At 73.0% G+C, this 44,967-nt stretch carries 33 protein-coding genes and 1 pseudogene; 21 read left to right on the forward strand and 13 right to left on the reverse strand.

Annotated elements, in window-relative coordinates; genetic code table 11:
- Window positions 1-94: 94 nt before the first annotated feature.
- Window positions 95-1,534 (reverse strand): NADP-dependent phosphogluconate dehydrogenase, encoded by a 1,440-nt coding sequence (gene gndA, locus NX794_RS33660; protein WP_258783480.1) that lies wholly within the window; start codon window positions 1,532-1,534, stop codon window positions 95-97.
- A 288-nt stretch (window positions 1,535-1,822) separates the two neighbouring features.
- Between gndA and NX794_RS33665 the strand changes: the two genes are divergently transcribed.
- Window positions 1,823-3,031, forward strand: coding sequence for a transglycosylase family protein (locus NX794_RS33665; protein ID WP_258783481.1), 1,209 nt, complete (start codon window positions 1,823-1,825; stop codon window positions 3,029-3,031).
- On the opposite strand, the gene NX794_RS33670 is transcribed toward NX794_RS33665, so the two are convergent.
- Complete coding sequence (locus tag NX794_RS33670; protein ID WP_258783482.1) at window positions 3,021-4,100, reverse strand: DMT family transporter; 1,080 nt, start codon at window positions 4,098-4,100, stop codon at window positions 3,021-3,023. The genes NX794_RS33665 and NX794_RS33670 overlap by 11 nt on opposite strands.
- Before the next feature lie 252 nt (window positions 4,101-4,352).
- Between NX794_RS33670 and NX794_RS33675 the strand changes: the two genes are divergently transcribed.
- The 7 genes from NX794_RS33675 (at window position 4,353) to NX794_RS33705 (ending at window position 13,813) form a co-directional block, all read left to right on the forward strand.
- Window positions 4,353-5,126 carry a (2Fe-2S)-binding protein gene (locus tag NX794_RS33675; protein ID WP_258783483.1) on the forward strand — a complete coding sequence of 258 codons (774 nt, stop codon included), beginning with the start codon at window positions 4,353-4,355 and terminating at the stop codon, window positions 5,124-5,126.
- 40 nt (window positions 5,127-5,166) lie between these two features.
- Window positions 5,167-6,336: a glycogen synthase gene (glgA, locus tag NX794_RS33680; protein WP_258783484.1), complete on the forward strand. Its 1,170-nt coding sequence runs from the start codon at window positions 5,167-5,169 to the stop codon at window positions 6,334-6,336.
- A 53-nt stretch (window positions 6,337-6,389) separates the two neighbouring features.
- The gene (gene glgC, locus NX794_RS33685) at window positions 6,390-7,610 is read left to right on the forward strand and encodes a glucose-1-phosphate adenylyltransferase (RefSeq protein WP_258783485.1); all 1,221 of its coding nucleotides are present in this window, start codon (window positions 6,390-6,392) and stop codon (window positions 7,608-7,610) included.
- Between the two features lie 126 nt (window positions 7,611-7,736).
- Entirely contained in the window at window positions 7,737-10,058 is a 2,322-nt protein-coding gene (locus NX794_RS33690; RefSeq protein WP_258783486.1) for a GH92 family glycosyl hydrolase, read from the forward strand.
- 149 nt (window positions 10,059-10,207) lie between these two features.
- Complete coding sequence (locus NX794_RS33695) at window positions 10,208-11,539, forward strand: wax ester/triacylglycerol synthase family O-acyltransferase (RefSeq protein ID WP_258783487.1); 1,332 nt, start codon at window positions 10,208-10,210, stop codon at window positions 11,537-11,539.
- A 194-nt stretch (window positions 11,540-11,733) separates the two neighbouring features.
- Window positions 11,734-13,251, forward strand: a complete 1,518-nt coding sequence (locus NX794_RS33700; RefSeq protein ID WP_258783488.1) for an SDR family NAD(P)-dependent oxidoreductase — start codon at window positions 11,734-11,736, stop codon at window positions 13,249-13,251.
- 388 nt (window positions 13,252-13,639) lie between these two features.
- Window positions 13,640-13,813: a hypothetical protein gene (locus NX794_RS33705; protein WP_258783489.1), complete on the forward strand. Its 174-nt coding sequence runs from the start codon at window positions 13,640-13,642 to the stop codon at window positions 13,811-13,813.
- An 84-nt stretch (window positions 13,814-13,897) separates the two neighbouring features.
- Here NX794_RS33705 and NX794_RS33710 read toward each other — a convergent pair whose 3' ends face one another.
- Together NX794_RS33710 and NX794_RS33715 are read right to left on the reverse strand one after the other, a co-directional pair.
- Window positions 13,898-15,244, reverse strand: coding sequence for an amidase (locus NX794_RS33710; protein ID WP_258783490.1), 1,347 nt, complete (start codon window positions 15,242-15,244; stop codon window positions 13,898-13,900).
- A 107-nt stretch (window positions 15,245-15,351) separates the two neighbouring features.
- The gene (locus tag NX794_RS33715; RefSeq protein WP_258783491.1) at window positions 15,352-16,398 is read right to left on the reverse strand and encodes a LacI family DNA-binding transcriptional regulator; all 1,047 of its coding nucleotides are present in this window, start codon (window positions 16,396-16,398) and stop codon (window positions 15,352-15,354) included.
- A 223-nt stretch (window positions 16,399-16,621) separates the two neighbouring features.
- On the opposite strand from NX794_RS33715, the gene NX794_RS33720 reads away from it, so the two are divergent.
- The 6 genes from NX794_RS33720 to NX794_RS33745 all read left to right on the forward strand — a co-directional run bounded on the left by NX794_RS33720 (window position 16,622) and on the right by NX794_RS33745 (window position 26,167).
- On the forward strand, window positions 16,622-17,911 hold the full coding sequence (locus tag NX794_RS33720; RefSeq protein ID WP_258783492.1) for an ABC transporter substrate-binding protein: 1,290 nt from the start codon (window positions 16,622-16,624) through the stop codon (window positions 17,909-17,911).
- A 6-nt stretch (window positions 17,912-17,917) separates the two neighbouring features.
- Window positions 17,918-18,814, forward strand: coding sequence for a carbohydrate ABC transporter permease (locus tag NX794_RS33725; protein ID WP_258783493.1), 897 nt, complete (start codon window positions 17,918-17,920; stop codon window positions 18,812-18,814).
- Window positions 18,811-19,722 (forward strand): carbohydrate ABC transporter permease, encoded by a 912-nt coding sequence (locus NX794_RS33730; protein WP_428986012.1) that lies wholly within the window; start codon window positions 18,811-18,813, stop codon window positions 19,720-19,722. The genes NX794_RS33725 and NX794_RS33730 overlap by 4 nt, the downstream gene beginning before the upstream one ends.
- A 30-nt stretch (window positions 19,723-19,752) precedes the next feature.
- Window positions 19,753-21,009: a glycoside hydrolase 5 family protein gene (locus NX794_RS33735; RefSeq protein ID WP_258783494.1), complete on the forward strand. Its 1,257-nt coding sequence runs from the start codon at window positions 19,753-19,755 to the stop codon at window positions 21,007-21,009.
- On the forward strand, window positions 21,006-23,078 hold the full coding sequence (locus tag NX794_RS33740) for an endo-beta-N-acetylglucosaminidase (protein ID WP_258783495.1): 2,073 nt from the start codon (window positions 21,006-21,008) through the stop codon (window positions 23,076-23,078). Before NX794_RS33735 ends, NX794_RS33740 begins: the two co-directional genes overlap by 4 nt.
- A 68-nt stretch (window positions 23,079-23,146) precedes the next feature.
- Window positions 23,147-26,167, forward strand: a complete 3,021-nt coding sequence (locus tag NX794_RS33745) for an alpha-mannosidase (protein ID WP_258783496.1) — start codon at window positions 23,147-23,149, stop codon at window positions 26,165-26,167.
- 161 nt (window positions 26,168-26,328) lie between these two features.
- On the opposite strand, the gene NX794_RS33750 is transcribed toward NX794_RS33745, so the two are convergent.
- Window positions 26,329-27,750, reverse strand: coding sequence for a lipase maturation factor family protein (locus NX794_RS33750; RefSeq protein WP_258783497.1), 1,422 nt, complete (start codon window positions 27,748-27,750; stop codon window positions 26,329-26,331).
- A 159-nt stretch (window positions 27,751-27,909) separates the two neighbouring features.
- On the opposite strand from NX794_RS33750, the gene NX794_RS33755 reads away from it, so the two are divergent.
- Window positions 27,910-29,976, forward strand: coding sequence for a SpoIIE family protein phosphatase (locus NX794_RS33755; RefSeq protein ID WP_258783498.1), 2,067 nt, complete (start codon window positions 27,910-27,912; stop codon window positions 29,974-29,976).
- A gap of 58 nt (window positions 29,977-30,034) precedes the next feature.
- Window positions 30,035-30,898 (forward strand): Fpg/Nei family DNA glycosylase, encoded by an 864-nt coding sequence (locus NX794_RS33760; protein ID WP_258783499.1) that lies wholly within the window; start codon window positions 30,035-30,037, stop codon window positions 30,896-30,898.
- Between the two features lie 6 nt (window positions 30,899-30,904).
- Here NX794_RS33760 and NX794_RS33765 read toward each other — a convergent pair whose 3' ends face one another.
- The 3 genes from NX794_RS33765 to NX794_RS33775 form a co-directional block, all read right to left on the reverse strand.
- On the reverse strand, window positions 30,905-31,567 hold the full coding sequence (locus NX794_RS33765; protein ID WP_258783500.1) for a zf-HC2 domain-containing protein: 663 nt from the start codon (window positions 31,565-31,567) through the stop codon (window positions 30,905-30,907).
- 175 nt (window positions 31,568-31,742) lie between these two features.
- The gene (locus NX794_RS33770) at window positions 31,743-32,255 is read right to left on the reverse strand and encodes a hypothetical protein (RefSeq protein WP_258783501.1); all 513 of its coding nucleotides are present in this window, start codon (window positions 32,253-32,255) and stop codon (window positions 31,743-31,745) included.
- Between the two features lie 142 nt (window positions 32,256-32,397).
- The gene (locus NX794_RS33775; protein WP_258783502.1) at window positions 32,398-32,967 is read right to left on the reverse strand and encodes a sigma-70 family RNA polymerase sigma factor; all 570 of its coding nucleotides are present in this window, start codon (window positions 32,965-32,967) and stop codon (window positions 32,398-32,400) included.
- A 218-nt stretch (window positions 32,968-33,185) separates the two neighbouring features.
- On the opposite strand from NX794_RS33775, the gene NX794_RS33780 reads away from it, so the two are divergent.
- Window positions 33,186-34,334, forward strand: coding sequence for a CapA family protein (locus NX794_RS33780; protein ID WP_258783503.1), 1,149 nt, complete (start codon window positions 33,186-33,188; stop codon window positions 34,332-34,334).
- Here the strand turns inward: NX794_RS33780 and NX794_RS33785 are convergent, their stop codons facing one another.
- Entirely contained in the window at window positions 34,335-35,759 is a 1,425-nt protein-coding gene (locus NX794_RS33785; protein WP_258783504.1) for an amino acid permease, read from the reverse strand.
- Window positions 35,760-35,983: 224 nt separating this feature from the next.
- Here NX794_RS33785 and NX794_RS33790 point away from each other — a divergent pair, with 224 nt between their 5' ends.
- The gene (locus NX794_RS33790; RefSeq protein WP_258783505.1) at window positions 35,984-37,225 is read left to right on the forward strand and encodes an MFS transporter; all 1,242 of its coding nucleotides are present in this window, start codon (window positions 35,984-35,986) and stop codon (window positions 37,223-37,225) included.
- Here the strand turns inward: NX794_RS33790 and NX794_RS33795 are convergent.
- Window positions 37,161-37,640, reverse strand: a complete 480-nt coding sequence (locus tag NX794_RS33795) for a universal stress protein (RefSeq protein ID WP_258783506.1) — start codon at window positions 37,638-37,640, stop codon at window positions 37,161-37,163. The genes NX794_RS33790 and NX794_RS33795 overlap by 65 nt on opposite strands.
- 89 nt (window positions 37,641-37,729) lie before the next feature.
- Between NX794_RS33795 and lysX the strand changes: the two genes are divergently transcribed.
- Window positions 37,730-41,005: a bifunctional lysylphosphatidylglycerol synthetase/lysine--tRNA ligase LysX gene (lysX, locus tag NX794_RS33800; protein ID WP_258783507.1), complete on the forward strand. Its 3,276-nt coding sequence runs from the start codon at window positions 37,730-37,732 to the stop codon at window positions 41,003-41,005.
- 92 nt (window positions 41,006-41,097) lie between these two features.
- Window positions 41,098-41,937 carry a polysaccharide deacetylase family protein gene (locus NX794_RS33805; protein WP_258783510.1) on the forward strand — a complete coding sequence of 280 codons (840 nt, stop codon included), beginning with the start codon at window positions 41,098-41,100 and terminating at the stop codon, window positions 41,935-41,937.
- A gap of 30 nt (window positions 41,938-41,967) precedes the next feature.
- Here NX794_RS33805 and NX794_RS33810 read toward each other — a convergent pair whose 3' ends face one another.
- Window positions 41,968-42,639, reverse strand: a complete 672-nt coding sequence (locus NX794_RS33810) for a class F sortase (RefSeq protein WP_258783511.1) — start codon at window positions 42,637-42,639, stop codon at window positions 41,968-41,970.
- Window positions 42,640-42,973: 334 nt separating this feature from the next.
- On the opposite strand from NX794_RS33810, the gene NX794_RS35980 reads away from it, so the two are divergent.
- Window positions 42,974-43,858: a hypothetical protein gene (locus NX794_RS35980; RefSeq protein WP_309506061.1), complete on the forward strand. Its 885-nt coding sequence runs from the start codon at window positions 42,974-42,976 to the stop codon at window positions 43,856-43,858.
- Between the two features lie 124 nt (window positions 43,859-43,982).
- Here the strand turns inward: NX794_RS35980 and NX794_RS33820 are convergent, their stop codons facing one another.
- Window positions 43,983-44,747, reverse strand: coding sequence for a bestrophin-like domain (locus tag NX794_RS33820; RefSeq protein ID WP_258783508.1), 765 nt, complete (start codon window positions 44,745-44,747; stop codon window positions 43,983-43,985).
- Between the two features lie 31 nt (window positions 44,748-44,778).
- Window positions 44,779-44,967 (reverse strand): annotated as a pseudogene (locus tag NX794_RS33825) (hypothetical protein); the annotation flags it as partial.

Raw genomic sequence — 44,967 nt, forward strand, 5'->3', positions numbered from 1 at the left:
CCGAAGGGGCGCGGGGAACTGCGCGAGCAACCACCACGCACCCGCGGCCGCCAACGCACAGAACCCCCCGCCCCTCAGGCGCCCCAGAACACCCCTACGCGGAAACCTCCGACCGATCCCCACCCCACAGCGTGTGGAACGCCCCGTCCCGGTCCACCCGCCGATACGTATGCGCCCCGAAGAAGTCCCGCTGCCCCTGCGTAAGCGCCGCAGGCAACCGCTCCGCACGCAGCGCGTCGTAGTACGCCAGCGCCGCCGCGAACCCCGGCGTCGGCACACCCTGACGCGTCGCCGCGACCAGCACCTCGCGCCAGTCGTCCTGCGCCGCCTCGATCTCCCGCGCGAACGTGTCGTCCGACAGCAGACTCGGCAGATCGGCGCGGGCGTCGTACGCGGCGCGGATGCGGTCGAGGAACGCGGCCCGGATGATGCAGCCGCCGCGCCAGATCGCCGAGACGGCGCCGAGGTCGATGTCCCAGTCGTACTCCTCGCTGCCCGCCGCGATCTCGTGGAAGCCCTGCGTGTACGACACGATCTTGGACGCGTACAGCGCCTGCTCGACCCGGTCGGCGAAGGCCGCCGCCTCCGACTCGCTCAGCCGGGCGGGCGTCGGCCCGGCCAGGTGCCGGGAGGCCTCCCGCAGGGCCGCGTGGCCGGACAGGGAGCGGGCGAAGACCGCCTCCGCGATGCCGGAGACCGGGACGCCGAGGTCGAGCGCGATCTGGACCGTCCAGCGGCCGGTGCCCTTCTGCTCGGCCTGGTCCACCACCACGTCCACGAACGGCTTGCCGGTCGCCTCGTCCACGTGGGACAGCACCTCGGCGGTGATCTCGATCAGGTAGGAGTCCAGCCGGCCGGTGTTCCAGGTGCGGAAGATCTCCGCGATCTGCGCGGGGGAGTAGCCCGCCACGTCCCGCAGCAACTGGTACGCCTCGCCGATCAGCTGCATGTCGGCGTACTCGATGCCGTTGTGGACCATCTTCACGAAGTGCCCGGCGCCGTCGGGACCGACGTGCGTCACGCACGGCGCGCCGTCCTTCGCCTTCGCGGAGATCTTCTCCAGCATCGGGCCGAGCGAGCCGTACGACTCCTTCGAGCCGCCCGGCATGATGCTCGGCCCGTGCAGCGCGCCCTCCTCGCCGCCGGAAATGCCCGTGCCGACGAAGTGGATGCCGCGCTCGCGCAGCTCCCGCTCCCGGCGCCGGGTGTCCGCGAAGTGCGCGTTGCCGCCGTCGATGATCATGTCACCGGGTTCGAGGAGCGGCGCGAACTCCTCGATCACCGCGTCCGTGGGGTCGCCCGCCTTAACCATGATCACCAGTCGGCGGGGTCGCTCCAGCGCCGCGACGAACTCCTCGGCGGTCTCGGCCGCGATGAAGTCGCCCTCCTGCCCGAACTCCTCCACCAGCGCCTTCGTCCGCGAGACCGTCCGGTTGTGCACCGCGACCGTGTAGCCGTTGCGGGCGAAGTTCCGGGCGAGATTGCGGCCCATGACCGCCAGTCCCGTGACGCCGATCTGCGCTGAAGTGCTCATACCGCCTGCTCCCTTTGCTGCCTCGTGACTACGGCTGTGTCAGTACGTGTCCTCGCCCATCCTGACGTGCCGCTTCGGCGAACGCACATCCGACCCGCCACGCTTGATTACGCGGCGACCGGGCCCCGGACCTCAGCGGACGGCGGCCGTTTCCATCGAAGAGCCGTTTCCTCGAAGAGCCGTTCCCGGCCACCCGGACACCGCGCACGGCCGAATTCCTGTCTTGTCATGGCCTGTTCGCCGCGCTTACTTTTGCCCCTCCTGACGCATGCCGAGGGGAATCCGGACATGGCCGTACGCGGTCGGCACCGCCGGTACCAGCCGAACAGGATCAATCGCGCCTCACTCACCGTCACGGCGGGAGGCGCCGGGCTCGCCATTCCGCTGGTCGCCGCCGGCACGGCCACCGCCGCCGACGCCGCCACCTGGAACAAGGTCGCCGCCTGCGAGTCCAGCGGCGACTGGGACGTCAACACCGGCAACGGCTATTACGGCGGACTCCAGTTCACCCAGTCCACCTGGGCGGCGTACGGCGGCACGCACTACGCGCCGCGCGCCGACCTGGCCACCCGGGCCCAGCAGATCGCCGTCGCCGAGAAGGTGCTCGACGGTCAGGGGCCCGGCGCCTGGCCGGTGTGCTCGGTCCGGGCCGGACTGACCCGGGGCGGCCCCGCGCCGGCCGTGCACCCGGACGGCGCCGCGCGTCCCGCCCGGACCGCGAAGCCGGCCCCGGCGCAGGACGTACGGCCGCAGACCACTCCGCAGTCCCGGGCCGGCCGGACCGAGATGTACACCGTGGTGCACGGCGACACCCTCTCCGGCATCGCCGGCGACCGGCAGGTGCGCGGCGGCTGGCGGCAGTTGTACGCGGCCAACCGCACGACGATCGGCGCCGACCCCGACCTGATCCTGCCGGGCCAGCGGCTCAGCCTGCGCGGCGGCGGCACAGTGCTGGACACCCGCACCGGGACCACATCGCCGAAGAAACAGAAGAAGCCTGCCGAGCACCGGACCCGACCGGAGAAGAAGTCCCAGCCGGAGAAGAAGTCCCAGCCGGAGAAGAAGAACTCCACCCCGCACTCGACCCCCGGACGCTCGCTCGTCGCGCCCGTGGACGCGGCCATCGGCACCGGCTACCGGCAGGCGGGCTCGCACTGGTCGAAGGGCTACCACACGGGCGTCGACTTCCTCGTCCCGACCGGCACCTCCGTGCACGCGGCGGAGACCGGTCAGGTCGTGTCCGCGGGTTGGGGCGGCTCGTACGGCTACCAGGTGGTGCTGCGGCACGCCGACGGCCGCTACACGCAGTACGCGCACCTCTCGGCCATCTCCGTGCGCGCCGGCCAGCACGTCACCGCGGGCCGGCGCGTCGGCCGCTCCGGCGCCACCGGCAACGTCACGGGTCCGCACCTGCACTTCGAGGTGCGCACCGGCCCCGGCTTCGGCACGGACATCGACCCGCTGGCCTACCTGCGGGCGGGCGGCGTCAGGATCTGACCCGGTCCCGGTGCCGGTCCAGCACCGGCACCGGGACCGGCACCGGGAAGTAGATGCACGGGGGCAGCGTGTCGTACGGCACCGGGAACACCTGTCCCATGGGCTCCTCCGCACCGTCCCCGCCCGCCGGTCCGGCCGAGGCACGCTGCCGTGGCAGGGCGGGCAGCACGTCCGGTACGGCGTCCGGCCCGGGGTCGGCGGGTGGGGCGGCGGCAGCCTCCGGCGCCGCGGGGCTCGCCGGGTCCTCCAGCCGTTCCGTCGTCAGCATGATGAGGCCGCCCGCCGTCAGCACGCCGCAGGCCAGGGCCAGAACGGTGCCCGTGCTGCCGTGACGGAACGTCTCGCCGAACATGAGGATGCCGACCGCGGCGGCCAGCATCGGGTTGACCACGGTGAGCGTGGCCAGCGGGGCGGCCAGGCCACCGCCCCGGTAGGACGCCTGGGACAGCGCCACGCCGGCACCCGCGAACGCGGCGATCACCGCGAGGGACGGCACCTCGCCGAGACCGACGCCATGGCTCCAGTCGACGGCGACGGTCTTGGTGAACACCGACGACATGCCGAACGCTATGCCCGAGCCGGTGGCCAGCAGCACACTGCGCACCGCCGGGTGCCGGTGCGCGGCCAGCCCCGCGCACACCAGCGCCACGATCGCGCCGCCGGTGCCGAGGGCGACCAGCACGCGCTGGGCGGTGTCCAGCGCGTGCGTGTCGGAGGCGCCGACCAGGGACAGCAGCCCGGCCAGGCCGGCCGTGGCCATGAGCGCGCCGCGCCAGGCGGTGGCGCCGGCCCTGCGGCCGACGAACAGCGCCGCCATGGGCAGCGCGAAGACGATGGTGAGCGCGCCGAGCGGCTGTACGAGGCTGAGCGGGCCGTAGGCGAGCGCGACGACGTGCAGCACGCCGCCGAGGCCGTTCAGCACGAGCGCGCCCCACCAGCCCGGCCGGCGCAGCGGCAGGTACGCGCTGCCGGGCGAGGCCAGCGCGACCTGCTCCTGCACGATCGCCCCGGCCGCGTAGGCGACCGCGGAGACGAACGACAGCAGCACGGACACCGCGAGGGCGCTCATCGGCGTCTCCTTCGCGTGGGGCGGGGGCCCTGACCCCCCGGCAGACGGGGGCCCGGAGCCCGGCGCGGCGGACAGTCGGCTTCCATGACCAACACTCTGCCCGCTCCCGGGCTTCCCGTCGTCGTACCTGAGCACGCAATCCGTCCTACTCCAGAGGGAGTACGGGGGTCACGTGATCCTCCCCCGGAGGGGTGGCGCGGACCCCGGGCCCGGCTCCCGGGTCGGGGTCGCGCCCTGGTAGTACTGCCTGCCGTGGACCCGAACCCCGAGCCCGACCCCGGCCTCGCCCCCGACCTGGTGGCCCTGCGCTCCCTGGGCGGCTTCTTCGTCCTGCACACCCTCGCGGACCCGCGGCCGACGGTCGGCGAAGACCCCGCACAACTGCCCACCCTCGCCGAGGCCTACGCGACGTACGCCGACGACACCCCGCTGACCTGGCGCGTCACCACCGTCGCGGAACGGCTGCGGACCCGCGAGGCACGCGTCGCCGCCTCCATCGCCCACCAGGGCCTGGCCGCCCGCCTGTGGTCGATCGCCCTCGGCTGCGCCGTGCTGTACGGACGGACCCCCGACCTCGATCCCCCTCTGCTGCGCTGGGACCCCTGCGGGTCCGCCCCCTACGACCTGTGGCTGACCCGCGTGTCCCCCCTGCCCGGAGACGCGGCCACCGTCGCCGACACCGTGCTGCGCCGCCACCTGGCACCCCTGGAGGCCGCGCTGCGCACCCGCTACGGCGTCGCCGCGGGTCTGCTGCGCGGCAACTCCGGCTCCGCGCTCGCCGCCGCGGCCCGCGAACTGGACCGCCGGGCCCGGGAAGACGGCCGTACCGACCTGGCGGACCGGGCCCGCGCGCTCACCGGCACCCTCTTCGCCCACCCCCTGCTGCGCGGCACCGGCACCCGCACCGGGACGGCCTTCCGCCGCCACAGCTGCTGCCTGTACTACCGGGTGCCCGGCGGCGGGGTCTGCGGAGACTGCTGCTTCACCAGTCCGCCGCGCTCTTCCCCCCGGGCCGCATCCGGGTGACCATGAGGGGAACCTGCCACCGAGACCAGGGGGTTGACGGGTGCGAGTGGGACTGCTGAGCCGGGAGTACCCCCCGGACGTGTACGGGGGCGCCGGGGTCCATGTGGAGTTCCTGGCCCGGGAGCTGGCCTCCCTGGTGGACCTGGAGGTGCACTGCTGGGGCGAGGGCCGCGGCACCGGTGTCGTACGCCACCGCCCGTGGCCGGCGCTGGACGGCGCCAACGACGCGCTGCGCACCTTCTCCGTGGACCTGTCCATGGCCGCCGCCCTGGAGGACCGCGAACTCGTCCACTCCCACACCTGGTACGCCAACCTCGCCGGCCATCTCGCCAAGCTGCTGCACGGGGTGCCGCACGTGGTCACCGCGCACTCGCTGGAGCCGCTGCGCCCCTGGAAGGCCGAGCAGCTCGGCGGCGGGTACGCCCTGTCCGGCTGGGCCGAACGCACCGCCTACGAGGCGGCGGACGCCGTGATCGCCGTCTCCGGGGCCATGCGCGAGGACATCCTCGCCTGCTACCCGGCCCTCGACCCGGCCCGGGTGCACGTCGTCCACAACGGCATCGACACCCGCCTGTACCGACCCCGGCCCGGCACCGACGCCCTCACCCGGCACGGCATCGACCCCGACCGCCCCTACGTGCTCTTCGTCGGCCGCATCACCCGGCAGAAGGGCGTCCCCCATCTGCTGCGCGCCGTACGGCGGATCGACCCCGCCGCCCAGGTGGTGCTGTGCGCGGGCGCCCCCGACACCCCGGAGATCGACCGGGAGTTCCGCGAGCTGTACGAGGAGCTGAGCCGGGTCCGCGAGGGCGTGTGCTGGATCCCGCAGATGCTGCCGCGCCCCGAGGTCATCCAACTCCTCACCCGGGCGGCCGTGTTCGTCTGCCCCTCGGTGTACGAGCCGCTCGGGATCGTCAACCTGGAGGCGATGGCCTGCGGCACTCCGGTCGTCGCGTCCCGGGTCGGGGGAATCCCCGAGGTCGTGGCCGACGGCCGTACCGGTCTCCTGGTGGACGTCGGGGACGCGGCGCGGGACCCCGAGGCCTTCGAGGCGGGGCTCGCGCGGGCGCTGGACACCGTCCTCGGCGATCCGGAGGCCGCCCGGCGGATGGGGGAGGCCGGCCGGGAGCGCGCGGTGGGCGAGTTCGGCTGGGACGCGGTGGCCCGGCGCACGGCCGCGCTGTACGAGGAGATCCTCAAGCAGGCTTAGTCCGCCCCGCTCGGGGCATCCATGGTTCATCCGGGGTGGTGAGGGGAGCGGCGATGCGTCGTGGAGGGCCTTCGGTTCTGGGGATCGTGCTGGCCGGCGGGGAGGGCAAGCGGCTGATGCCGCTCACCACCGACCGCGCCAAGCCCGCGGTCACCTTCGGCGGCACATACCGCCTGGTCGACTTCGTGCTGTCCAACCTCGTCAACGCCGACGTGTTGCGGATCTGTGTGCTGACCCAGTACAAGTCGCACTCGCTGGACCGGCACATCACCACCACCTGGCGGATGTCCAGCCTGCTGGGCAACTACGTCACCCCGGTGCCCGCGCAGCAGCGGCTCGGCCCGCGCTGGTACCTGGGCAGCGCCGACGCCATCCTCCAGTCCCTGAACCTGATCTACGACGAACAGCCCGAGTACGTCGCGGTGTTCGGCGCCGACCACGTCTACCGCATGGACCCGCGGCAGATGCTGGCGCAGCACATCGAGGGCGGCGCGGGGGTGACGGTGGCCGGGATCCGGGTGCCGCGCGCGGAGTCCTCCGCGTTCGGGGTGATCACGCCCGGCACGGACGGCCGTACCGTGCAGCGCTTCCTGGAGAAGCCCGCCGATCCGCCGGGGCTGCCCGGCGACCCCGACTGCGTGTTCGCCTCGATGGGCAACTACGTCTTCACCACCAAGGCCCTGGTCGAGGCGCTGCAACGGGACGCCGAGGACAGCGAGTCCGTGCACGACATGGGCGGCTCCATCCTGCCCCAGCTGACCGCGCGCGGCGACGCGCAGCTGTACGACTTCAGTGACAACCACGTCCCGGGCGAGACCACCCGCGACCAGGGCTACTGGCGGGACGTCGGCACCCTGGACGCCTACTACGAGGCGCACATGGACCTGATCGCCGAGCGCCCCGCGTTCAACCTCTACAACCGGCAGTGGCCCGTCTACACCCACTCCAACCAGCTCTCCCCGGCCCGGTTCAACGCGGGCGGCATGGCCAGCGAGTCCATCATCAGCGCCGGCTGCCTGATCCGCGGCCAGGTCACCCGGTCCGTGCTGTCCCCGGGGGTGCGCGTCGACCCGGGCGCGGTGGTGCAGGGCTCGGTGCTGCACGACAACGTGCGTGTCGGGCGGGGCGCGGTGGTGCGCGGGGCCGTGCTGGACAAGAACGTCGAGGTCCCGCCGGGCGCGACGATCGGCGTCAACCCCGAACGCGACGCCGAGCTGTACACGGTGTCGCAGAGCGGTGTCATCGCGCTGGGCAAGGGCCAGCGCGTGCCCTGACCGACGGCCCGTCAGCCCTCCTCGATGCGCGACGCGTCCGGCACGCGCCGCCGGTAATGCCCGGATTCGACTCGTCCGCCCGCCACGATGCAGGCAACGATGTCGAACCTCGGGAGGTCAACCGACATGAGAGGGACCCGGCGCACCCGGCTCTGCCTGGCCGGGGTGATGGCAGCGTCCGCGCTGATCGCCGCCCCCGCCGCAGGCGCCGCCGAGCGGACCGACGGCCACCTCACCGACCTGGTCAACCCCTTCATCGGGAGCCAGAACGAGGGCAACACCTTCCCCGGCGCCGCCGTGCCCTTCGGCATGGTGCAGCTCTCCCCGGACACCGGGCACAGCACCGGGTACGACTACACCCAGAACCGTGTCCGCGGCTTCTCCCTGGTCCACCTCTCCGGGGTGGGCTGCCGCATCGGCGGCGACCTGCCCGTGCTGCCCACCACCGGCGACGTCACGGAGACGGACTACGCCCGGTACGCGGCCGGCTTCTCGCACGACGACGAGGCGGCGAGCCCCGGCTACTACCGCGTCGGCCTCGCCTCCGGCATCCGCGCCGAACTGACCGCCACCGAGCGCACCGGCGTCCAGCGCTACACCTTCCCGGCCACCGGCAAGGCCAACGTCCTGCTGAACGCGTCCCAGTCGCTGCACAAACCAGTGGGCAGCACCGTCGAGATCCTCGACGACCACACCGTGCGCACCGAGATCACCGGCCACGGCTTCTGCCGCGACACCGGCCCCTACACCGTGTACACGGTCACCCGGTTCAGCCGGCCCTTCACGGCCTACGGCACCTGGGACGGCAAGGCCGTCACCCCGGGCTCCCGCACCGGCCACGGCGGCGCCTACGTCCGCTTCGACACCAGCCGGGACCGCACGGTGGAGGCGACCACCGCGCTGTCGTACGTCGACGCGCGCGGCGCCGCTGCCAACCTGCGCGCGGAGGGCGGCCGGTCCTTCGACGCCGTACGGCACCGGGCCAGGGAGCGGTGGGAGGACCGGCTCGCCGACGTCCGGGTGCGGGGCGGGGCGCCGACGCTGCGCCGCACGTTCTACTCCTCGCTGTACCGCTCGTTCCTCGCGCCCAACATCGGCAGCGACGCCGACGGCCGCTACACCGGCTGGGACCGCCGTACCCACCGCGCGGACGGGTTCACGTACTACCAGAACTGGTCGCTGTGGGACACCTACCGCACCCAGGTGCAACTGCTCGGGCTGCTCGCGCCGCGTGAGACCCGGGACATGGCCCGGTCGCTGGTCGCGGTCGACGAGGACGGTGGCTGGCTGCCCAAGTGGGGCTACGGCCCGGTCGAGACGAACATCATGAGCGGCGACCCGGTCACCCCGTTCCTGACCTCCGCCTACCGGATGGGCCTGCTCCAGGGGTTCGAGGAGCGTGCCTACCGGGCGCTCAGGAAGAACGCCGACGGTGTGCCGCCCGCCGACTATCCGGGCATCGGCCGCGAGGCCAACGCCGAGTACCTCGCGAACGGCTTCGCGCCCTACGTGAAGGACCGCCCGTACGCCAAGATGGGCGACTCCGACTATCACCACGGCGCCTCCGTCACCCTGGAGTACGCGCTCGCCGACGCCATGCTGGCCCAGATGGCGCGGGGCCTCGGGCACGAGGCGGACGCCGCCCGGTACGCGGCCCGCTCCCGCTCCTACCGGAACGTCTTCGACCCCGCCACCGGTTTCTTCCGCGCCCGCGACGCCGCCGGCGCCTTCACCGGCCCGGCGGACCCGGCCCGCGGCACCGGCTTCCACGAGGGCACCGCCTGGCAGTACCAGTGGCTCGTCCCGCAGGACCTGCCCGGCGTGGTCGGCCTGATCGGCGGCACCCGGGCGGCCAACGACCGGCTCGACGCCTTCTTCGCCTACGACCGGCTGCGCGCCGACCCCGAGCGGACCGCCCGCGAGGTATGGGTGCACGGCGACCCGTACGCCTACTACAACGCGGCCGTCTACAACCCGATGAACGAGCCCGACCTCACCGCCCCCTACACCTACCTCTCCACCGGCCAGCCCTGGAAGACCACGGACGTCGTGCACGCGGCCCTCACCCTGTTCACCGACGGCCCGACCGGCATGACCGGCAACGACGACCTCGGCACCATGTCCGCCTGGAACGTGCTGTCGTCCCTCGGCCTCTTCCCGATCCAGCCGGGCTACGACACCTGGGGCCTGTCCACGCCGGTCTTCGAGCGGGCCGACCTCGACCTGGACCGCCGCTACTGGCCGACCGGCGGGCTGACCGTCACCGCGCCCGGCACCTCCGCCGCGGCCCGCTACATCCAGGCGGTCAGCGCGGACGGACGCCCGCACGAGCGGACCTATCTGCCCGCCGGCCGGCTGCGCTCCCTGCGCTCGCTGGCGTTCACGGTCGGCTCGCGCCCGTCCGAGTGGGGCACGGCACCCGGCGCGGGGCAGCCGGTGCTGAGTTGACCTCGTCCGTCCCTTGGGTCCCGCCTCTTTCGGAGGAGGCGGGACTTAATCCGTTGTTAACTGAGCGTAGCCTGATCGTACTTGACCGTAATCGGCTTGCGGGAGTTGACTTCAAGCTCCCCCTTTTCGTCGACGCGCGAGGCACGCCCGTGACTTCCGACCTGCTCGCCCCCCTCGACCTGGCCTTCTGGAACATGGAGTCCGACCGCCATCCGATGCACCTCGGAGCGCTCGGGGTCTTCGGCGCGCACTCGCCCACCGCGGGCGCCCACGCGGCCGACCTGCTCGCCGCCCGCGCCGCCGCCGTACCCGGCCTGCGCATGCGCATCCGCGACGTCTGGGGGCCCGTCGCCTTCGGCGGCGCGACCCGGGAGACCGACCCCGGCTTCGACCCGCTGAACCACGTACGGCTGCACGCGCCGACCGCCGACTTCCACGCGGCGGCCGGCCGCCTGATGGAACGTCCGCTGGAGCGTGGGCGGCCTCCGTGGGAGGCGCATGTGCTGCCCGGCGAGGACGGGGTGTCCTTCGCGGTGCTGTTCAAGTTCCACCACGCCCTCGCCGACGGGCTGCGCGCGCTCAAGCTCGCCGCCGGCGTCCTGGACCCGGTGGACCTGCCCGAGCGGGCGCCCCGCCCCCTCGAACCGCCCCGGGGGCCGCTGTCGGACCTGCGGTCCCTGCCGGGACGGGTGCCCGGCCTGGTCAGGGGCGCGCTCTCCGACGTGGGCCGGGCACTGGACATCGGCGCCTCGCTGGCCCGCTCCACCCTCGGCATGCGCCCCTCCTCCGCGCTGGCGTCCGCGCCCAGCGGCACCCGCCGCACCGCCGGCGTCGTCCTCGACATCGACGACGTGCACCGGGTGCGCAAGAGCGCCGGCGGCACGGTCAACGACGTCCTCATCGCCGTCGTCGCCGGGGCACTGCGCCGCTGGCTCGACGAACGCGGCGACGGCAGCACGGGCGTGGCGCCGCGCGCCCTGATCCCCGTCTCCCGGCGCCGGCCGCGCACCGCCCAGCCACCGGGCAACCGGCTCTCCGGGTACCTGATACCGCTTCCGGTGGGCGAGGCGGACCCGCTGCGCCGGCTCGACACCGTGCGCACCGCGATGGTCCGCAACAAGGACGCCGGACCGAACCGGGGCGCCGGCGCGGTCGCGCTGCTCGCCGACCACGTGCCGGCCCTCGGGCACCGGCTCGGCGGACCGCTGGTCGGACAGGCCGCGCGGCTGTGGTTCGACATCCTGGTGACCAGCGTGCCGCTGCCGGGGCTCGGGCTGCGGCTCGGCGGGCACGAGCTGGCCGAGGTGTACCCGCTGGCGCCGCTGGCTCCCGGGCAGTCGCTGGCGGTGGCGATCTCCACGTACCGGGGCCGGGTGCACTACGGCCTGGTCGCCGACGCCCGCGCGGTGCCGGACCTGGAGGTGTTCGCCCGGGCGGTGACGGACGAGGTGGAGCTGCTGCTGACCGTCTGCGACGCCTGAACGCCGGGCCCGCCCCAGCCCGGGGCGGGCCCGTCACCTGCGGTTTGCGACCCCTGGGGCCGGTGTGACCCATGGGGCCGACGGGGGCGCTGGTGAGCGGTTTGGGCGGCGGGGGGTGGCGCCCGTAAAATCACGCGTTCGAAAGCGGACGCGAGTCGGAGCGCCGCGCGGGTGATCAGGGAAGCGGCAGCGCGATGACGGTGACAGAGGACGGTTCCGCGTCCATGGAGACCCCCACGGACGCGGCCGTGGAGGAGACGGTCCCCGGCCCCGGGATCGACCCGGAGCGCCTGGCCCTCTGCCTGAGCGTGCTGGAGGAGCTGGACCGGATCGACGTCGACCACCCTGACGCGATCAGGGTGCGCCGGGCCACCGCGCAGATCTACCGCACGGTCAAGCAGCGCCGCCGCCAGGAGCGCCGCGCCGCCAAGACCGCCCACGACCGCGCCGTCACCGAGGCCACCGCCACCGGCTCCGCCGAGCGCATCGACGACGAGACCGAGGGCATCCTGCCGTCCTCCAAGATCGAGGCCGGCCGCATCGCGGGCATACTCCAGCGCCCCCGCTCCTGCTACACCTGCAAGGCCCGCTACGTCGAGGTCGACTACTTCTACCACCAGCTCTGTCCCGACTGCGCCCGCCTCAACCGGGACAAGCGCGACGCCCGCGCCGACCTCACCGGCAAGCGCGCGCTGCTCACCGGCGGCCGCGCCAAGATCGGCATGTACATCGCGCTGCGGCTGCTGCGCGACGGCGCCCACACCACTGTCACCACCCGCTTCCCGAAGGACGCCATCCGCCGCTTCAAGGCGATGGAGGACTCCGCGGACTGGCTGCACCGGCTGGAGGTCGTCGGCATCGACCTGCGCGACCCCGCCCAGGCCGTCGCGCTGGCCGAGCAGGTCGCCGAGGCCGGCCCGCTGGACATCCTGATCAACAACGCCACGCAGACCGTGCGCCGGCTGCCCTCCGCCTATGCCGCCCTGGTCGAGGGCGAGAGCGCCCCGCTGCCGGCCGGTGAGCTGCCCGCCCACCATGTGATCGGCGCGTTCAACTCCGGCGCGGTGGACGGGCTCGCCGCGCTGCCCCTCGGCACCAGTGGTCTCGACGCCCAGCAGGTCGCCGACCTGGCGCTGGTGGCCGGCAACGCCAGCGTCGCCCGGCACCTCGACGGCACCGCCATCGACGCGGGCGGCCTGGTCCCGGACGTGGTCGACAGCAACACCTGGGTGCAGACCATCGAGCAGATCTCCCCGGTGGAGCTGCTGGAGACCCAGCTCTGCAACTACACCTCGCCGTTCATCCTGATCAGCAGCCTGCGCGCGGCCATGGCCGACGCCGCGAAGAAGGCGGCGAGCGGACGGGCGTACGTCGTCAACGTCTCGGCGATGGAGGGCGTCTTCGGCCGGGGCTACAAGGGCGCGGGCCACCCGAACACCAACGCCGCCAAGGCCGCCATGAACATGGTGACCCGGACCAGCGCCCAGGAGATGTTCGACACCGACGGCATCCTCATGACCTCGGTCGACACCGGCTGGATCACCGACGAACGCCCGCACTACGACAAGCTGCGCCTCGCCGAGGCCGGCTTCCACGCCCCGCTCGACCTGGTCGACGGCGCCGCCCGCGTCTACGACCCGATCGTGCGCGGCGAGGAGGGCGAGGATCTGTACGGCGTCTTCATGAAGGACTACGCGCCCGGCAAGTGGTGAGGCATCAGGTCGAAACGTCGTTCGCCTCGTAGGCCGATCGAGTGATCCGGTCTACGAGACGGGTGATGCGCTTTGTTGCAAACAGCCCCATATTGGGGTGCATTGAGGGGGTTAACGACGCGTATTAGTTACACCTTGTTTGCACTCCCTATCGAGCGGGTGGCCGCTCATTTGGTTAACCTGGAGTGGACGGACAGCAGCACAGGGTCCCACCCACACCCGTCGTCCGTCCTGGGGTGAGTCGGTTCACAACGGCCTGCTCCGACACGAGAAACCGGCGCCACCGCGTCCGAAGTGGCCTTCCACCCAGACCCGAGCGGGCGACGAGTGCCGGAGCGCAGACTGTCCGGTATGCCCCGAGGGTGACCCGACACAGAAGGAGTGCGCGGTGACACCGGAGACGACGAACGCCGAACAACGCCCCGCGGAACGCGTCGAGCGCGCGGGCCGCAGAGCCGGAGAACTCGGCAGCCTGGAAGTGTGGGCCCGGTCCGCCCCGATCCGCCTCGCGGGGTACGAGGACGACCTCGCCGAACCCCACATCCTGCCCAGCGTGGACTGACGCCGGGCAGTAGCCGTCACGATCGATCGCCGACGGCATGGGCGTGGCGGTCCCACGCCCATGCCGCACTCCGCCCGACCGTCCTCACGCCGGCTCGGGTGCCGTACGCCGCCACGGTCGCAGCCGCTCCAGCTCCTCCGCCAGCTCCAGCAGGACCGCCTCCGCGCCCGGACGGCCGACGAGCTGGACGGCGCAGGGCGCGCCGGACGGCAGGTAGCCGAACGGCACGGACATCGCCGGCCAGCCGGTCAGGTTCCACGGCGGGGTGAACGGCGAGTACGCGCTGTTCACGAGGACATTGCGCAGCCAGCCCTGCTCGTGCCGGGGACCGGCCTTCGGGGCGCGCCGGGCCAGGGCCGCGGTGAGCAGCACGTCGTGCTCGGCGAAGAACGGCGCCAGCCGGGCGCGCAGCCGCTCACGGCTGTCGCTCGCGCGCACCGAGCCGACGAAGCGCCGGCCCACCGCCGCGTGCACCCGGGTCCGGCGGGCCAGCCGCGCCCGGTCCAGACCCTCGGCGTCCACCGCCGTCCCGGCCGTCCAGTGCCGCACCGCGGTCACGCCCAGGTCCAGCGGGTACGGCGGCTCGGCCCGCCGCACCCGATGCCCGGCCCGGGCCAGCACCCCGGCCGCCTCGCGCACCGCGGTCGTATACGACCTGCTGACGCTCGTCCCGGCCAGCGGGCTGCGCACGGCGGCGGCGATCCGCAGCCGCGCCGGTTCCGCGGCCCGGTCCGGCGCGGCGCCCGCGAGGACGCCGAACATCAGCCGCAGGTCCGCCACCGTGGTGGCCAGCGGGCCGTTCTCCGACATGCCGAACCAGTCGCCGTTGCCGATCCCCGCCGGCACCACCCCGTGCCCGGGCTTGAGCGTGACCAGACCGCAGTTCGCGGCCGGGATGCGCAGCGAGCCCATGCCGTCGTTGCCGAGCGCGAGCGGCACGAACCCGGCGGCCACCGCCGCCGCGCTGCCGCCGGAGGAGCCGCCGGCCGTGCGCGCCGGGTCCCACGGATTGCGCGAGATGCCGAACTCGCCCTCGGTGGTGCCGAACACGCACAGCTCGGGCACGTTCGTCAGCCCCACCACCACGGCCCCGGCCGCCCGCAGCCGGGCCACCGTCACATGGTCCTCGGCGGCCGGGGTGTCCGGGGTCGCCGTACTGCCGTCGCGATGCGCCTCCCCGCGCACCGCCAGGTTGTCCTTGACGGCCACCGGCACGCCCGCGAGCGGCAGTTCGGCGAGATCGTCCCGCGCCCCCACCGCGTCGGCCTCGGCGAGCGCCGCCTGTGCGCGCACCGTCCGGAACGCCTCGATCCGCCCGTCCAGCCGCTCGATCCGCGCGAGATGCTCCGCCACCACCTCCCGGGGCGTCACCCGCTTCTCCCGCACCGCCTCGGCGATCTCCTCCGCACTCCGCCCGGCCCAGCTCGCCACGCGCACTCCTCGCCCATTCGTCGGCTACTCGCCGGTACGTCTCCCGGCGTACGGAGAACTGTGCCGGGTCGGGGGCGCCACGTCGAGGGGCCGAGAGGGGCGCCGGCTCAGACCGGCCGGGCCGGTCCCGTGCTGTCGCGGGCCGTGAGGCGGGGGACCGGGACGCGGGCCGCCCGGGGCGGGCCGCCGTCCAGGAGGGAGAGGAGTTCGCGGGCCGCCATGGAACCGAACTCGACGCTGTCCCGGGACAGCGCGGACAGCCGGGGTTTGACGATGCGGCACAGGGCCGAGTCCTCCCAGGAGACCACCGAGACGTCCCGGGGCACCTCGACGCCGAGGTCCGAGGCGGCCGCGACGCCGGCCACGGCCATCACGTCGTTGTCGTAGATGAGGGCCGTCGGGGCGGGGGAGGCGCCCAGCACCCGGCGGGTCACCGCGGCGCCCTCGGTGTCGGAGTAGTCGGTGGTGACCGAGCGCACCTCGGTCAGGCCGCGGCGGTCCGCCTCGGCGCGCAGGGTGGCGATCCGGCGCCGGGTGTGGGCGAGTTCGGGCAGACCGGCGATGTGCACGATCCGGCGGTGGCCGAGGGCCGTCAGCTCGTCCACCACGGAGGCCATCGCGCCGGCGTCGTCCGCCCACACCGAGGAGGCGCCCCGGTGGCCCGCCCCGGGCGCGCCGCCGATCACCACGGCGGGCAGGCCCAGTTCCTCCAGCAGGTCCGGGCGCGGGTCCTCGGCGCGCGGGTCGGCCACCAGCACGCCGTCCACCCGGTGCTCCGCCCACCAGCGCCGGTACACCGCGCACTCCTCGGACACGTCCCGCGCGACCTGGAAGAGCAGGCCCAGATGGCGTTCGGCGAGCACCTCCTGGATGCCGGAGACGAGCTGGAGGAAGAACGAGTCGACGCCCAGGGTGTGCGCGGGGCGGGCGAGGACGAAGCCGACCGTCGCCGCGCCCTCCCCGGACAGGGCGCGCGCGGCCGTGTTCGGACGCCAGCCGAGCTGTTCGGCGACCCCGCGGACCCGGGCGCGGGTGGCCTCCGAGACACCGGGCCGGTCGTTGAGCGCGAAGGACACCGCGCTCTCGGAGACCCCGGCCCGCCGGGCGATGTCCTTCATCGTGGGCCGGCGCGCGGGTGACCGCCTGGTCGGCATGGATCAGCTCCCCTTTTCGAGAATGCGTCCTAAAGCGCTTGAGCGTCAAGACCCTAAAGCGCATTAGCAGTCCACGGCAAGCTGTCAGCCAAAAGCCCCTGACCTGCACTAATGAAATTCCCCTTTCTTTAGTTCCGTCGAATGCGTTGACTTCTCCCGAGCGGCACGGGCAAGGTCACTGCCGCCACTCCACCGCCCGACGCCGCAAGGGAGCCGTGTCACCGTGCCCATATCTCGCAGAGCCCTGGCCGCAGCCGTAGCCGCCCTCCTCCTGCCACTGAGCGCCTGCGGTTCCGGCGACGACGGAGGCGCCGGCTCCACCGATGCCTCCGGCAAGGTCGAGGGCGACATCACCTTCCAGACCTGGAACCTGCGCGCCAACTTCAAGTCGTACTTCGAGGGCCTGATCGCGGACTTCGAGCACAAGTACCCCGGCGCGCACGTCAAGTGGGTCGACCAGCCCGCCGAGGGCTACCCCGACAAGCTCAGCGCCGACGCCGGCGGCGGCACCCTGCCCGACGTCGTCAACGTCTCCCCGGATCTGGTCGCCCCGCTCGCCAAGGCCGGGCTCGCCATGGACCTCGACAAGGCCGCCGCGAAGTACAAGTCCGAGTACCTGGACGGCGCCTGGGCCGGCCACCAGGTCCCGGGCCTGAGCGGCACCTACGCCTTCCCGTGGTACCTGAACACCGGGCCGCTCTTCTACAACAAGTCCCTGTTCGAGAAGGCCGGCCTCGACGCCGATCGGCCCCCGAAGACCTACGACGACCTGTTCGCCGACGCCCTCCAGCTCGCGAAGAAGAGCGGCGGCAAGGTCGCCACCCTCGCCAACGTGCCCACCATCGAGGACTTCGGCCGCTACGGCGTCCCGCTCATGAACAAGCAGGGCACCGCCTTCGCCTTCAACAACACAAAGGGGATCGAACTCCTCACCAAGTACAAGGAGTTGTACGACGCCAAGGCGCTCGACCCCCAGGCGCTGACCGCGACCCCGGAGTCCTCCGGCAAGAAGTTCCTGACCGGCGCCGTCGCCATGAACCCCGGCAGCGCCCTCGACCTCGGCAACTTCAAGAAGAACGCGCCCGGCCTCTACAAGAACATCGGCATCACCGACCAGATCACCAGCACCGGGCACGTCAACATGTACGTGATGGGCCTGATGGTCAACTCCCGCACCAAGCACACCCCGGCCGCCGTCGCCTTCGCCCACTTCGTCACCGACGCGCAGAACCAGATGTCCTTCGCGAAGAAGGTCGCCATCTTCCCGAGCACCGCCGGCTCCCTGGACGACCCGTACTTCACCAAGCAGGACGGCACCGACGAGACCCGGGTGCGCGTCGCCGCCGCCAAGTCCCTGAAGACCGCGGTCAACTACACGCCCGTACTCTTCAGCGACCAGATGAAGACCGCGCTGCGCAACGAGGTCGCCAAGGCGCTCCAGGGCAAGCAGAGCCCCAAGGCAGCCCTCGACAACGCTGTCAAGGCCGCCGACCGCCTGCTCCAGCAGGGCTGACCTGCCATGGCCACTCCCACCGCCGCCACCCGGATACGGCGCCAACTGCGCACCAGCCCCTGGCTGTTCGCCGCACCCGGGCTGCTCGTCACCGGCGCCTTCGTGCTCTACCCGTTCGTCTCCACCCTGGTGAACTCCTTCACCGACCGCCGCACGCTGCTGCCGGGCCACTTCGTGGGCCTCGCCAACTTCCGCGAGCTGCTCCACGACGACATGTTCTGGACCGGGCTGCGCAACAGCACCCTGTACGTCCTCTGCGTCGTGCCCGCCCTCGTCGTGCTGCCGCTGCTGCTCGCCCTGCTGGTGCAGAAGAACATCCCCGGCATCACCTTCTTCCGCTCCGCCTTCTACACCCCGGTCGTCGCCTCGATCGTCGTGGTCGGACTGATCTGGGTGTGGCTGCTGGACGAACGCGGCCTGGTCAACGCCCTGTTGGAGACCGTCGGGATCGGCCGGGTCGGCTTCCTCAGCGACCAGTGGCTGCTCCTGCTGAGCGCGATGGCCGTCACGGTGTGGAAGGGCCTCGGCTACTACATGATCATCTATCTCGCCGCGCTGGCGAACGTGCCGCGCGAACTGCACGAGGCCGCGGCCGTGGACGGCGCCGGGGCGGTGCGCCGCTTCTTCTCCGTCACCCTCCCCGCCGTCCGCTCCACCATGGTGCTGGTCGCCGCGCTCTCCTCGGTCGCCGCCTTCAAGGTGTTCTCCGAGGTGTACCTGATGGCCGGGCCCAGCGGCGGCCCGGCCGGGGAGGACACCACCCTCGTCATGCTCGTCCAGCGCACCGGTACCGGACTCACCGGCCGCGTCGGCTACGCCTCCGCCCTCTCGGTGGTCGTCTTCGTCGTCACCGTCGCCCTGATGCTGCTCGTGCTGCGCGCCGACCGGAAGGAGGAGGCGTGAGCGTCCTGGAGAAGGTCCGCACCGAACCCGCCGACCCGGCCGACCGGGCCCGCGAGCGCCGCCTCACCGACCAGCACGGCCGCCGTGTCCACGTCGGCGAACTCCTCTGGCGCTACGTGCTGCTGCTCGCCGTGCTCGCCCTCACCGTCGGCCCGTTCCTCTGGCAGCTCTCCACCTCCCTGAAGGGGCCGACCGAGGACATCTACAGCTCCCCGCCGAGCTTCCTGCCCGGTCACCCCACCCTGCACAACTACACCCGGGTCGCCGACACCATCCCGGTCTGGGACTACGCCCTGAACTCCCTGAAGGTCGCCGCCGCCAACGTCGTCACCAACTGCGTCGGCTCGGCCCTCGCCGGCTACGCCCTCGCCCGGCTCCGCTACCGCGGCCGGGGCGCGACCACGCTCGTCTTCGTGCTGGCGATGCTCGTGCCCGTCGAGGGCATCGTCATCGCCCAGTTCACCACCATGCGCGAACTCGGCCTGAACAACACCCTGATCGGCGTCGTGCTCCCGGGCGCGATCGGCGCGATGAACGTCCTGCTGATGCGCAACGCCTTCCGCAACCTGCCCTACGAGATCGAGGAGGCCGCCTACGTGGACGGCGCCAACGTCTGGCAGCGGTTCCGGCGCATCGCCCTGCCCTCGGTGAAGGGCACTCTCGCCGTCGTCGCGATCTTCGCCTTCATGGGCGCCTGGGACGACTTCCTGTGGCCGCTCATCGTGCTCAGCGACCCCTCCAAGTTCACCCTGACCATCGGCCTGAACTACCTGCACGGCACCTTCGCCAACGACGAACGGCTCGTCGCCGCCGGCACCGTGATCGCCGTCGCGCCGCTCATCGCCCTCTTCGCCTGCCTCCAGCGGTACTTCTTCCGCGGCGTCGGCGAGGGCGCCGTCAAGGGCTGACCCACGTCCACCGCCTCCGCAAGGACCTCCATGCCTGCTGCCGTGCGCTTCGGCGTCAACTACACACCCAGCGAAGGGTGGTTCCACCACTGGCTCGACTTCGACCTCGACTCCGTGCGCGCCGACCTCGACGCCATCGCCGCGCTCGGCCTCGACCACATCCGGGTCTTCCCGCTGTGGCCCTACTTCCAGCCCGACCGCGCCCTGATCCGCCCGCGCGCCGTCGACCAGCTCGTGGCCCTCGCGGACGCCGCCGCCGAACGCGGCCTCGACGTCAACGTGGACGGACTGCAAGGGCACTTGAGCAGCTTCGACTTCCTGCCCGCCTGGACCCGCACCTGGCACCGGCGGAGCCTGTTCACCGACCCGGACGTCGTCGACGGCGAGGCCGCCTACCTGCGCACCCTCGCCGCCGCCCTCGCCGACCGGCCCAACTTCCTCGGCATGACCGTCGGCAACGAGGTCAACCAGTTCGCCGCCGCCCCCCACCCCGACCCCGACCGGATCACCCCCGGGGAGGCCGAACGGTGGCTGGTGCGGATGCTGGCCGCCTGCGCCGAGGGCGCCCCCGGCCGGCCGCACCTGCACGCCTCCTATGACGCCGCCTGGTACCAGGACGACCAGCCCTTCACCCCCGGCCACTCCGCCCGGCTCGGCGACCTCACCGCCGTACACTCCTGGGTCTTCAACGGCACCGCCCAGCGGCACGGCCGGGACTCCGTGCCCGCCGAGCACCACGCCGCCTACCTGGTCGAGCTGAGCAAGGCCTGGGCCGACGACCCGCACCGGCCGGTGTGGCTCCAGGAGGTCGGCGCGCCCGCGCCCCTCGTCCCCGCCGAGCACGCGGCCCGCTTCACCGAGGCCACCGTCGCCCACGTCCTCGACTGCCCCGACCTGTGGGGCGTCACCTGGTGGTGCTCCTACGACGTCTCGCGCGACCTCGCCGACTTCCCCGAACTGGAATACTCCCTCGGCCTGTTCACCAGCGACCGCCGGCCGAAGGACCTGGCCCGCACCCTCGCCGCCGCGGCCCGCCGGCCGCGGCGCGCACCGGCCGTCCGCGCCACCGCCCTCGTCGTGCCCGCCGACCCCGGCCGGCGCTCGCGCTGCGCCCCCGGCGGCCCCGTCTTCGACGCCTTCTTCCGGCTCGTCGCCGACGGCGCCCGCCCCACCACCGTCCTCGACACCCGCGCCGACGACAAGGACCACCTCGCCGCGCGCGGCATCACCGAGACCGTCACTCCCGACCAGGTACTCCCCACCCCACCCGGAGGCACCCGCTCGTGAAACCCACCAGACGCACCGTCCTGCTCGCCGCCGGCGCCGCCGCCCTCACCCCCGCCCTGCCCGCCGCGGCGGCGACCCCACGCGCCGGCGCCGCGACCCCGCCGTACGCCGCCTACTGGTACCCGGACTCGCTGCCCGCCGGCAGCCCCGGCCCCGGCATCACCTGGCGCAGCCTCAAGGCCTGGCGCGCGGCCGACGACCCCGACCTCGCCTTCAACGCCGCGTCCGTGCCGCTCGCCCCCCGCTTCACCCCGACGCCGGCCAACACCACCGCCCGCTCCGGGCAGGCCCGCGTCCAGGCGCTGGTCTCCTTCGGGCCCACCTCCGCCAACCCCTCCCAGGGCTCGGCCACCGCCGACTCCTACGCGCTCACCCACTGGGCCTACGTGGACGAACTGGTCTTCTGGGGCGGCTCGTCCGGCGAGGGCCTGATCCTCGCGCCCAACGCGCCGGTCGTGGACGCGGCCCACCGGCACGGCGTCCCCGTCCTCGGCAACATCTTCCTGCCGCCCACCGCCTACGGCGGGCAGCTCCAGTGGACCCGCGACCTGGTGCGGAAGGACGCCTCCGGGCACTACCCGCTCGCCGCCCAGCTCGTCGCGGTGGCCGCGGCGTACGGCTTCGACGGCTGGTTCGTGAACGCCGAGACCGGCGGCGGCAACACCGCGCTCGGCACCGCCATGCTCGGCTTCGTCCAGGAGCTGAAGTCGCTCGCGGCGGCCAGGGGCCAACGGGTCACCTGGTACGACGCCATGACCGTGAACGGCACGGTCAGCTGGCAGGGCGCGCTGAACAGCCAGAACCAGGCCTTCTTCCAGGCCGCCGACGACATGTTCGTGGACTTCCGGTGGAGCGCCTCCACCCTGGCCGCCTCCGGCACCAAGGCCGACCAGCTCGGCCGCGGCCGGTACCAGCTGTGGGCCGGTGTCGACGTCGAGTCGAACGGCTCGGACTCCTCCGTGAACTGGGACGCGATCGTGCCGTCCGGCAAGCCGCACATCGCCTCGATCGGCCTCTACCGGCCCGAGTGGACCCGCAACCACCTGCCCGCAGACCAGCGCGCCCCCGCCGACTTCCACGCGGCCGACGACCGGTTCTGGACCGGGCGCTCCCTCGACCCGTCCCGGCCGGACGCGGGCGACCCCTGGCGGGCGCCGGCCGTGTCGGTGGCCGACCGCTCGACGGTCTCCGCGCTGCCGTTCGCCAGCGTGTTCAACACCGGGCACGGGCTGCGCTGGTACGAGGAGGGCGCGGTCGTCTCGGACGTGCCGTGGAACCACCTCGGGGTGCAGGACCGGCTGCCCTCGCGGCGGTGGGTGGTGCGCACGGCGGGGGAGCGGCCGACGGTCGCCTTCGACTTCGCCGACGCCTGGCGGGGCGGCAGCAGCGTGCTGGTGGACGGTGCACTCGGTCAACCCGTGGTGCTGGACCTGTACGCGACACGGCTGCCGATCGGTGTGAACTCGGTCGCCGAGCTGACCTTCCGGACCGATGCCGGGGCCGTGAACGCCGAGCTGGCGGTGGCGACGGCGGAACCCGCCGGGGCGGGGGCGGCACCGCCGTACACATACCTGCCGGTGAACCCGGTCCCCGGCGGTGTCGGCGGGAAGCGGGGTGCGCCCGGTGTGCGTGTGCAGTCGGTCAACGGCTGGCAGACGGCGACGATCCCACTCACCGGGCTGTCCGGCACCGGCCCCCACACCCTTCGTGCCCTCGGCGTCCGGCTCACCGCCGTCGGCGGCGGCCCGGTGCGCTGGCGGCTGGGCGGCCTCGCCGTCCACGACGCGGTCACCACCCCGGCCGCCCCCACCGGCGCCCGGGTCACCGCGGCGAGCGGCGGCGACCTCCGCCTCGCCTGGACCGCCGCGCCCGGCCCGGTCCGCCACTACACCGTGCACCGCCGCCTCCCCGACGGCACCCGCCGCTTCCTCGGCGCCACCGGCCAGCGCGCCTGGTTCCTCACCGGCCAGCACGCCGAGCAGGGGGAGACGGCGGCACGGTTCGAAGTGCGCGCGGTGGGGGAGCTGTACAACGCCTCCACAGCCGCGACCATCACCCACCCCTGGTAGCCCGACCCCTGTCGACCCACCCCGAGCAGCACCCCCGGCAGACCCCGTGACCCGCAGGAGCACCCCGCATGCATGACGACCGCACTCTGGTGGAAGCCCGCCTCAGGCGCGTCCTCGACGAACGCGTCCGTCCCGCCGTGTACCCCGAGACCGTCCCGCTGCGGGTAGCGGTCTGGCACGCCCCCGGCGAGCCGGTACCGGTCGCGGAGGGACTCGCCGCCGAGCCCGAGCCGATCGAGGTGGGCGCCCGCTGGGGTGCTCCCTGGGGCACCAGCTGGTTCCGGGTGACCGGGACCGTCCCCGAGGCCTGGGCCGGGCGGACCGTGGAGGCCCTGCTCGACCTAGGCTTCGACGAGAACATGCCCGGCTTCCAGTGCGAGGGCCTGGTCTACCGGCCCGACGGCACCCCGGTGAAGGGCCTCAACCCGCGCAACCAGTGGGTGCGGATCGGTGCGCCGGTCGAGGGCGGCGAGGAGGTGCGCCTGCACATCGAGGCGGCCTCCAACCCGGTCATCCTCGACTACCACCCCTTCCTCCCCACCCGGCTCGGCGACCAGGACACCGCCGGACACGAGCCGCAGTACACGCTCACCCGCATGGACCTCGCCGTCTTCGACGAGACCGTGTGGCAGCTGGTGATCGACCTGGAGGCGCTCGGCGAGCTGATGGCGGAACTGCCCGCCGACTCCGCGCGCCGCCACGACATCCTGCGCGCCGTCGAACGGGCGCTGGACGCCGTCGACCTCCAGGACGTGGGCGGCACCGCCGCCCGCGCCCGGGAGCAGCTCACCGCCGTGCTGGCGGCGCCCGCGGTGCCGTCCGCGCACCGGATCACCGCCGTCGGCCACGCGCACATCGACTCCGCGTGGCTGTGGCCGCTGCGCGAGACGGTGCGCAAGGTGGCCCGTACGACGTCCAACATGACCGCGCTCCTGGAGGACGAGCCGGAGTTCGTCTTCGCCATGTCCCAGGCGCAGCAGTGGGCCTGGGTGCGCGACCACCGGCCCGAGGTGTGGGCGCGGGTGAAGAAGGCGGTCGCGGAGGGGCGGTTCGTGCCGGCCGGCGGGATGTGGGTGGAGTCGGACACCAACATGCCCGGCTCGGAGGCGATGGCCCGGCAGTTCGTGCACGGGAAACGGTTCTTCCTCGACGAGTTCGGCGTCGAGAACGAGGAGGCCTGGCTGCCCGACACCTTCGGGTTCGCGGCGGGCCTGCCGCAGATCATCAAGGCGGCCGGCTCCAAGTGGCTGCTGACGCAGAAGATCTCCTGGTCCCAGACGAACTCGTTCCCGCACCACACCTTCCACTGGGAGGGCATCGACGGCACCCGGATCTTCACGCACTTCCCGCCCGTCGACACCTACAACTGCTCCATGAAGGGCAGCGAGATCGCGCACGCGGCCCGCAACTTCAAGGACAAGGGCCGCGCCCGGCACTCCCTCGCGCCCACCGGCTGGGGTGACGGGGGCGGCGGCACCACCCGCGAGATGGTCGCCAAGGCGGCCCGGATGCGCGACCTGGAGGGCTCGGCCACCGTCGCCTGGGACACCCCGCGCGCCTTCTTCGAGAAGGCCGAGGCCGAGTACCCCGAACCGCCGGTCTGGGTGGGCGAGCTGTACCTCGAACTGCACCGCGCCACCCTCACCAGCCAGGCGAAGACCAAGCAGGGCAACCGGCGCAGCGAGCACCTGCTGCGGGAGGCCGAGCTGTGGGCGGCCACGGCGGCGGTCCGCACCAAATTCCCCTATCCTTACGAGGAGTTGGACCGGATCTGGAAGACGGTGCTGCTCCACCAGTTCCACGACATCCTGCCCGGCTCGTCCATCGCCTGGGTGCACCGGGAGGCGCGGGCGACCTACGAGCGGCTGGCCGGCGAACTGACCGGCATCATCGAGGCCGCCCAGCGGGCGCTGGCCGGCGAGGGCACGACCCCGCTCGTCTTCAACGGGGCACCGCACGACCGGCACGGCGTCCCGGCGGGTGGGGCCGCCGGGGCAGAGGTGCCCGAGGGTACGCGCCTGACCCCCGCCCCGGACGGCGGCCACATCCTCGACAACGGCCTGCTGCGGATCACCGTCGACACCCGGGGCCTGGTCGTCTCCGCCTACGACCCCGCCGCCGACCGCGAGACCATCGCCCCCGGCACGGCCGCCAACCTGCTCCAGCTCCACCCGGACTTCCCGAACATGTGGGACGCCTGGGACGTCGACTCCTTCTACCGCAACACCGTCACCGAACTCACCGACACCGACGAGGTCACGGCCGGCGAGGACGGGGCCTCGGTGCGGATCACGCGCTCCTTCGGCGACTCCCGGGTCACCCAGGTGCTGACGCTGCCGCCGGGGGAGCGGCGGCTGCTCATCGACACCGAGGTGGACTGGCACGAGACGGAGAAGTTCCTCAAGCTCGCCTTCCCGCTCGACCTGCACGCCGAACGGTACGCGTCCGAGACGCAGTTCGGGCACGCCTACCGGCCCACGCACACCAACACCTCCTGGGAGGCGGCCAAGTTCGAGGCCTGCAACCACCGCTTCGTCCACCTGTCGGAGCCCGGCTGGGGCGTCGCCGTCGTCAACGACTCGACGTACGGCCACGACGTGACCCGCACCGTCCGCCACGACGGCGACCGGGGCACGACCACCACGGTCCGCGTCTCCCTGCTGCGCGCCCCGCGCTTCCCCGACCCCGAGACCGACCAGGGCGTCCACCGGTTCCGGCACGCCCTGGTGCCGGGAGGCACGATCGCCGACGCGGTCACCGAGGGCTGGCGGATCAACCTGCCCGAGCGCCGCACCACCGGCGCCGGCGCGGTGGCCCCGCTGGTCACCGTGGACGACGACGCGGTGGTGGTCACGGCGGTGAAGCTCGCCGACGACGGCAGCGGCGACGTGGTGGTCCGCTGCCACGAGGCCCACGGCGGCCGGGCCCGCGCCACCCTCACGGCGGGCTTCGAGATCGCGGACGTCACCCCGACGGACCTGCTGGAACGGCCCCTCGCCGACACCGAGCCACCGGCCCGCGACGGCGACCGCATCACCCTACGGCTGCGCCCCTTCGAGCTGACGACACTGCGGCTGCGCCGGGCCTGACCGGTCCCGGAACACGGAGGGAGGGGGCACCAGGCGCGACGCCACGAGCCGGCTCGGCCGCGCGGGTGTTCGACCAGTGGGAGACACCCGTACCGGAGGCGTTCCGGCAGGAGCTGCGAGGCACCGGCCTGCTGACCGGAGAAGACAGCCCCGCGTGAGGTCTACGACCCCTGCGCCACCCCGGTCAGTCGCGTCGGGGGCAGGTACTCGCGCACGAACGTGCGGTCCCAGTGCGCGCCCGTCTCGCGCAGTTCCCGTCGGCTGGTGTACCGGTAGCGGAAGAGCCGGGCGCGCACGAAGCGGGGCGGGGTGTCCGGCGGGAAGGGGGAGCGGCGCAGGAGGCGCAGGGTGTCGCGGTCGTTCTCCAGCAGCCGCTCCACCAGTCCGCCGAACCAGTCCCCGGCGTACCCGGGCGACAGCGCGGCGAACCACATCAGCCAGTCCAGCCGCAGATGGTAGGGCGCGAACTGGCGCGGCCGGTACCGGAGATCGCCCGGCTTGCCCCGGAACTCGTACTCCCGCCACTCCGCGTCCTCCCGAGGCGCGTCGTCCAGGGTGCCCTCGATGATCACCTCGTGCCGCACCCGGCTGACGCTGCCGAACGCGCCGTAGGTGTTGACCAGGTGCAGCGGGTCGAAGGAGCGGTTCATCACCTGGCGGCGGGAGACCATGTTCCGCACCGGCTGACGGCTCAGGAACAGCAGCCCCGCGGCCACCGCCAGGACGAGGACCTCGTACCACAGCGGTGCCGGGGCGACATCCGGCGCGCCGCCCGGGACGCGGAGCGCGGACACGGCCAGCACGATGGTGATCCAGTTCAGCCAGGCGAAGTTGCCGGAGAGCACCAGCCACAACTGGGTGACGATCATCAGCGCGGCGGCGGCCGACGCGACGGGCTGCGGTGTGAACAGCAGGAAGGGCACGACCAGTTGTGTGACGTGGTTGGCGGCCACCTCGGCCTTGTGCAGCGGCTTCGGCAGGTGGTGGAAGAACCGGCTCAGCGGGCCCGGCATCGGCTGCGTCTCGTGGTGGTAGTACAGGCAGGTCAGCTCCCGCCAGCAGGCGTCACCGCGCAGCTTGATCAGACCGGCGCCGAACTCGACGCGGAACAGGATCCAGCGCAACAGGAACAGCACCACCACCGGCGGCGCCACCTCGTCGTTGCCGAGGAACGCCGCGAGGAACCCGGTCTCCAGCAGCAGCGACTCCCAGCCGAAGGCGTACCACGTCTGGCCCACGTTCACGATCGACAGGTACAGCGCCCAGGGCACCAGCCACAGCACGATCCCGGCCCACAGCGGCAGCGCCGCGTCCGCCCCCGCGAGCAGCGCCGCCGACACCGCGCAGCCCGCCCAGGCCGTGCCCGCGAAGAACCGGTCCGAGTAGTGGGCGTGGAACAGGCTCGGCGAGCGCCTGAAGGGCACCCGCGCCACGAAGCGCGGGACCGGCAGCATGCCGCGTTCGCCGAGCAGCGCCCGGAACTGGAGCGCCGCCGACAGGAACGCGACGAGGTACACGGCGGCCAGAGCCCGCTGGAGCACCAGCCGGCTCAGCCAGTAGTCGGGTGCGGTGAACCAGTCCACGGCGATACGCGCCCTTCCTCATGGCCGGACCCCGTCCGGGTTGCCCGTCGGCGCCGGGCGATGCGGGTCAAGGCGATCGATCACTCACCGTAGCGCCGGAGGTGCGGAGCGCGGGTTCACCGACTCGATTAATCGGGCGAATGCTGGCAAGGTGTCCCCATGGCTGATCGGGGAGCGAGCGCCCTGTCACTCCCGGAGGACTGGCCCGCCCGCCCGGACCCGATCCTCGCGCTCAACCACATGGGCAGCTTCGACTGGGACCTCGACGCCGGCCTCCTGCACCTGGACCCCCGGGCGTACGAGGTGTTCGACCTGCTCCCCGAGGAGTTCGACGGCCACCCCGAGTCCCTGTCCGCGCGGGTGCCCCCGCCGGAGGCGGCCCGGCTGGACGCGGTGATCGCCCAGGCCATCAAGGACGGCAGCGAGAACTACGGCACCTACCTCCGTATCCGCCGCCGCGACGGCACCCCCCGCTGGACCCACACCCAGGGCTGCATCCGCCGCGACGCGTCCGGCCGCCCCCGCCGGGTCGTGGGCATCGTCCGCGACGCCACCCGGGAACTCGCCGACAGCGCCACCCGCGGACTCCGGGACGCCCAGGACGAGGCGCTGCGCCAGCAGACCGACATCGTCCAGGCGGTCTCCGCCGCCCTCGCCCACGCCCGCACCGTCCAGGACGTCATCGACGTGCTCAAGGACACCCAGGGCATCCGCCACCTCGGCGCGACCAGCCTGGTGATGGGCCTGGTGGAGGCGGGCCGCATCCGGCTGGTCGCCGAGGGGCCGGCCGGCAGCTTCGTGCCCGGCACCCGCGTCACCCGCACGGACGAGCCGTACCCGATGAGCGAGGTCGTCCGCACCCTCGTACCCCGGTTCATCGAGTCCCCGGAGGACTTCGCCGCGCGCTACCCGATCCTCTGGCCGCACCTCACGGACCTGCACATCACCTCGGCCGCCTACCTGCCACTGATCGCCCAGGCCCGCCCGATCGGCGCCATGGGCCTGCTCTACGACGACCGGCGCGGCTTCTCCGCCGAGGAACGCGGCGTCCTGGTCGCCCTCGGCAGCAGCATCGGGCAGAGCCTGATGCGGGCCATGCTCTACGAACAGGACAAGGACCTCGCCGAGGGCCTTCAGCAGGCCATGCTGCCGCGCACCATCCCGAGCGTCCGCGGCGCCGACGTCGCCGTCCGCTACCGCTCCGCCGCGCTCGGCCGGGACATCGGCGGCGACTGGTACGACCTGATCCCGCTGCCCGGCGGCCGGGTCGGCGCGGTCATCGGCGACGTCCAGGGCCACGACACCCACGCCGCCGCCGTCATGGGCCAGCTGCGGATCGTGCTGCGCGCCTACGCCGCCGAGGGCCACACCCCGGCCACCGTGATGGCCCGCGCCTCCGTCTTCCTGCACGAACTCGACACCGACCGCTTCGCCACCTGCCTGTACGCGGAGGCCGACCTCGCCACCGGCGTCGTCCAGGCGGTCCGCGCCGGCCACCTCGACCCGCTGCTCCGGCACGCCGACGGCACCTGCCGGCGGGTCCACGTCGAGGGCGGCCTCCCGCTCGGGCTGTCCGCCGAGTTCGGCCGCCTGGAGTACCCCGTCTCCACCTTCGAACTCGACCCCGGCCACATCCTGCTGCTGTGCACCGACGGCCTGATCGAGCAGCCCGGCACCGATCTGGACGACGGCATGCGCGGCCTGAAGACGCTGATCGCGCACGGCCCCGACGACGTGCGGGCCCTCGCCGACCGGCTGATCCGGATGGCGGAGGACCGCGGCGGCGACGACGACGTGGCCCTGCTCCTGCTGCGCCGCCACGCCCCACGCGCCGGGCGGCCGGCCGGCCGGCTCCAGCAGCACGTGGCCCCCGGCGACCCGGAGGCCCTCACCCACGCCCGGCACCTGATCCGTGCCGCCGTCCACTCCTGGGGCGCCGCCGAGCGCGCCGACGAGGTCGAGCTGGTCGCCGACGAGCTGATCACCAACGCGCTGCTGCACACCGAGGGCTCGGCGATCGTGACCCTGCGGGCCCTGGACGCCCCCGAGCGCAGGCTGCGCGTCGAGGTCGCGGACTCCTCCAGCGCCCTGCCGCGCCGCCGTGAGGCCGGGGAGGACGGCGTCTCCGGCCGCGGGCTGCTGCTGGTGGAGCTGCTCACCGACGTCTGGGGTGTCGAGGCACGCGGCGGCGGCAAGGCGGTGTGGTGCGAGTTCGAGCTGCCCTGAGGCCGCCGCCGCGCGCCGGGCGCGGGGCGTTGTCGGTGCCGGATGGCACTCTGGACGTATGCCGGAACTGCCCGAGGTCCAAGCGCTGACGGACTTCCTCACCGAGCACCTGGTCGGCCGCCGGGTGGCGCGGGTGCTGCCCGTCGCCATCAGCGTGCTGAAGACGTACGACCCTCCCGTCACCGCCCTGGAGGGCGCCGAGGTGACGGCCGTGGGGCGGTACGGCAAGTTCCTGGACCTGGCGACGGACGGCGGCCTGCACCTGGTCACCCATCTGGCCCGGGCCGGCTGGCTCCAGTGGAAGGACCGGCTGCCGGACGGCCCGCCCAAGCCGGGCAAGGGGCCGCTCGCGCTACGCGTCGCCCTGGAGACCGGCGAGGGCTTCGACCTCACCGAGGCCGGCACCCAGAAGCGCCTCGCGGTCTACGTGGTGCGCGACCCGGCACAGGTCCCGGGTGTCGCCCGGCTCGGTCCCGACCCGCTCGCCGACGACTTCGACGAGGCCCGCTTCGCCGCCCTGCTGAAGGACGAGAGACGTCAGCTGAAGGGCGCGCTGCGCGACCAGTCGCTGATCGCGGGCGTGGGCAACGCGTACAGCGACGAGATCCTGCACGCCGCGAAGATGTCCCCGTTCAAGCTCGCCGCCTCCCTCACCCCGGCGGAGACCCGGCACCTCTACGCGGCGCTGCGGGCGACCCTCACCGAGGCGGTCGAGCGCTCCCGGGGCGTGGCCGCCGGACGCCTGAAGGCGGAGAAGAAGAGCGGCCTGCGGGTGCACGGCCGCACCGGCGAGCCCTGTCCGGTGTGCGGCGACACCATCCGCGAGGTCTCCTTCAGCGACTCCTCCCTCCAGTACTGCCCCACCTGTCAGACGGGCGGCAAGCCGCTCGCCGACCGGCGGCTGTCCCGGCTGCTGAAATGAGGACCCTCAGGGGGCCCGGAGGGTGAGCAGGGGCCGCCCGTCCTCGGCGCGGACCTCGTAGCGGGCGATCTGGTCGGGGTGGAGTCCGGCGGCGCCCAGTGTCGTGGTGGGGGCGGCGCCCGGACCGGGGTCGGTCCAGCCGGCGACGATCTGTTCCGTGCCGTCCCGGCCGATCGCCACGAGCCGGCAGACCCGCCTGCCCGAGCCGTCCTTCACCTCCAGCCGCAGGTCGCTGCCCCAGTCGGCGTCCTCGGAGGTCACACGCGCCCACACGCCGGTGCGGGGATCGGTGGCCGCGACGGCGTGCGCGGCGGCTGTGCCGGGCCGGCCGTGGCCGGCGAACGCCATCAGGCCGGGGCCGGCCACCGCCAGCACCACGGACGCGGCCAGGCCGTAGCGAAGGCGCCGGCCGCGCGCCCGGCGGCGGTGCGCGATCTCGCCGAGCAGCCGGTCCAGCAATCGCGGTCCGGGGTGTGCCATGGGGTGCACGAAGCGCGGTGTGGCCCGGCGGTACAGCATCAACTGCCGGGTGGCGGGCCCGAATTCGGTCACCTGCGCCGCGCACCGGGGGCACTCCATGAGGTGGTCCTCGAAGCGGAACGCCGCCGCCTCGTCCAGCACGCCGAGCGCGTAGGCGCCGACGTCGCGATGCCTTTCCAGGGACCTCATGCGAATCCTCGTGCCGAAGAGTGGGGGTGGGGTTACTCCTTGCTCCCACCCGTACGCGGCGGACCACCGAATCACTCAAGCCACACCCCGAATCGTGACCGAAGAGATTCGGAGCGGTACGGCACGCGGATGGGTACGCATTCCGGACGCCTCGGAAGAGCCCCGGAAGGGTGGCTCAGAAGAGGTGGATCGCCAGGTGTCCGAGGGGCAGGCCGAGCCGCCAGGCCGGGGTCCACACCTTCGGCCCGTCGTCCTCGCCGAACACCGCGCCGCCGCCCGGCACCGCGTCCAGGTCCGGTGCCAGCAGCTCGGTCTCCTCCAGCCAGCGCCAGGCCTGCGCGGCGAGCGCGAGGTCCGGCGAGCCGGCACCGGTGTCCCGGGCGGCCAGCTCGGCCATCCGCCCGCTCACCCAGTCCCGCCACGGCTGGTCGTAGGCGGTCAGCGACAGCCAGTTCTCCAGCTGGGAGATCACCCGGATGCCGGACAGCTCCCCGTCGGTGTCGGACAGGAAGACGGTCAGCGCCAGCGCGTCCCGGCCGGCCCGGAACTCGAAGGACGTCGGCGGCATCAGATCGCCGGTGCGCAGCAACTCGTCGGCGATGTACTCGGCGTACAGCCAGGCCATGGGGACGGTCAGCGCGTCGTCGCCGGTGCTGCCGTCCGTGCTCTCGTGCCCTCTGTGCGGCATCCCTTCCTGCCCTTCCTCCGGTGCGTGCGCGCGTCGCCCGCCTCCGGACCCCGTGCCGCCCGGAAAGCGGATGAGGACAGCCCATTGCCCGAAGGGGGTCCGCAGCAAGGCGCTTTACCGAGGCTTGACCCAGTCTTCCGTTTCACCGCAGGTCGGTGGCGTAACCCGGAAGAACCCGGCGCAGGGCGCGCAGGGCGTAGTACGCGCGCGACTTCACGGTACCCGGCGGGATGCCGAGGGTCTGCGCCGCTTCCGCCACACTGGCCCCGACGAAGTACACGAGTATCAGCACGTCACGGTGCTCGGGCGTGAGTGTCTTCACAGCCTTCCGGACGTCCAGCGCCGCGGCGGCCCGTTCGGCGTGGTCCGCGGTCACCCGGGCGTTCTCCGGAACCGCGTCGCCGACCTCGGGCGGCCGGGCCCGCCGCGCCCGGCGGGCGTCGATCGCGAGCCGCCGGGCGACGGTCAGCAGCCAGGGCCGTACGGACTCGAAGGCGTCGGCGTGCAGCGCCTCGGGGTGCTGCCAGGCGCGCACCAGCGTCTCCTGCGCCAGGTCCTCGGCGCGCTGCCGGTCCCCGTCGCACAGTCGCAGCAGCAGCGCGAAGAGCGGTCCGCCGTGCTCGCGTTGCAGGGCCGCCAGCTCGTGCTCGGCGGTCGTCGCCCGGTGGGGCGCGGTGGTCGTCCCGTGGATCGGTGAGATTCCGGCCGTCATGGCCGTATGCCAGCGCAGCGGCCGGCCGGGGGACAGGGGGCGCGTACCCGCCGTGCGGCGGACGGTCGATCGCGTCGGTGAACGGTCGGACCAACGGCCGTGCACGCCATCGGAGGGGGTGACGACACCGCTGGTGTCGTTTGCGCCGATAGCCGGGTTCCTACCCATATGCTCCGTCACAACTTTGTCTGTAAATACGAAGAGCTTGGGGTGAGCTGATGATCGGACGCAGACAACAGGTGGCCCTGGCGGTGACCGCCGTGCTCACGGCCGCTGCCGCCTGCCAGAACCACGAGCGGCAGGACGACAAGCACCCGGCGCCCGCCTCCTCGGCCGCCCGCGGCTTCACCCTCGTCGCCTCCGGTGACGTCCTGCCGCACAACTCCGTCGTCGACCACGCCGCGTTCGACGCCAACGGCAGCGGCTTCGACTTCCGGCCCATGCTGTCCGGCGTCGAACCCGTCGTCTCCGGCGCCGACCTGGCGCTGTGTCACATGGAGACCGTCTACGGCGCCGACGGCGACTACTCCGGCTACCCGAAGTTCAAGTCGCCGCCGCAGATCGCCCAGGCCCTCACCGCGACCGGGTACGACGGCTGCTCCACCGCCTCCAACCACGCCCTGGACGACGGCGCCCAGGGCATCGCCCACACCCTCGACGCCATGGACGTGGCCGGACTCAAACACGCCGGCACCGCCCGCAGCGCGGCCGAGGCCCGCTCCGTCACCCTGCACGAGGCGGGTTCCGCCAAGGTCGCGCACCTCGCCTACACCTTCGGCACCAACGGCATCGCGCCGCCGGCCGGGCAGCCCTGGGCCGTCAACCTGACCGACACCGGCCGGATGCTCGCCGACGCCCGCGCCGCCCGCCGGGCCGGTGCCGACGTCGTCGTGATCTCCGTGCACTGGGGCACCGAGTGGCAGGAGGCGCCCGACCAGCTCCAGCTCGACCTCGCCCGGCGGCTCACCTCCGCCGCGACCGGCGGCCGCCCGGACATCGACCTGATCCTCGGCACCCACGCCCACGTCCCACAGGCCTACGAGAAGGTCAACGGCACCTGGGTGGTCTACGGCATGGGCGACCAGATCGCCGGCGAGATGTTCAACGACCAGGGCGTCCAGGACCGGCGCGGCAACGAGTCCACCCTCGCCCGCTTCACCTTCGCCCCGCCCGCCCGGCCCGGCGCCCGCTGGCAGGTCACCAAGGCCGAGTTCCTCCCGCAGTGGTACGACCTCGACGCCGGCCGGGTCCTCGACGTCAACCGGGCGATCGGCCAGGGCGCCGACCTCGACGGCGTACGCGACCGGATCAAGGACGTGGTCCTCAGCCGCGGGGCGGCGGCCGACGGCCTGGCGATGGGCGGCTGATCACTCGGCCGGCGGCTGTCCGGCCAGTGCCGAACGCCGGTAGGAGTAGCCGAAGTAGACCACGCAGCCGATCACGAACCAGATCGCGAACCGCACCCACGTCTGCCACTGCAGGAACGTGATCAGCCAGATCGAGAAGAGCACGCCCAGCGCCGGCACGAACGGCATCCCCGGCGTGCGGAAGGTGCGCGGCAGATCGGGTCGCCGATAACGCAGCACGATCACCGCCGCGCACACCACCACGAACGCCAGCAGGATCCCGATGTTGGTCAGCTCGGCCGCCTCGCCGATCGGCACGAACCCGGCGATGGCGGCCGAGGCCGCCCCGACGATCCAGGTGACCCGGGTCGGCACGTGCCGGGTGGGGTGCGTCTTGGCGAACCAGGTGGGCAGCAGACCGTCCCGGGACATCGAGAACCACACCCGGGTCACACCCAGCATGAACGTGAACATCACCGTGAGGATGCCGATGATGGCGCCCACCGCGATCACGTCCGCCAGGCCGCTCAGGCCCACCGACTTGAACGCCGTCGAGAAGCCGCTCTCCGGATCGATGTCCTTGTAGTTCTGCATGCCGGTCAGCACCAGACAGGCCGCCACGTACAGCACCATCGAGATCACCAGCGAGTAGATGATCGCCTTCGGCATGTGCCGCTGCGCGTCCCGGGACTCCTCGGCCGCCGTCGACATCGCGTCGTAGCCGAACACCGCGAAGAACACCGTCGCCGCACCGGTGAAGGCCCCGCTCACGCCGAACGGGAAGAACGGGTGGTAGTTCCCGGAGTTGATGTGGAACACGCCCACCCCGATCACCAGTAGCACCACCAGCACCTTCAGGACGACCACGACCGTCTCGAAGCGGGCCGCGCTGCGGATGCCCAGGTTCAGCAGCCAGGCGATCAGCAGACACAGCACGGCCGCGAACAGGTCGACCCGGTGCCCGCCGCCGGTGCCGGGCGCGCCCAGCATCCAGGACGGCAGGTCCGCGCCCATCTCCTCGACCAGGAAGCTGAAGTAGCCCGAGATGCCGATGGCCACCACCGCCACGATCGCGGTGTACTCCAGCAGCAGGTCCCAGCCGATGAACCAGCCCGCGAACTCGCCGAGCACCGCGTACCCGTAGGTGTAGGCCGAGCCCGCCTTCGGGATCAGCCCCGCGAACTCGGCGTACGACAGGGCCGCGCAGGCGCTCGCCACACCGGCGATCAGGAAGGAGACCAGCACCGCGGGCCCGGCGGTGCCGTTGGCCACCGTGCCGGCCAGCGTGAAGATGCCCGCGCCGATGATGCCGCCCACACCGATGGCGGTCAGCTGCCACAGCCCCAGCGATTTCGCCAGGCCACCGCCCTCACCGACCTCGGTCTCCTCGATGTGCTCGATGGGTTTGCGGCGGAGAATCCCCTCGCCCATACGGAGCCTGGCCATGCGCCTCACCTCTTCGCCGACGGCAAACGGCTGACGGCGGATCATGATGTCCCAGGGGCGCCCCGGACGGAAGACGCCACGCACGGCCCGGGACGGCTGCCGGGGTGCGCACGCCGTGTGGCCTGCCCACCTCACAACCCATGGTTGTGATGCCCCTCCCTCCAGTTGTTTGATCAGCAGCACGTCCAGTGGCTTTGATGTCCCGGGACAACGGGAGGTTGTGCATGAAGCTGGGGCGGCAGTTCGGGTGGCTGTGGGCCGCATACGGGATCAGCGCCGTCGGCACCTGGCTCGCCATCGACGCCTTCCAGCTGGTCGCCGTCCTCGTCCTGCACGCCGGAGCGGGCGAGGTCGCCCTGCTCTCCTCCGCCGGTGTGGCCGCCGGCGCCCTGGCCGCCGTACCGCTCGGGCCCTGGATGGAGTTCCGCCGCAAACGGCCCGTGATGATCACCGCCGACCTGGTGCGCTGCGCGGCCCTGCTCACCCTCCCCGCCGCCCACGCCCTCGGCGCGCTCGGCTTCGGGCAGCTGCTGGCCGTGTCCGTGGTGGTCGCCGCGGCCGACATCGCCTTCACCGCCGCCTCCGGCGCCCACCTCAAGACCCTGCTGCCGCCGGCGCATCTGCTCACCGCCACCAGCAGGTTCGAGGCCACCACCTGGACCGCCACCGCCCTCGGACCGCCCCTCGGCGGTGTCGCCGTCGGCCTGTTCGGAGCGGTGGCCACGGTCACCGCCGACGCCGTCAGCTATCTGCTGTCCGCCCTCGGCATCCGCGCCCTCGGCCGCGGCGAACCCCGCCCCGCCCGCACCACCGCGCCCCGCGCCGGCGACCTCCTCGACGGCTGGCGGCACATCCTCACCAGCCCCGCCCTGCGCCCGCTGTTCCTCAACCAGGTCCTGGTCAACGCCCTGATCATGGCCTCCGCGCCGCTGCTCGCGGTCCTCATGCTCGGCCCCCTCGGCTTCACCCCCTGGCAGTACGGCCTCGCCTTCGCCGTGCCCTGCCTGGGCGGCCTCGCCGGCTCCCGGCTGGCCCGCCCGCTCGCCGACCGGTACGGCAGGCGCCGGGTGCTGCTGGTCGCCGGGGCCCTGCGCGCCTGCTGGCCGGTCGGGCTGGCCTTCGTCCGCCCCGGCGTGCCCGGCCTGCTGCTGGTGATGGCGGTCGAACTGGGGCTGATCACCAGCGCCGCCGTGTTCACCCCGGTCTTCGCCGCCCAGCGGCTCGAACTGACGCCGGGCGACCGGGTGGCCCGTACCCTCGCCGCCTGGTCCGTCACCGGCAAGCTCGTCACCGCCGCCACGACCGCCTTGTGGGGCCTGCTCGGCGCCCTCCTCGGCCCGCGCACCGCCATCGCCCTGGCCGGCGTCCTGCTGCCGGCCACCTCGCTGCTGTTGTGGCGGCCTACGGGACGACCGTCACGGGCCAGCGCCCCGCCTTCACCAGCCGCACCGCCACCGAGCCGATGATCCGGTGCCCGGCCTGCTCCGAGGCGCCCACCACCACCGCGTCCGCCGTGAGTTCGTCGGCCGCCTTCACCAGTCCGTTGTAGGGGTCGCCGCGGAAGGTGTGGAACTCCCAGCGCACCTCGAATATCCCCTTGAGCCGTTCGGCCGACTCCCGGATGTAGGAGATCAGGTCCTCGGCGATCTCGTCGGTGGTCTCCGCCACCGGCGCCCCGAGCGCCGCCCCGGCCGCGAGCACGGGCTGCACGTACACCACGGCCAGCAGCGCGTGCTGGCGCCGGGCCAGACCGGCCGCGTAGGCGGCGGCCCGCAGCGAGGACTCGGAGCCGTCCACCCCGACCAGGACGACCTTGGGGCCGTCCGTCCCGCGCTCGAACCGGTGCGCGTGTTCCTCGTGCTGTTCGTGCTGTTCCGTCACGCCGTGAGGCTATCGGAAGCCGCCGTTCCAGCCGAGCCCCGGGGCCGCTCGACGGGCGGGCCGCGGGCCGCCTTCCTAGAGTCGGAACCATGACAGCCACCGCGGAGACCGGTGCCCGCAAGGGCGCCACGGCACGCACCGGGCCGCCCGGCGGGCGCCTCGGCCGGGTCCCCGGAGGCTTCGCGGCCCTCTTTTCCGCGCTCGGCCTGCTGTGCGCGCTGCTCGCGGTCATCGCCCCGCTGCGCGGCCCGCTCCGCCCGGTCGCCCGCACTGTCGACCTGCTCCTGGCCCCCGTCAGCGCCAACCTCGCCTACGCCGTCTTCCTCTTCCTGCTGGCCGCCGCCACCGCCGCCCGCAAGAAGATCGCCTGGTGGCTGGTGGTCGTCTACCTCGGCCTGCTCGTCCTCACCGACCTCCTCGGCCTCGCGGCCGGCCTGTACGCCGCTTCCCTGCCCTCCCTCGCGCTGTGCGCCCTGCTGCTCGTCCTGCTCGTGGTGGCCCGCGGGGAGTTCTACGCCGCCTCCCGGCACGGTGCCGTCCGCCGGGCCCTCGGCGTGCTGCTGGCCGGACTCGCCGTCGCCGTCCTGCTGGGCTGGGGCCTGGTCTCGCTGTTCCCGGGCACCCTGCCGCAGGGCCAGCACCTGGCCTGGGCCGCCGACCGGGTGTGCGGCGGACTCGTCTCCAACAGTTCCTTCGCCGGTCACCCGCCCCACCAGGTCACCTTCGTGCTCGGCCTGCTCGGCGCGCTCGCGCTGCTCAACGCCGCCGCCGCGCTGTTCCGTTCCCAGCGCCTGGAGGCCGCCCTGCACGGCGACGAGGAGGCTCGGGTCCGCGCCCTCCTCGCGGTCTGGGGCGAACGGGACTCGCTCGGCTACTTCGCCACCCGCCGGGACAAGGCCGTCGTCTTCTCGCCCAGCGGCAAGGCCGCCGTCGCCTACCGCGTCGAGGCCGGCGTGTGCCTGGCCGGCGGCGACCCCGTCGGCGATCCGGAGGCCTGGCCGCACGCCATCGCGGCCTGGCTGGAGACGGCCCGCCGGCACGCCTGGGCACCCGCCGTGATGGGCGCCTCCGAGGACGGCGCCCGCGCCTTTGCCCGCGCCGGACTCGGCGCCCTGCAACTCGGCGACGAGGCCATCGTCGACGTGGCCGCCTTCGACCTGGCCGGCCGGGACATGCGCGTCACCCGACAGGCCGTCCACCGGGTCCGCCGCACCGGCGCCACCTGCCGCATCCGCCGGCACGCCACCCTCACCGAACACGAGATGGAGGAGATCGTCGGCAAGGCCGACGCCTGGCGGGACACCGAGACCGAACGCGGCTTCTCCATGGCCCTGGACCGGCTCGGCGACCCCGCCGACGGCGACTGCCTGCTCGTGGAGGCCCTCGGCGAGGACGGCCGGCTCCTCGCCCTGCTCTCCTTCGTGCCCTGGGGCCGCGACGGCGTCTCCCTGGACCTGATGCGCCGTGACCGTACCGCCCCCAACGGGGTCATGGAGTTCATGGTCACCGAACTGTGCGCCGCCGCACCGAAACTGGGCGTGCACCGCGTCTCCCTGAACTTCGCCGTCTTCCGCTCCGTCTTCGAGGAGGGCGCCCGCATCGGCGCCGGACCCGTCCTCAGGCTCTGGCGCCGCCTGCTGCTGTTCCTCTCCCGCTGGTGGCAGCTGGAGGCCCTGTACCGCTCCAACGCCAAGTACCGGCCCGAGTGGTACCCGCGCTTCCTCTGCTACGGCGAGGCCGCCTCCCTCGCCCGGATCGGCCTCGCCTCCGGAATCGCCGAAGGCTTCGTCTCCGTACCGTCGCTGCGCACACTCTGGGGAAAGGGGCACCCTAGGAGCGGACAGCAGCCGGCCGCCACCGAGGGGTTGCCGTCGCCGGCGGCACCCGGCCCCGACGGAGGGGGCCCGACCGGGCCCGCCGCCCCGGACGCGGGCCTGTCCGACCAGGTCCGCGTCCGGCGCCACAAGCTCGACCGGCTGCGCGCCGCCGGCACGGACCCCTACCCGGTCGGCGTCCCCGCCCCCACCCACGCCCTCGCCGGCATACCCCCCGACGCGGACGTCACCGTCGCCGGCCGCGTCATGCTGGTCCGCGACCACGGCGGCATCGTCTTCGCCCTGCTGCGCGACTGGTCCGGCGACCACCAGATCGCCCTCACCCGCGAGGACTGCGGCAGCGCCCTGGACCGCTTCACCGCCGACACCGACATCGGCGACCACCTCACGGCCAGTGGCCACTCCCGGCTCAGCGACCGCGGCGAGCCCACCGTCTTCGTCACCGCCTGGCAACTCACCGGCAAATGCCTGCACCCGCTGCCCGACAAGCGGCGCGGTCTGACCGACCCCGAGGCCAAGGTGCGCCGCCGCTACCTCGACCTCGCCACCAGCCCCGCCGCCCGCGCCGTGGTGCGCTCCCGCTCCGCCGCCGTGCAGGCGCTGCGCCAGGGCCTGCTGGAGCGCGGCTACGTCGAGGTCGAGACCCCGATGCTCCAGCAGATCCACGGCGGCGCCAACGCCCGCCCCTTCACCACCCACATCAACGCCTACGACCTCGATGGGTACCTGCGCATCGCCCCCGAGCTGTACCTGAAGCGGCTCTGCGTCGGCGGCCTGGAGAAGGTGTTCGAAATGGGCCGCACCTTCCGCAACGAGGGCGTCTCCCACAAGCACAATCCCGAGTTCACGATGCTGGAGGCCTACCAGGCGTACGCCGACTACGACGTCATGCTGCACCTGGCCCGCGAGCTGATCCAGGGTGCCGCCACCGCCGCCCACGGCTCCCCGGTCGCCCACCGGGACGGCGAGCAGTACGACATCTCCGGCACCTGGCCGGTCAGGACCGTCTACGGGGCGGTCTCCGAGGCGCTGGGGGAGGAGATCGGCCCCGGCACCGAACTGCTGCGCCTGCACCGCCTGTGCGACCGCGCGGGTGTGCCGTACACCGCCGACGACACCCCCGGCGACGTGGTCCTGGAGATGTACGAGCGGCTCGTCGAGGCCCGCACCCTGCTGCCCACCTTCTACAAGGACTTCCCGACCGACGTCTCCCCGCTGACCCGGCAGCACCGCGCCGACCCCCGGCTCGCCGAGCGCTGGGACCTCGTCGCCTTCGGCACCGAACTGGGCACCGCCTACTCCGAGCTGACCGACCCCGTCGAACAGCGCCGGCGCCTGACCGAGCAGTCCCTGCTCGCCGCCGGCGGCGACCCGGAGGCCATGGAACTGGACGAGGACTTCCTCGATGCCCTCGAACACGCCATGCCCCCGACCGGCGGACTCGGCATCGGCGTCGACCGGCTCGTCATGTTCCTCACCGGTCTGACGATCCGCGAGACGCTCCCCTTCCCGCTCGTACGCCGGCGCTGAAACCCGGCGGCACTCCTCCGTCCGGGTGATTTCGAGCCGCCGCGGCGGTGTCGCTGCGGTGCGCCGGAGGCCGGTGGGGCGACTGATGGGTGATGCAGAAGGATCAGTTGTTCACCCGACGCCGTGTGCTGCTCGCGGGCGCCGCCGCCGCGGGGTCGGCCGGCACCGCCGGAATCATCCTGGCGGACAGCGGCGAGGGAACCGTCAAGGCGGCGGCCCCTGCCCCGGCTCCCGGCCCCCAGGCCCGCCAGGCCCTGAAGCCGTCCGCCTTCCGGCTCCAGCCGCTCACCGGGTACGGGCCGCCGCGCACCAAGCCGCGCAAGCTCAAGGTGCGCAAGGAACCCCTCATGCAGATCTCGGACAGCCGCCGGCAGATGATGCTCACCTTCGACGACGGGCCCAACCCGGACTACACCCCGCACATCCTGGACACCCTCGCCAAGTACCGGGTGCGGGCGATGTTCTTCACGTGCGGCGAGTGCGTCGTCGACAACAAGGAGTTGCTCGCCCGGATGGCTGACGAGGGCCATGTCGTCGGCAACCACACCTGGACCCACCCGCTGCTGACGACCCTCGACCGGGGGGAGATCCGCTCCGAGATGGAGCGCACCAGCGACGTCATCGAGGACGCCTACGGCGAGCGACCCCAGTGGTTCCGGGCCCCCTACGGCGCCTGGAACAAGGCCGCCTTCCAACTGGGCGCCAAGATGGGCATGGAGCCGATGGCCTGGACCGTCGACACCACCGACTGGGAGACCCCCGGCACCGGCACCATCATCGACCGGGTGGAGAGCGGTGCCGCCCCCGGTGTCGTGGTGCTCTCCCACGACGCCGGGGGCGACCGCTCCCAGACCGTCCGGGCGATCAAGGAGTGGCTGCCCTACCTCCTCGACTCCGGATACCGCCTCACCGTGCCGCGCCGCCGCACCTGACGGCGTGCGCCGCCCGCCCGGCCGGCACCCTCAGGTGACCGAGGCCAGGCGGGCGAAGGCGACGACGTTGCCGTCGTAGCCGTTCTGCTTGGAGAAGCCGCCGCCGCAGGTGATGACCCGCAGCTCCGGTGTCCCCTTCGAGCCGTACACCCGGTCGCCCGGGAAACCGCTCTTCGAGAAGACCTCCACGCCGTAGACCTCGAACACCGCGGTCCTGCCGTCCTGGCGCAGGACCTCGACGCGGTTCCCCTTCTTCAGGGCCCCGAGGCCGTAGAACACGGCGGGGCCCTTGGCGTTGTCGACATGGCCGACGACGACGGCGGTGCCCTTCTCGCCGGGGGAGACCGCGCCGGTGAACCAGCCCGCGAGGTTGGGGTCGTCCGGCGGCGGCGCCCCGACCCAGCCGTTGGCGTCCAGACCGACCGGCATGACCGGCGCGTCGACGTGGATCGCCGGGATGCGGATCCGGTCGGCGGCGGAGAAACCCAGCGACGCGGGGGCGCTGCCGACGGGGCTCGGGGTGGCGCGGACGTCCGGCGCCGCCGCGGACGCCGGCTGCGGCGGGCCGGTGTCGAACTCCCCGGACCCGTTACGAATGAGCGCCAGGCCGGTCAGCAGGACAAGCGCTATGACGCCCCAGGGGGCGCGCTTCTTCCGCCGCTCCTCCTGGGCGAAGAGCTCGGACAGCTCGGACGCCGACATTCGCCTTCCCCTCTCGACGCGGTCCTCGCCGCGTCGGTCGCGCATGGGAAAACGCTAAGTCCCGTGCGGGCGGCGGGCGACGGGGCGGCGGGCGAACGGGTGGCCGGAGGACTTCCCGGTGCGCCATCCGAGTTGCAGTCGCCAGATTATTTCTGACGGGCCGTGACCTGCGGCAATATCCGATTGTGTGCTTTTCGTCCGGCGTGTTGCCTCACCAGGACGGACCATTCTCGACATGCGGGCGTGTTCCGCGCGTCCGAGGGTCTGGTTCCGGGAGGTGTTTTCTCGCCGATCGCCCGGGGACGGTACCCGGGCGCCTCCCGCGGAGGAGCACATGCGTCATCAACATGCCCTCGCGGCAGCATGCGCCGTGGTCGCCCTGATGGGGCTCGCCGCCCCCGTCGCCGTCGCGGACGGTATGGGCAACGGGGGCGGCCCGAGCGGCACCGACACCACCGTGGTCGTCCCGGGCACGGGCACCGTGACCGGGAACGGGGTTCCCAACGGTGGGATCCCCAACGGAGGACTCCCCAATGGTGGATTTCCCAGCGGAGGATTTCCCAACGGCAACGGCAACGGAAATGGCTTCGGGAACGGCAACGGGAATGGTAACGGCTTCGGGAACGGTTTCGGTAACGGGAACGGTTTCGGGAACAACAACGGCCATGGCAATGGCAACTCCGGCCACGGCGACGAATTCGGTGGCCGGGGCAACGGAAACTTCGGTCGCGGTGACGAATTCGGCGGCCGGGGCAACGGGAACTTCGGCTGGGGCGACGAACTCGGGGGCCGGGGCGACGACTTCGGCGGGCGCGGTGACGGCGGCCCGCGCAACATCGTGGCCACGCCCGGCGTGGTGCCCGCCGGGGGCCGTCTCACCGTCACCGTGGACGGCTGCCTGCGTGGCGGCCTGATGGCGTCCCGGGCCTTCCGCACCTCCCCGCTGTCGCCGTTCCGCGGCGGCACCGCGCGGGGCGTCGCGCTGATCGACCGGGACGCCCGTCCCGGCCGCTACGACATCAGCGTGCGCTGCGCCGGCCGGGCGCTGACACGTCCGCGCGCCTTCGCCGTCCTCGGCGGTGTGCAGGGCGGTCTCGGCGGCAGCCAGAGCGGCGGGGCGACGACCGCGGACATGGCGATCGGCGGCGGCCTGGTGGGCACGGCCCTGATCGGCGGCGGCGCCTTCTGGCTGCGCCGCCGGCACGAGAAGCGCGCCTGAGCCCGCCCGTCCCGGCAGCACCCGCGCACGCCGCGCGTGCACGCCGTACGTGCCAGGCCGACGCCCCGGTCCCGCAGCGGAGCCGGGGCCGGGGCGTCGGCCGGTCCGGGCGTGGCCGGGAAGGCTAGCCCGTGATGTGCGGGAACAGGCTGCTGAACGGTTCCGCGGTGACCGCGATGCCCCGGCTGTAGGGGGCGTCGAAGTCCCAGATCAGGAACAGCATGAAGGCGATCGTCGCGGAGAACAGGCCGGCCAGCACCAACTCGCGTCTGGTCCGCCTGATCTGGAGCGCGAAGACCATGCCGACGGTGATGACGGCGCCCGCTAGCAGCCCCCACCACACCACTGGCGGCATGGTCGCCCCGGTGGAGTCTGCGCGCGCGTTGCGGGCCTCGTCGGCGGCGGCCAGCTGGTCCAGCAGAGGCTGGTAGGCCTGCGCCTCGAAATCGTTCGCGGGCCGGTAGTCGGTGACGTCCGCGCGGATCTTCTCCAGCAGTTCGGCGCCCCGGTCCGTGACGCTTCCGTCGTCCGCCATCCGCTTCCACTCGGTGTGCACGACATAGCCGGCGTAGGCGTCCACGTCGTCCCGGATGCGGTCACGGACGTCCGGCGGGTAGACCCGCACCCGCTCCGAGATCTCGTGCAGCGCCTGGGCCTCGGCCTGCACATGGTCCTCGGCGGAGCTGCGGGCCTCCCACACGCCCGCGATGGCCAGACCGAGGACGATGGCGTACACGACACCGATCCACATGGTCATGTACTCGATGACATCGGGCGTCTCGCTGGGATCCTCGTCCTCGGGGGCCCTCTTGTGCCGCACCAGGGTGATGACCACCACGACGGCACAGGCCCCCAGCATCGCGAGGACGAGAACAAGCCAATCCGACAACGGGTTCCTCCAGGGGTGAGCGTCCGGCGCGTCAGCGCGGACGCAGGGCCGCTACGGCGACGATCGCCGGGATGGTGATGAGCAGGACGTAGGTGACCGGCGTGGTGTGGCGGGGGGCGGGGCGGCCGGTGGCATGCGGGTGGTACGCCGGGTAGCTCACCGGGGCCGGCGCGGGCCGCGGCGTCAGGCTCGGCTTCGGCTTCGGCTTCGGCTCCGGCGT

It is taken from the genome of Streptomyces pyxinicus (assembly GCF_024753135.1).
GTDB classification, from domain to species: Bacteria; Actinomycetota; Actinomycetes; order Streptomycetales; family Streptomycetaceae; genus Streptomyces; species Streptomyces pyxinicus.

What these genes read in the sequence shown, in the direction of transcription:
- NX794_RS33765 (WP_258783500.1), bottom strand. Translation starts at nt 31,567, where the DNA reads ATGAGGTCCCTGGAAAGGCATCGCGACGTCGGCGCCTACGCGCTCGGC.
- gndA (WP_258783480.1), bottom strand. Translation starts at nt 1,534, where the DNA reads ATGAGCACTTCAGCGCAGATCGGCGTCACGGGACTGGCGGTCATGGGC.
- NX794_RS33810 (WP_258783511.1), bottom strand. Translation starts at nt 42,639, where the DNA reads ATGTCGGCGTCCGAGCTGTCCGAGCTCTTCGCCCAGGAGGAGCGGCGG.
- NX794_RS33805 (WP_258783510.1), top strand. Translation starts at nt 41,098, where the DNA reads ATGCAGAAGGATCAGTTGTTCACCCGACGCCGTGTGCTGCTCGCGGGC.
- NX794_RS33700 (WP_258783488.1), top strand. Translation starts at nt 11,734, where the DNA reads ATGACGGTGACAGAGGACGGTTCCGCGTCCATGGAGACCCCCACGGAC.
- NX794_RS33760 (WP_258783499.1), top strand. Translation starts at nt 30,035, where the DNA reads ATGCCGGAACTGCCCGAGGTCCAAGCGCTGACGGACTTCCTCACCGAG.
- NX794_RS33790 (WP_258783505.1), top strand. Translation starts at nt 35,984, where the DNA reads ATGAAGCTGGGGCGGCAGTTCGGGTGGCTGTGGGCCGCATACGGGATC.
- NX794_RS33770 (WP_258783501.1), bottom strand. Translation starts at nt 32,255, where the DNA reads ATGCCGCACAGAGGGCACGAGAGCACGGACGGCAGCACCGGCGACGAC.
- NX794_RS33735 (WP_258783494.1), top strand. Translation starts at nt 19,753, where the DNA reads ATGCCTGCTGCCGTGCGCTTCGGCGTCAACTACACACCCAGCGAAGGG.
- NX794_RS33785 (WP_258783504.1), bottom strand. Translation starts at nt 35,759, where the DNA reads ATGGCCAGGCTCCGTATGGGCGAGGGGATTCTCCGCCGCAAACCCATC.
- NX794_RS33745 (WP_258783496.1), top strand. Translation starts at nt 23,147, where the DNA reads ATGCATGACGACCGCACTCTGGTGGAAGCCCGCCTCAGGCGCGTCCTC.
- NX794_RS33775 (WP_258783502.1), bottom strand. Translation starts at nt 32,967, where the DNA reads ATGACGGCCGGAATCTCACCGATCCACGGGACGACCACCGCGCCCCAC.
- NX794_RS33780 (WP_258783503.1), top strand. Translation starts at nt 33,186, where the DNA reads ATGATCGGACGCAGACAACAGGTGGCCCTGGCGGTGACCGCCGTGCTC.
- NX794_RS33725 (WP_258783493.1), top strand. Translation starts at nt 17,918, where the DNA reads ATGGCCACTCCCACCGCCGCCACCCGGATACGGCGCCAACTGCGCACC.
- glgC (WP_258783485.1), top strand. Translation starts at nt 6,390, where the DNA reads ATGCGTCGTGGAGGGCCTTCGGTTCTGGGGATCGTGCTGGCCGGCGGG.
- NX794_RS33670 (WP_258783482.1), bottom strand. Translation starts at nt 4,100, where the DNA reads ATGAGCGCCCTCGCGGTGTCCGTGCTGCTGTCGTTCGTCTCCGCGGTC.
- NX794_RS33665 (WP_258783481.1), top strand. Translation starts at nt 1,823, where the DNA reads ATGGCCGTACGCGGTCGGCACCGCCGGTACCAGCCGAACAGGATCAAT.
- lysX (WP_258783507.1), top strand. Translation starts at nt 37,730, where the DNA reads ATGACAGCCACCGCGGAGACCGGTGCCCGCAAGGGCGCCACGGCACGC.
- NX794_RS33690 (WP_258783486.1), top strand. Translation starts at nt 7,737, where the DNA reads ATGAGAGGGACCCGGCGCACCCGGCTCTGCCTGGCCGGGGTGATGGCA.
- NX794_RS33715 (WP_258783491.1), bottom strand. Translation starts at nt 16,398, where the DNA reads ATGCCGACCAGGCGGTCACCCGCGCGCCGGCCCACGATGAAGGACATC.
- NX794_RS35980 (WP_309506061.1), top strand. Translation starts at nt 42,974, where the DNA reads ATGCGTCATCAACATGCCCTCGCGGCAGCATGCGCCGTGGTCGCCCTG.
- NX794_RS33755 (WP_258783498.1), top strand. Translation starts at nt 27,910, where the DNA reads ATGGCTGATCGGGGAGCGAGCGCCCTGTCACTCCCGGAGGACTGGCCC.